This is a genomic window from Paenibacillus sophorae (genome assembly GCF_018966525.1).
Taxonomy (GTDB): Bacteria; Bacillota; Bacilli; order Paenibacillales; family Paenibacillaceae; genus Paenibacillus_AQ; species Paenibacillus_AQ sophorae.
This window is the reverse complement of sequence record NZ_CP076607.1, coordinates 3508022-3565692: the sequence shown is the minus strand read 5'-3', so window position 1 is coordinate 3565692 and position 57671 is coordinate 3508022. Positions and strand designations below refer to the sequence as shown.

The following is a 57671-nucleotide window of genomic DNA, read 5'->3' as shown; positions in this document are numbered from 1 at the left end:
CCAGCAGCGCGAGCGGCGTCATCGTTGTCTTGCCCGCTCCCGGTTCTGCGATAAGGACAGCGGAAGAGGAGGCCGCAAGTATATTTTTAAGTTCAGGCATGATCTGCATAATTGGAAGTGTACTCATTTGATCGCTCCGATATCAGTTAAGAATGAATAATGTTCATCTAAGCTGGCAATTGCTTCATCCGTGAATTACAATGAAATATTGAGTAAGAAAGACACGGTTCAGTTATTGTAATCATGGGCGAAACGCTGGAAAAATTCAAGAGCGGTGAATAACGCATAGGTCTGGCTCTTGGTCTCTGAAAAACTTCCCGCTTTCGCAAGTAATACTTTAACCGGTTCTCAAGGAGGGTTCTCCCTTGTTCACTGATATTGATCCGGCCGGCAGCGTTCGCGGCCGCTTCGCCCCCTCGCCATCCGGCAACATTCATATCGGCAACGCCCTGGCCGCTCTGATGGCTTGGCTGCAAATCCGCAGCCGGAACGGAAAGCTAGTGCTCCGCATGGAGGATATTGACACGGCCCGCTGCCGTCCGGAATACGCACGGCATATTGTAGAAGATCTTCGCTGGCTCGGTCTCGACTGGGACGAAGGGCCAGATGTCGGCGGTCCTTATGGACCCTATGTTCAAAGCGAGCGGCTGAAGCTGTACGAGGCGGCGTTGGACCGGTTGAAAGCCGGGGGAAGACTGTACCCCTGCTACTGCAGCCGCCACGATATTCTGGCGGCAGCCGCCGCTCCTCACGGTCTTGCTTCGGAAGGCCCGGTGTATCCCGGAACTTGCCGCCACCTGTCTCCCGAGGAAGCCGGGCGCCGTTCCTTAAGCAAGACACCATCCCTTCGCTTCGCCGTGCCATCCGGTGAGATTTCTTTTACCGACGGTGTGGCTGGAAACCGCCGGATCAATGCCGCTGCCGGAGGAGACTTCATCGTGCGGCGAGCCGACGGCATCTTCTCGTATCAGCTTGCCGTCGTCGTAGATGATGCCCTGATGGGCATTACGGATGTGCTTCGCGGAGCCGATCTGCTCGATTCCACGCCCCGCCAACTCATGCTCTACGAAGCGCTGGGCTGGAAGCCGCCGCGGTTTGCCCATGTCCCGCTCCTCATGGATCGTGACGGACGGCGGTTGGCCAAACGTCATGGAGGAATTACGCTTGCGGAGCTGCGCGAAGCCGGTGTGGCACCTCAGACCGTAACCGGCTGGCTCGCCTGGGCAGCCGGTCTGCTGCCCGAACCGCTCCAGGTCTCACCGGATGATCTGATCCAATCCTTCCGATTGGAACGGATCTCCCGGGATGACAATGTCGTCACTCCGGACATGCTAGGCAGACTGCATCCCTCACTGGGTCAGCAGGAGAAATAAAAAAAATGCCCTGCCGCTGCTAAAGCAAGCGTCAAGGCATCCGGGTTCATACTGATTCAATCTTTATCCAACCTCATCCGGATTTGTTCCCCGTATTGCGAGAATGCGGCGCTTCCATCGAGCCCGCGCTGCCGGAGAAGCTCCTCCAGCCGCAGTTTCTTTTCCGTCAGTCTGCGGCCAAGTGTGCGCTTCTCTGCTCCGTCATCAAGACATGCGGCAAGCAGATTCTCAAGGGTCGCACATTCCGCCCGCAGCTGCAGTTCTTCAGGAAGAAGTCCGGCATTCTTCATAATCTTGAACGACATTCGCAGCTCTTCGGGCACCCCTGACATATCTTCCAATTCCAGCGGTTTTCCATGGCCCGGCAAATTCCGGAATTCGCCTTTTCGCATCGCCTCTTCAATCCGCTGCTCAGCCAACCAAGACATTACGGCCATTTCCACCGCCTCCTTTATCATGGTCCGGCGCTAACGCGCCTGGCTTTATTTTAGCATAGATATGCGTTGTCCCGCTTCCACTCATATGCCGTCCTTAAGTCAGCAGCGACTCGGCGCCATCAATGACGATCTGCGCTCCGGTAATATGAGACGATTCATCCGAAGCAAGAAAGCAGACTAGCTTTGCGACATCTTCCGGTTTGCCCGGTCCGTCGGCCAGGGGCTGTTGTCCTTCCGGGAACTCCATCGGGATAATGATCGATTCCAGTTCTTCATTGGGCTCGGTGCTTTCATCAATATTGGTGGCAATAGCCCCCGGAGAAATAACGTTTACCCTGACTTTAAACTTCGCCAGCTCCAGAGCCGCCATTTTGGCAAAAGCCACCTGCCCGGCCTTCGTCGTGCTGTAGGGCGAAAATCCGAAGCTTGCGAACCGACGGTTGCCGTTGATAGAGCTAGTGATAATAATGCTCCCTTTTCCTTTTTTCTTCATGTGAGGAATGGTGTATTTTAACGAAAGGAACGTCCCCGTAAGGTTCACTGACAGCGTTCGCTGCCAGTCCTCAATGCTCAATTCTTCAATGGGTCCGATGGACCCGTTAATGCCGGCGTTGGCGAATACGATATCCAGCCCGCCGAAATGCTCGACCGTTCTTCGAACAGCCTCTTCCATCCGACCCGGATCGGAGGTATCCACATCAACGGCGAGGGCGCAGCCTTCGCGCATGCTGTTAAGCTTCCGCTCTACAATGGAGGTACGGTCGTTAACCAGATCGAACAATGCGATATTGGCGCCTTCACTAGCCATCTGTATGGCTGTAGCTCTGCCGATTCCCGAGCCCGCTCCGGTAATTATGGCTGTTCTTCCGGCAAAACGCTGTTTTGTTCCAGTATTAGGGCTCATATTTAGTCTCTCCTTCCGTTTTCACGTAATAAGTGACTTTGTCTCAAGATTACCCAAAGGGTCTCCCTTTCTAACCATTTCATGCAAAAAAAGATTTCTATCTCGAACCTGGATTCAGCGGATGTACCCCAATATTTTCTCCAAAAAAGAAGGTCTGCAATCCTATGCGCCCCAAGAACATTTTTCGTAGGTTACCCGGGTGAACATATGTCTTTGCACAAAAAAGCCGCCTCCGGTTATGAACCGAAAACGGCCTTGATTATGGCATCAAACACTGCAATCCATGCGGTTTTATCCCTTTTTATTTGTCCAATAACTGTACATCCACCGTTACTTCCAGTTGGCCTTGAATTCCGCGGTATACCCCTTTGACCGGCACAATATCTTTATAATCGCGTCCATGCCCCAGCTTTACGTAACGCCAGTTTACTTCCACATCGTTGGTCGGGTCAAAGCCCAGCCAGCCGGTACCCGGTATGTGCGTCTCCACCCATGCGTGGGAAGCCTGCTCGAAATCGGCGTTGCCGCCCTGAAGATCGCTCACGTAGTGATAACCGCTCACATATCTTGACGGAAGTCCGACGCTGCGGCAGACCGCGATCATCAGATGGGCATAGTCCTGACACACGCCCCGTTTGAGTTTCAGCGCTTTTTTGACCGTCGTGTTGACGCTTGTCGCCCCGGGATCATAAGTGAACTGTTCATAAATGGTAGTGGAGAGCTTCCGGGTCCATTCATATAAATCTTCAGCTTCGTCAAAAGGATGCTGGGAGGCGAATTCCATCAGCTCCGGCGTAACCTCCGTATAACGCGTAGGCAGAATATACTCGGTATACCGGTTCTGAAAATCCTCTTCCTTCATCAGTTCGATCTGCTCCTCCAATGGCAGCCTCGGCAAATCGGCGCCTTGGGCCTTGTCCACCGTTACGACGGTAGCACGGGTATGAATGACCATCTCCGTATGCGGTTTGTTAACTGAGTAAGCGTGAACCCGGTTTCCGAAAAAATCCTCGTAAGTAAGCAGGTTGGCCGGCGGGAAGATTTCCACCTCATGATGAAAACAGGATTGCCTGTAATTGGTCCGCGGAGTCAGCCGGATCTCATTGACACTGTCCGTCACGGGCTCCGTATAAGTATACCGGGTCGTATGATTGATTTGAATTTTCATATCCTAATCCCTTCTTGACGAAAAAAGGCGGCTTCCATCGTTCGTCCCAGCTTCAGGCAGGAAGACTTGAGCGACTCCAGCACCTGATCCACCAGTTCCCCGGCTATGTCTTCCTTCTCCATGTAATCAAGCTCGGCTCTAATCTTTCCTGCCTGGCGGATAACCCGTTCATAGCCTTCGCCCCCGTCGGAGAAATCAATTTCGATATTCGACAGATGGTGTTCGAGTTCATGAGAAGCAAAACGGACAGAACGCGGAAATGCAGCATTCGTAATCAGAAACTCCAGAATGCATTCCGGGGATACCGCATCCGCAAAATATCTACGGAACGCTTGATATCCGCTGACCGATTTCAATACGGCCTGAAGCTGGGTATAAATAGAGGTATCATCCTTATCCCGGCAGGACAAGGTTACCGATTGCAGAATTCGGACGGTGTTCTCCGCTCTTTCCAGGAATCGTCCGCTTTCAATAAACCGCCACTCATTGCCACGCAGCATGACTGACTGCTCAGCGCCCAGGAACATAGCCGTCCGTTCCTTGATCTGTTGATAGAACTGATGAGGGCTTTTCATTATGTCCGCAACGGACCGGTCGCCGAGCCATAAGTTGAAGCTGTTGGCGATATCCCACAGCTCGCTTGGCAGCTGCTGGCGCAGGGTTCGCAAATTATTGCGTGCCTGATGCACGCACGAGAACAGGGAATTCGCATTGCCGAGATCAAGTGTAATAAAAGATAACACGTCCGGCTCAGAAAAACTTTCAAATTGCTGCAAGTATTCATTTCTGGCGCCGATCGCATCGATCAGCCTCGACCATTTATGCCCTTCTTCCTGAAAGTCCTCTTCCTGCTGAATATGATAATGAACATCAATCAGTCTGGCATGATTCTCCGCTCTTTCCATATAACGGCCAATCCAAAACAAAGCTTCCGCATTTCGATTCAGCATCTACCGTCACTCCCTCGTCCTATATTGTTGCTCTTTTTGTCTTATTAAACCAATTCTCTAGGACATTACCCAGGTATCCTTAACACCGCCGCCTTGAGAGGAGTTTACTACCAGTGAGCCTTCCCTCATCGCCACGCGCGTCAGCCCTCCCGGAATGACATGCGGCTTGCGGTCCGCACCCATTAGCACAAAAGCTCTCAAATCAATATGCCGCGGACTCATCATACCTTCTGAAAGTATCGGCGCTCTTGACAGAGACATGATCGGCTGAGCTATGTAGCGATCCGGTTCGGCAACAATTTTGAGCCGGAAATTATCCTGCTCCTCCTTGCTTGCCTCGCTTCCGATCAGCATACCGTATCCTCCGGACAACGAGGTTTCCTTGACGACCATTTCAGCCAGATTATCAAGCACATACTTCCGGTCATCCGGTTTGGAAAGCAGATAAGTAGGAACATTATTTAAAATCGGTTCCTCATTCAGATAATAGCGGATCATATCAGGCACATATACATACATGGCCTTATCGTCGGCGACTCCGGTTCCCGGCGCATTGGCGATGGCCACATTGCCGGCTCTATAAGCATTCATAAGTCCCGGTACGCCAAGCAGTGAGTTGGGATCAAAGGCGAGCGGATCGATATAGTCGTCGTCAAGCCGGCGGTACAGCACGTCCACCCGCTTAAGTCCATTCATTTCCCGTAAAAATAATTTATGATCCTGAACGACCAAATCACGTCCCTCTACGAGGTGAACGCCCATTTGCTGGGCGAGGAAGGCGTGCTCATAGTATGCGGAGTTGTATTGGCCCGGGGTCAGAAGAGCAATAACCGGATCTGCCGTACGCGAAGGTGAAAGGCTGCGAAGAACCGATAAAAAGCGGTTGATGCTGTGTTCCACATCCCGAATGGAGCTGGAGAAAGAGAGCTCGGGGAACAGTTGGTTCATCAGCGATCTTCCTTTAAATAGGTAGGAAAAACCGGACGGCGTACGCAGGTTATCCTCCAGTACATAATAATTCCCGTCGTGATGCCGGATCAGATCGATTCCCGAAGTCGTAATGTAGGCTCCGCCAGGAACGCGAAGTCCTGCCATTTCCGGACGGAAATAACAATTGGAGATGACCATCTTGCGAGGCACGATGCCGTCCTTAATAATATATTGTTCGTGATAAATATCATGGACGAACAGATTAAGCGCCGTCACGCGCTGAATAATTCCTGCCTCAAGCTTCCCCCACTCATCCTTAGGGATAATCCGCGGAATCATATCGAAGGGGATTGTCCGTTCCATGGGTTGGTCTTGAGCCGGGTTGTACAGTGTAAAGGTAATGCCCTCCTCCATCATGCGACGCTGCATCAAATGTTGTTTGGCCTGCAGCTCTTCGGGACTCATTCTGGCAAACATGTGGTTAACATGCTTATAATGAGGGCGGACGCTGCGTTCGCTAGCGAACATTTCATCATAAAAATGGTGCAGCGGATACGGAGACAGACCGGGCAGTGGATCAAGTTTAGACATGAGCCCGACTCCTTTCAATAATTGAAATGTAGTAATAAATCATACTTTTTATTAAGACAGTATTTATAAAAATATTCAATCACATTTTCATAATACGTAAACTCGAATCCTCATGTCAATATATATAACAAGGCTTTTGGTGGACGATCATTTCCCCGGTCTGATGAAACCGCACTCTTTTTCCGGGATGGAGTTCGGTAAGAATGGATCAAAGATAAATGTAATGTGCGAAAGGTCGATTACTTCACTATTATGAATTTTTCATATAATGAAATATTATAGTTGCTGGCAATCAAGATTACGACCCTTTTACAAATTGTGCAGCTTTTAGGTTAAAAAGGATGTCGTGTCAGATCGTATGCAGGTATTGTTCAGTTGTACCATGTCAGGTTTCCGCACATTTAGTCTTTAGCGTGTGTCCCTTGCTGGGTATACGCAAAAGAGCGCCGGCATTTGCCGGCGCTGCTGTGTGTGTCTTATTGGGACGTAAGCTCAATCACCCGAAATCTCTTCATCCTTCTCATCGATAATCATACCGGCGAACAGAGCGTGAACGAATTGTTCGGAATCGAACGGCTGCAGATCCTCCATTTTCTCGCCAAGTCCGACCAGCTTTACTGGAATGTTCAACTCCTGGCGGATCGCCACAACGATGCCGCCTTTAGCCGTTCCGTCCAGTTTGGTGAGGACAAGCCCTGTCACGCCGCTCTTCTCGCCGAACAGCTTGGCCTGCGCAAGCGCGTTCTGTCCAGTCGTCGCGTCGAGCACCATCAGCACTTCATGCGGCGCGCCCGGAATCTCGCGCTGGATCACACGGAATATTTTGGCCAGCTCTTCCATCAGATTGCTCTTGTTCTGCAGCCGTCCCGCCGTGTCACAGATCAGCACATCGACGGCGCGCTGCTTGGCGGCCTGAACCGCATCATACATCACCGCAGCGGGATCGGAGCCCGGGTTCTGCTTGATCACATCCACGCCTGCCCGCTGTCCCCATACCTCAAGCTGTTCGATGGCACCCGCACGGAACGTATCACCAGCGGCTAACAGCACTTTTTTGCCCTCCTGCTTATAGCGGTGCGCCAGCTTGCCGATCGTCGTCGTCTTGCCGACGCCGTTGACGCCGACGAACAGAATAACCGTAATGCCGTCCGGATTCTCATTAAGGCGGTTGTCATCGTCACTGCGCAGCAGCTCCATCAGCTTGCGGGAGAGAATCGGCTGCAGTTCGGCGGCATCCTCAATACGCTCCTTCTTCACTTCGGCGCGGAGTTCCTCGACCAGCGTCATGACCGTGCTTACGCCAACGTCGGCGCCGATCAGAATTTCTTCCAGCTCCTCGTAGAACTCCTCATCGATTTTTTTGCGGCGGATAATCAGATCGGATACTTTCTCTACAAACCCTTTGCGGGTCTTCTCCAGACCTTCCCGGAACTGCTTCGTTACGCTTTCCGTTTTGCCGGCAATACTTTCTCTTAATTTCTTGAAAAAGCTCACTTCTTGTTCCTCCGTTCAGTTATTAATGGCAAGCTGCCAAATTAAGCGATCTCCGCTTCTTCATCTTCCAGACGCACGGAAACCAGCTTGGAAACCCCGCCCTCTTCCATCGTTACTCCATAGAGCACATCCGCTTCTTCCATCGTCCCTTTGCGGTGTGTCACCACGATGAACTGGGTCTGCTCCGAGAATTCGCGGAGGTACTGGGCAAACCTTACGACATTCGCCTCGTCCAGCGCCGCCTCCACCTCATCCAGCACGCAGAACGGAACCGGCTTTACCTGCAGGATAGCGAACAGCAGCGCCATCGCGGTCAGCGCGCGTTCTCCACCGGACAGCAGCTGCAGATTTTGCAGCTTCTTGCCCGGAGGCTGGGCGACGATATCGATGCCGGTATCCAGCAGATGGTCCGGGTCCAGCAGCAGCAGATCGGCTCGGCCTCCGCCGAACAGCTTGGTGAAGACCGTGCCAAATTCTCTCCGAATGGCATCGAACGTCTGCTTGAACCGCTTGGACATCTCATCCTCCATCTCGCGGATGACTTGATACAGCGTAGTCTTCGCTTCAACGAGATCATCCTTCTGCTCGCTGAGGAATGTATAGCGCTCATTCACCCGCTGGTATTCCTCTACGGCTCCCAGATTCACCTCGCCGAGCGCGGAAATGCTCCGTCTGAGCTTCTGTACTTCAGCCTGCGCTGCAGGGACATCCTCCGGGACGGGATAGCGCTGCTTGGCCAGCTCGTAGCTCAGCTCGTAATCATCGCTCAGCTTGCGCAGGATGTTGTCAAGCTCAACGTCGAGCCTGCCGACGGAAACCTCGGTCGCACGCAGCCGGTCATCCACCGCTTTTAGCGCCTGACGCTGCTCTTTCGTCTCGCCTTCCTCCAGCTCCAGCTTTCGGGTTAGGGACGTACGTTCCGCACGGGCGTAATCCAGCTTCTCCGCCGCTTCTTCTTTCTTCAGACGATATGTGTTCAGATCTTCCTGCTGCTTGACGGCTTCCGCGGCATTGGTCGCCAGGTCCTGCTCAACCGTCGCCAGCAGATTGCGGTTCTGCCGCATTTCCTTGTCTTGCGAACCGGCGTCTGCCTTCAGTCTACGCAGCTGTTCCTCCTGAGAAAATATCTCCTGATCCAGCTTGCCTTCCGCAACCTTCATGCCGGTCAGCTTGCCCTGAAGCTCTTCCCTCTCGGACTCGCTCGCCTTGCGCTGCGATTCCGCATGACGGATCGCTTCATGGGCGGCTTTCTCCTCCTCTTCCAGACGAGCGAGGTCGGCTGCCGCCTGCGCCCTTGTCTGCTCCAGCTGCTTCGCTTCGCCTTCGAACCCGCTGCGCTCCGCTCCAGCGCTTTCCACCTGCTCCTGCACATGCCGAAGCTCCTGCTCCAGCTGCCTCAAATCGCCGGCAAGACGCTGTTCCTCAAGCCGCTTCTCATCGCCGCCATGCCGAAGCTTCTCCAGCTTGTCGTTCGAATCTTCCTGCTCCTGGCGCAGCCGGGCGATGCTTGCCTTAAGCTTGTCGATCTGGTGCTCGGTTTCACCGATTTCGCTTTGGAGCTGGTCCAGCTGGCGTTTGCGTCCCAGCAGACTGGTATTCTTTCTGTGCTGACTGCCGCCGGTCATCGATCCGCCGGCGTTGACGACATCGCCCTCCAGCGTAACGACGCGGTAGCGGTACTGGCATCTGGCCGCAATCTTGTTGGCCTGCTCCAGACTTTCCGCAATGACGACATTCCCTAGAAGACTGCCGACAATACTGGCATATTTGCCTTCGAAGCCGACCAGTTCGGAGCCGATTCCAACGAATCCCTCCGCGCCCTCAATCATTCCCCGGTCGCTGCCGGTAATCTGCCGCGGCCGGATAACATCGAGCGGGAGGAAGGTCGCGCGTCCAAGCTGCCGCTGCTTCAGAAAAGATATCGCTTGGCGCGACACGGCTTCATTATCCATGACAATATGCTGCAAAGAAGCGCCTAGCGCCGTTTCAACAGCCGTCTCCAGCTTCTCGGGCACGGATATCAGCTCGGCCACAGCACCGTGAACGCCGCTAAGCTGCCCTTTGCGCGCGCCTTTGAGCACTTCCTTGACGCCAAGCATGAAGCCGTCGAAGTCGTCCTGCATTTCCTTCATCGTCTCATGGCGGGATACCTGGGCTTCTCTTTTCTGCTCCCATTTGCGGAGTCCCGAATGGGCTTCGTCCAGCAACTTCTGCCGGGATACCGATTGTTCGCTCTCGGAGATGTAGTCCTTGCGCAGTTTCCCTAGCTCCTTGCCAAGCGTCTCGATTTGGCCCTTTAGCTTCGCCTGCTCCCGCTGAAGCTCCTGATGCCGCGAGATCCACTTCCCGCTCTCTTCCGCGCTGCGGTTCATCCGCCGCTCCAGGCTTTCCTTCTGCTGATCGGCATAGCGTATCTCGTTGCGCGCCTGCGCCATTTTATTCATCAGCTCAAGCAGCGCACTCTTTAAGCTTTCCTCTTTACTTTGGCTAAGCCCATCCGTAACGCCTGTCAATCTGGCTTCTTCGTCGGCGATTTGCTGCCGCAGCTCCGCAAGACGGAGCCGGGTCTGCTCCAGGCTGCTTTCCAGCACTATCAGCTCCCGCTGGCGATCTTCCGAACGCTCTCCGACAGAGCCTATGGTCTGCACCAACTGCTCCCGGTTGTTCTCTAGATGGCGCCGGCGTTCCTTCAGCAGTTCGCCGTATCCTTCGCTTTTCTCGTATGCTTCACTGTACCGCAGCAGCTGTTCCTGCAGCTGTTCGATCTGCTCCTCCATTTGGCGAAGTGCGGCTCTTCCGCTCTCCAGCTTGGCGTCATGGGCTGTGACAACCGTCGACAATTGAAGCTGCTCGTCCCGCAAAATCTCAAGCTTGGCATTGCCGTCCTTCCATGCCGCGTGAATGCCCTCAATCTGGTGCACATAGACGGATATTTCCAAATTTTTCAGCTGTTCTTTCAGTTCCTTGTAGCGGACGGCCTTCTCGGATTGTTCCTTCAGCGGACCGATCTGGTCCTCCATTTCACTGATCAGATCATGGATGCGCAGCAGATTCTGCTCTGTCTCATCCAGCTTGCGGCCCGCGTCCTTTTTGCGCGATTTATATTTGACTATGCCTGACGCCTCTTCAAATATGCCTCGCCGATCCTCTGACCGGGTACTGAGAATTTCCTCAATCCGGCCTTGACCGATGATGGAATAAGCCTCACGGCCGATACCGGTATCCATGAACAGCTCTGTAATATCTTTTAGTCTGCATGACTGCTTGTTGATCATATATTCGCTGTCTCCGCTGCGGTGAACCCGCCGCGTTACCGTCACTTCGCTGAAGTCCAGAGGCAGAGCGTGATCTTCATTGTCCAGCGTCAGCGACACTTCGCCATAATTCACCGCCTTGCGGGCATCGCTTCCGGCAAAAATAATATCTTCCATCTTGCCGCCGCGCAGCGACTTGGCGCTTTGTTCACCGAGCACCCAGCGGATGCCGTCGGAAATGTTGCTCTTGCCGCTTCCGTTAGGACCCACGACAGCCGTAATGCCGCGCACAAACTCCATCTCCGTTTTGTCGGCAAATGATTTAAAGCCCGCTAATTCAATCCGTTTCAAAAACATACGTCGCCAGTCACCTCCGACCCATTATACCATAGCGTTCCATAACCTAACATAGCACGCTCCAATGAAGAGCAGGATGCAGTAAATATCGTTGGTTGTGAAATATAAAATTGACAGTGATTACAAAAAGTGGTGTAGTAAAGTTGTTCTTGATTTCTATTTTTTTCTATTTATTATAGTTATTTTTCTATATTTTAAATCTTCATTAATAAGGATGATGGAAATGACGCGGGGACCTGAACAGCAAGAACACATTATTCGTTATCGGCAGGGCCGAATCACCAGAGAACCGGATCTAATTGTGACGGAGCATCCGGTCACACTTAAGATTAACGGTGAAGAATTCGTGACCCTGGTATGCACCCCTGAATACATTGAGGACATGGCTATCGGCTACTTGGCTTCTGAAGGCATCATTCGGGGAATTCAAGATATTAAGGAGCTGTGGACGCAGGAAGAGGAAGGCTTCGTACACGTCTCCACGGACCGCTGGAATAATCTTCACCGCCAGTTGTACGCCAAACGTTATGTCAGTTCCTGCTGCGGCGCCGGCCGCCATGGCTTTGTTTATGTTAACGATGCAAGGACGGCCAAAGTAATGGACGGTGTTCATGTCTCGATATCCTTTGGCGATTGTTTCCGCCTTATGGAGAGCGTGCAGGCCGGCGCGGAGCTGTTTCACCGGACAGGCGGCGTCCACTCCGCTGCGATTTGCGATACCGGCGGGGTGCTGCTTGCCCGCAGCGATATCGGCCGGCATAATGCGCTCGACAAGATTTACGGCCACTGCTTGAGGCACGAGATGAACCTGAATAACAAAATAATCGTGTTCAGCGGCCGGATTTCATCGGAAATCTTATTAAAGGTTGCCAAAATCGGCTGTGAGATCATTCTGTCCAAATCAGCTCCCACAGCCCTGGCTCTTGAGCTGGCTGAACAACTCGGCATCACGACAGTCGGTTTCATCCGTCATGATTCATGCAATGTTTATACACGCCCTGAGCGTATCAGCGACTGTGCGATCTTAAAGAACAATTGAACAAACCTGAGATTTCAAGCAGAAAGCTCATAGTTCAGTATTTTTACTATTGTTACATTATTTACATGTCTATCTATTACAAAAAAAGGATGCATCTGTTCAGCTTAAGGAGGGATGTTCAACGGATCATTTACTGGAACGATTATATACGCAGGAATCGCTGGGTTCCGAAGAAATTGTCGATCTTCTAGGAAATTTGGACCAGACTTCAAGGAAGCGGCTGCATACTTTTGCACATCAGAAGCGGGTGGCCCGTTACGGCACAGGAGTGTATCTCCGCGGACTGATTGAATTCTCCAATATATGCAAACAAAACTGCATGTACTGTGGAATACGCTCCGCCAATAAGGCAGTCAGCCGCTACCGGCTGAAGCCTGAAGAAATCATGGACTGCTGCCGTGAAGGATATAATTTGGGCTATCGCACCTTCGTTCTGCAGAGCGGAGAAGACGATTGGTATACAACGGATAAGCTGGCGGGCCTTGTTGCTGATATCAAGCGGCACTATCCGGATTCTGCGGTGACGCTGTCGATCGGCGAACGTGACGATGAGACCTATACCCGGTTATTTGAAGCGGGTGCGGACCGTTATTTGCTGCGGCATGAGACGGCTTCCAGCAGTCTGTATGAGGCGCTGCACCCGACCATGACTTTTGAGAATCGGCGGGACCGCTTGCGTGCCTTGAAAGCTATTGGCTATCAGGTCGGAGCCGGCTTTATGGTTGGATTGCCCGGACAGACGAACGAAGATTTGGCCAAGGATTTATTGTACCTCAAGGAGCTTAATCCGGATATGGTTGGCATCGGCCCTTTTTTGCCGCACCAAGCTACGCCTTTAAAGGACGAGCCGGCTGGTACTGTGGAGGCTACATTAGATATGATTGCACTTGCGCGTTTGTTTGTGCCTGACGCCTTGATTCCGGCTACCACAGCTTTGGGAACCGCTCATCCGTACGGGCGGGAGCTCGCACTAAAAGCGGGTGCAAATGTAGTCATGCCTAATCTCTCTCCCCTGTCCGTACGTCCAAAATATACATTATATGACAATAAAATTTGTACAGGAGATGAATCGGCACAGTGCAGGTTCTGTCTGGATCAGCGGATTGAGGGTGCCGGCTTTCATGTCGATATGGGCCGCGGAGATAGTCTGAACTGGCTGTCGCGCCCTCCGGGGGAGCAGGCTGTTCGGTAAACAATGGTCATTTGTGACCTGTCGTTGTCGTGAAATTTCACAGGAAGGCAATCGGGCGAAGTTCGGCCTTCTTTTTTTTCCATTAATGAACCCAGAAAGAAGTGGATGTTTGTGAACCGAGTAAATGAACGCCGTCCGGCGGATTTTATTCAGGACGAGGAAATCAAGGAATCACTGAAATACGGGGAGGCGGCAGTAAACGACAGCACAATAGTAACCGCAATCCTGGATAAAGCAAGAGAGTGCAAAGGCCTGACCTCTCAGGAAGCGGCCGTGCTGCTGCACGTGGATGATGAAGATACACTGGAAAGGCTGTACCAGGTATCCAGGGAAATCAAGGAACGGATATACGGCAACCGGATCGTGCTGTTCGCCCCCCTCTATGTCAGCAATTACTGTGTCAATAACTGTGTCTACTGCGGATACAAGCACTCCAATTCCGAGTTTGTGCGCAGCCGTCTCACTCAAGACGAAATTGCCCAGGAGGTCAAGGTTCTTCAGTCACTTGGCCATAAACGGCTTGTCCTTGAAGCGGGTGAAGACTCGCACCATTGTTCCATCGACTACATTCTGGAATGTATCCGGACCATATACGAGACCAAGCTGGACAATGGCAGCATCCGGCGGATTAACATCAATATTGCCGCCACGACGGAGGAAGAATACCGCCAACTGGCCGAGGCCGGGATCGGAACCTATATTTTATTCCAGGAGACTTATCACAGACCCAGCTATCACAATTACCATCCTCAAGGACCCAAAGGGGACTATGACTGGCATACGACCGCCATGGACCGTGCAATGAAAGCCGGAATCGACGACGTTGGCATCGGTGTCCTGTACGGACTCTATGATTATAAATATGAGACCATCGCCATGCTGCAGCACGCCGAACATCTGGAGCAGGCATTCGGCTGCGGACCGCATACCATCTCTGTCCCCCGCCTGCGCGAAGCGGAGAACGTGAATCTGGACAATTACCCCCATCTTGTGGGCGACCGCGATTTCGCGAAGATTGTCGCCGTGCTGAGAATGGCCGTGCCTTATACGGGAATGATCCTGTCTACACGTGAAGACCCGGAATTCCGCGACCAAATCATTAAGCTGGGAATTTCGCAGATCAGCGCAGGCTCCGCGACAGGCGTCGGCGCATATAGCGTCAATAAAGACAAAGACGACAAACCGCAGTTCACGGTCGGCGATCACCGCTCCCCTATGGAAATTATCAAGAACCTGTGCCAAGGCGGCTATGTTCCCAGCTACTGCACCGCATGCTACCGCGAAGGAAGAACAGGGGACCGCTTCATGCAGCTGGCCAAGTCGGGGCAAATTCATAATGTATGCCAGCCGAATTCCTTGATGACCTTTCAGGAGTACCTGCTGGATTACGCCGACGAAGAAATGCGCGCCATTGGCGAACAGACTATTCGCGAGAATCTGGAGCGCATCCCCAAGGAGTCGGTCAAGAAAGCAACGAGTGAGCAATTGCAGCGCATTCATGCGGGCGAAAGAGATCTGCGGTTCTAACAGGCATCATAAAAAGCACCCGGAACCTTTAAACATGGAACCGGGTGCTTTCGTTTAATAGACAGATCTTTAACTTCATTCCTCCGCCCAAGCCAGCATCGCGGACGGAAACATTTCAATCGCCCTCGGGAATACGCCATGGACATAGGCAATAAACACGCCATAATTGACAATCGGCACTCCCGCAGCCCCCGCTTCCTCCAATCGATGCAGCATCGCTTTGCGATTCAGGACGCACGCTCCGCAGTGAATAATAAGGGAATACTGTTCCAATCCCTCCGGGAATTCGCTGCCTGCGGCATGCACGATTTGAAGCTGTCTACCCGTCTTTTCCCGCAGCCAGCGGGGAATCTTGACGGTGGCGATATCATCGGACTGCCGATGATGCGTGCAGGCTTCCGCAATCAGCACACGGTCGCCGTCACGCAGGCGGCTGATCGCCCGCACCCCACGAACAAGCCGGGGAAGATCGCCTTTATAGCGGGCGAACAGTATGGAGAAGGAAGTTAATGGCACATCCTTGGGGGTGTCGGCCTGGGCTTTTAGAAACGCCTGTGAATCTGTAATCACCACTTTCGGCTTGCGCCCCAGTGCCGCCAGCGTATGCGCGAGTTCCTGTTCCTTGGTCACCACAGCTACCGCATCACATTCCATAATGTCGCGAATGGTCTGCTGCTGGGGTAAGATCAGCCTGCCTTTGGGTGCGGCCTTATCGATTGGGACGACAAGAACGGCCAGGTCACCTGGACTTAACAAGTCGCCTACGATCCGGAACTTGTCTTCTCCCCTCGGTAAGGCGGCTGCAATGGCCGTCTTCAATTCGCCGATACCAGATCCAGCGGCGGCGCTTAATGGAAGCGGCTTGAGGCCAAGCGTGGTTTCTACATGTGCCGCCGCCAACCCGGTCTGACCTTGATCTCCATCCGAGGTAAGCAAATCGATTTTGTTTAAAATAACAATGACCGGAATCTCTCTGGCAGCAATCGTCCGCAGCAGTTCCTGCTCAAATTCGTCAGCGCCATGGGCGGCATCAACCACAAGCAGTGCCAAATCGGTTTTGTTAAATATACGCATCGTTTTATGGATACGCTGCTGCCCCAAATCGCCAACGTCATCCAGTCCAGCTGTATCAATAAGCACCACCGGGCCCACCGGCAGCAGCTCCATCGGCTGATAGACTGGGTCGGTCGTCGTACCGCTCACCGGGGAAACAATCGAGGTCTCCTGACCGCCAAGCGCGTTAATGACACTCGATTTACCGGCATTACGCCTTCCGAAGACAGCAATGTGCAATCGTTCTCCGCGCGGTGTATCGTTCAAGCTCATAGGGTGCTCTCCTTCGCTTTCCTATCCTCTTCAGACTCCTCTGCCGCTTCCGGGAATACCCGGCTTGGTCACTTCCAGCGGATGAAGAATCGCTTCTATTTGCTCCTCTTCCATCAGGCCGCGTTCCTGTAACAGTTGTTCAAGCGGCTCTCCCGTAGCAGTGACGGCCATAGCCAGCTCAGCGGCGGTGTCATATCCAAGATAAGATACCGCAGCAGCAGCCATCACTCCCGAGCGGCTTAGATTCTGATGACAACGGTCGGCATCCAGCTTTAAACCCTGGACACAACGCTCCTTGAACAGCGGAACGGCACGGCTTAACAGTTCCAAGGATTCGAGCAGCGCCTCGGCAATCAAGGGCGTAAACGCGTTAAGCTCAAGCTGTCCGCTTGCCGCCGCCAGCGTCACCGCTGTATCGTTAGCGATCACCCGCATCGAGACGGACCCGGCCATTTCGGCGATGACCGGATTGACCTTACCGGGCATTATGGAAGAGCCAACTTGTACAGCGGGCAGCTTATATTCGCCAATGCCGCCGGATGGTCCGGAATTCAGCAGCCGGAAATCGCCAGATATCTTCAGCAGATTCACCGCGGCCGCTTTGAGCAGACCTGAAGTCTCTACAAATACATCCATATTCTGCGTGGCATCCATCGGAAAATCACTGCGGCATAACCCGAGCCCGGTCATTTCCCGCAGCTCCTCCGCAATGGCATAGGCATACGTAAGCGGCGCGTTCATCCCTGTGCCGACAGCCGTGCCGCCGATATTGATTTCCCGCAACCTTTCCTCCGCTTTATACAGCCGCCACCGGTCACGGGCCACCGCTTTGGCGTAGGCGCCGAAGCTCTGTCCGGCCATGATTGGCAGCGCGTCCATTAGCTGCGTCCGGCCCAGCCTTAACACATCCGCGTACTGCCGTTCCTTCTCCTGCAGCGCTTCTTGAAGTGAAGACAGCTCTTCACTCAGCAAACGCAGCAGCGGGATGACAGCGATGCGCAGAGCGGTCGGATAGACGTCATTCGTGGACTGATACAGATTTACATGGTCAATTGGATGGACTAGCCGGTAGTCCCCCTTGATTCCGCCAAGCCACTCGATTGCCCGGTTGGCAATCATCTCATTCACATTCATGTTGGTGCTGGTTCCGGCTCCGCCCTGATAGGCATCCACGATAAAATGATCATCCAGCAGACCTGCCAAAATATCATCGCAGGACAACTGAATCGCCTTAGCGGCAGACTCCGGAATATCTCCATGCTGCCCGTTTACTTTTGCCGCAGCTTTCTTGACTAGCACCATTGCCCGCATGAGCCGCCGATGAGCCGGACGGCCGCTGACGGCAAAATTGTCACGCGCCCGCACGGTATGAATACCATAGTAGGCATCCTCAGGCACTGAGGCACTGCCAAGCGAGTCCTGTTCCGTGCGAAATTTGAATTCATCGCTCATTCTAAGCATTCACCCGCCAATCTGAGACATCTGACGCAGCATAACGTGCTGAGAAGGCTTGTGGCTCGGCTGAACGATCATCTCATGCCGCTGCGGTTTGGCTTCGAGCGATTGCCGGATTACTTGTCTAAGCCTCTCGTCATTTCCGATAAACGGCTTGAGATCCCACTCGTCGTTCCAATAGAGACAGGGCTTAACATATCCGTTCGCCGTTATACGCAGCCGGTTGCAGGCCATGCAGAAATGTTCGCTGACCGGATTAATCAGGCCGAATTCTCCGGCAGCTCCGGAAATCCGGTAATACTTGGCCGGCCCCGCATCGTCTGCCGCTCCACAAAAAGATAGATTCGACAGACTGTCAGCAGGCTCAACAAGGCGCGCGTTCCATTCCCTCTTCGCACATTGGGCCAGTATTCCCTCCAGCGGCATATATTTCGCATTCCATCCCTCTTGCTGCATGCCAACAGGCATATATTCGATAAAGCGGATTTGCAGCGGATAGTTCAGCGTCAACCGCAAAAATGACTCGATTTCGTCGTCGTTCACGCCTTGCATGAGTACAACATTGAGCTTCAGCGTTTCGAATCCGGCTTCAAAGCAGGCTTCAATGGCGTCCAATACCCGGCCTAGATCACCGCCGCGCGTGATCTGGGCGTACCGCTCCGGCAGGAGGGAATCCAGACTGATATTCACATCGGTTAGCCCCGCCCGGCGAAGTTCGCGAGCCTTGGATGCCAGCAGCAGGCCGTTGGTGGTCAGCCCAATGCGTCTGATTCCTGATACGGCGCCAAGCCTGGCCACAAGCTCTTCCAGACGGGGCCGCAGCAGCGGTTCTCCGCCGGTAATCCTAACCTTAGTGACACCCATCTCTGCGAGTACATTTACGATGGCAACCATATCGTCAAAAGTAAGCAGGTCCGTCTGCGAAGTATATTCCGCTCTGTTCCCCGGTCTGCAATACTGACAGCCAAGATTGCAGCGGTCGGTAATGGAGAGCCGCACATAATTATGTACACGGCCAAAGGAGTCAACCAAAGGATCGGACAAAGGATTCACCTTGCTTTCTGCATTTTGTGACTGAACACTCGGATGGAATTTTAACATGCTCAATAGCCGGATAAATCGCCAAACGGCTGCAGCAGCTGTGCGCTGGCAATTCTTTTCCGGGAAGCCGACTGTTCGATTTGACTCGGGACAATGAGCTGCAGCGCATTCGTCGGGCATACCCGTACACATTCCGGTCCATTGCCGCTTTCTTCACAGAGATCGCATTTCTGCGCAACGATTCTTTCCTTCGGGCTCAATACACCCGCAGCATTTGACCGCAGGCCGGACTGCCGCTGCTTCTGACCATCCCGATACGCAGTAACCATTTGAATAGCCCCATAGGGACAGACCAGCATGCAGGTTTTACAGCCAATACATGTATCCTGGTTAATAATAATGCTATGGTCCTTGTTCGTAATCGAGCCGTTAGGGCATACATTGGCGCAAGGAGCATCCTCACAATGTCTGCACTGGACGGGGGCAGTAACGGCTTCCGTCTCGACTACACTCAGACGCGGGTAAAATGCAATCTCGCTTTCTTCCTGCTCAAATAGACGGTTTCCCGAATGCGCAACGACACAGGCTGCCTCACAAGTATGACATCCTATGCATTTATCAGGATCAGCAACAACAAAATTATTCATTTCATTTCCCCCTTAACACTTCTGGAAAAGAATTTGGTATGCAGCAAATGATGTGAAGCATGGCCTAAAGGCTCACCTAAAAAGTCTTTGTATAATTTAATAATTGCCGGGTTCTCATGTGATTTGCGGACCTTCTGATTAGAATCATGACGGTATATCGAGCTCTTCCTGGCCTGATAAGCGCTCTTTCGCTGCGTCTCCAGCAGAAGCTTCGGTTGGCCGCCGCCGCTGACGCATCCTTCAGGACAAGCCATGACTTCTATAAAATGATAAGGGCAGGTGCCTTTGGCCACTTGTTCCAAAATGGTAGAGACATATTTAAGCCCTGCGACCATGGCAACCTTCAGCTCCAAATCCCCAATCTGAACCGTTGCCGTACGAATTCCTTCATCCCCTCTGATAAAATCGAGCTGAAGATTCGGAATGGGCTCGTGCGTCACAAGCTCATACCCCGTCCGGATCGCCGCTTCCATGACTCCCCCGGTGGCGCCAAAGATCGTTCCTGCTCCGGAATATTTGCCAAGCGGCGAGTCAAACGTTTCGTCGGGAAGGTTGATGAAATCAATGCCCTTGTCCTTAATTAACTGGGCCAGTTCCCTCGTTGTAATGACCATATCTACTTCGCGGAGCCCGTCGACATTCATTTCTTCCCTGCCGGCCTCAAATTTCTTGCACGTACAGGGCATTACCGCCACGCTGAGGATATCGGCCGGGGCAATTCCATCCAATTCGGCGCTGTAGGTCTTGACCAAGGATCCTACCATTTGCATTGGCGACTTGCAGCTCGACAGATGATCCAGCACATGCGGCGCTGCCGTCTCCGCATGCTTGACCCAGGCCGGGCAGCAGGAGGTGAACATCGGCAGCCGTTCGCCGGACATGACCCTGCTAATTAATTCGCTGCCCTCTTCCATAATCGTGACGTCGGCTCCGAAATTTGTATCATAAACTCTATCAAAATTCAGCAATCTTAACGCCGCCGCCATCTTACCCGGAGTTAATGTGCCAAAGGGCAAGCCGAATTCCTCCGCCAGCGACACGCGGATGACCGGAGCGCATTGCACGACTTTATACCGTTTCGGGTCGGCCAGCGCTTCCTTTAGCTCTATTGCATGTCCGGTCGAATAGGCGGCAAATAGCGGTTCACGCACACTGGAAAGCTGACCTCTTTGCCGCAGCTTCTCTGCACGGGAAGTCAGGGAAGGATCGTTTTCCGCCGCATAAGCGGCGCATGTCTGTACACATTGCCCGCAAACGACGCAGCGGTGCGCATCAATGCTTTGGGGTGTGCTCGCTTCCCCGATAATGGCATCCACCGGGCATACCTCCGCGCACCGCCTGCACCCGGTGCATAGTTCTTCGTCAATATGAATGATCGGATCGATGTTTGGCGTCACAGATGAACCCTTCTTTTCTATGATTAGCTTTATCATAATCTCAGCCCTGCAGCTTTCCGTGATCTGGATGCCCCGAAGCTCGGACTAACCAGTGTCAGCGCCTGCTCCGGACAGACCGAGGCACAAGCGGGAACCGGCCCGCCTCCGCCTTCAGTCAGGCTCCCGCTATTATTCACTGCGCCTGCTCCCGCAATCTCCCCAGAAGCCGTATTCCCGTCAGACGCGATATCATGGCATAAATCACATTTATAAGCGATGACTCTGGTTTTCCGTTCCAATCTGCCGTTCAGCTGTTCTCTTAAGTGCGGCTGCTTATGCTCCTGGCCGCTGCTGTACGCCTTATACAGACTGATCGCTCCAAAAGGGCAAGCCATGGCACAAGCTTTGCAGCCTATGCAGCGATCCTCATCGATAGTAATAGCGCCTTCCTCCTGCACGATTGCTTGTACCGGACAGACGCCGGCGCAAGGCGCGTTCTCGCAATGCCGGCACTGTACAGGCATCGTGAAGCTGTCCGTGCGGATGACATACAGCCTTGGAATGACCGGCATGGTTACCGTTCCTACAGCAGCAGCCACCCCGTTATCACGGTTATGCACGGCGAAGCAGGCCAGTTCGCACGCTTTACAGCCTATGCATTTGCCGGCTTCGGCAATGACGAACGAATTGGGCCGTTCCTTCCTCATGCCTGACCCGCCCCCACATGCATTTGCTTTCTAAGCGACTCATATTGCTGCCGTACCTTCTCTTCGGCCCGAAGCTGATCCGGAATCCGCTCCAATCGAATCGCGCAATATTTGTATTCCGGCGTCTTGGAGATGGGGTCCAAAGCATCGCCTGTCAGTTCGTTGCAAGCGCCAATCCAGAAATGATAGGTCATATAGGTGGCGCCTGCTTTGACCCGGTCGCTGATTTGCGCCCTGGCTACGATCCTTCCCCGCCGGGAGATAATTCTAACCAACTGCCCGTCTGTAATGCCGAGGCTGGAAGCATCCACTGGACTGACCTGGATATTACCGGGCTCATCGGACAACTGGCTAAGGGCGCGGCAGTTCCCGGTCATGGTCCGGACGGAATAATGTCCGACTTCACGGACGGTGGACAGCGTTAACGGATATTCCTGATCCGGCTGCTCCAGCGGAGCTCTCCATTCACAGGCAAACAGCCGCCCTTTGCCGTTAGGCGTCGAAAAGCGGTTACCCTCATATAAATATGGAGTACCCGGATGATCTTCGGATGGGCAGGGCCACTGTACACCGCCCTGCTCTTCCATCCTTTTATAGCTTGCTCCCGCAAATTTCGGACAGAGGGCTCTCATCTCGTCCCAAATCTCTTCCGTATTCTTGTAGGACATCGGGTAGCCCATCGCCGTGGACAGTTCACTGATAATTTGCCAATCCGGCTTTACATCCCCTGGAGGATCTACGGCCTTTCTAATCCGCTGAAATCCGCGGTCGGCTGACGAATACACACCTTCATGTTCGCCCCAGGAGGTAGCGGGCAGGATGACATCCGCATGCAGCGCCGTCTTGTTCATGAAGATATCCTGCACAATGACAAACTCCATCTTCTCCAGCGTTTCCCTCACTTCGGCTGCATTCGGATCACTCTGTACCGGGTCTTCGCCAAAAATGTAATAGGCTTTCACCTTATTTTCCTTCAATACAAGATGGGGAATTTCCGTCAAGTGATACCCGGTTTTATCCGGCAGCATTACGCCCCAGGCCTTCTCGAACTTTTTGCGTATTTTGGGATCGGTAACGGATTGATAGCCCGGATACACATTAGGCAATGCCCCCATGTCGCATGAGCCCTGTACATTGTTCTGGCCGCGGACCGGTCCAATACCGACACTGGGTCTGCCGAAATTTCCGGTCAGCAGTGCGAGCGAGGCAAGCCCTTTGACTACGTCCACCGCCTGAGCGAATTGGCATACTCCCATGCCATACAGAATCATCGCTTTATTTGATTTGGCGTACTGCCGCATCACCTTGCGAATGTCATTTGCTTTTACACCGGTGATGGTCTCGGCATATTCAGGCGTATACTTTTTCACACTTTCCTTATATTCAGCAAATCCTTCCACATAGTTGGCTACATAATCCTTGTCATATAATTCTTCCTCTATGAGTACATTTCCAAATGCATTTACAAGCGCCATGTTCGTTCCGCCTTTAAGAGGGAGCCAAGTATCTGCAATTCTAGCCAATTCTGTCTTTCGTGGATCGGATACGATAATGGTAGCGCCCTTCTCCTTCGCTTTGACGATTCTTCTGGCTACAATCGGGTGCGTGACTGGGGCATTATAGCCAAAAATGAATAACAAATCCGTATCCTCTATCTCCGGAATAGAATTCGACATGGCCCCATCGCCCAGCGAATAGGTCAGCCCTGCCACGGACGGACCATGGCACACTCTGGCGCAGTGGTCAATATTATTGGTACCGATCACCGCACGCATAAATTTTTGCATCACATAGTTAGCCTCATTGCCCGGTCCTCTGGCCGAACCTGTACCCATGATCGCATCAGGACCATATTGTTCCTTAATGGCCGTAAGCTTCTCTGCTGTAAATTGGATGGCCTCCTCCCAAGAAACCTCTCGCAGAACCCCTTCTTTACGAATCATAGGCTTGCGAAGGCGAGCGGTCAGAATCTGCGGATCATTCAGAAAATCCCAGCCATAATGGCCCTTCAGGCACAAATTCCCTTCGTTCGTTCTTCCATCCGCAGGCTCAGCCCCCACGACCTTTCCGTCTTCAACCAGTAAATTCATGTGACAACCGCTGCCGCAATACGGGCATATTGTCAGTACTTTGTTCTTCATTGGATAACCGCCTTTTCATGTGATTTTTTGCACAAATAGCACAACAAAAAATAAGCCAATACAAAGTATAAATAGAAAAATACACCGTGTACTGGCTTATTAAAAAGCGAAGAAGCTGACGCCCTTTCTCTTCAATCAAACCGATTTATTCAGTTGAATCATAATTGCCCGGCCGCTTGGACAAAGTTCGTAAATCCTCCAAGTATATGTAAACGGGCTGCCAAGCGTGTCTATCATTTCGGCCATAAATTCTTTTTCCAAATAGGGCTTTAATACTTTCCAATATTCCGCAACGAGATCGACAGCACCTTCTTTTACTAAAATCTCAGATAGACTCGAGAGAATTCCCCTAATCTCAATGGTGATTAATTGGTCGCTCGCAAGCTTAACCTTCACATTCTCCGGGCCTCTGCCCCGATAGTGCTTAACAATCTTGACTACAAGTCTTCTAATCTTCTCCTGGTATTCGAATTCAGTCTCAGGCATCCAAACACCTCAATACTAACCATCTGTTTATGGAATTTTATTTAATTTATTACATGTTCATGTTAGACTTTTCCAAAATTCTTGTCAACATACAAATTAACACTTATCCATACGTTTCCAACTGTTATTCTTCAATTCCTGGACATTATCGTTAGAATTCGAAAAAAGAGCAGCAAAGGTCTGATTTCCGTTTGTACGCCGGAATCAGACCTTTGCTGCTCTGCTGCTTTTACACGTAATACTTCGCATTCTCCATTCTCTCAGGCGCCGTCCTCTTTCAGGCGCAGCAGCGCGGCTGCCGCAGCATGCTGTTCCGCTTCCTTTTTCGAGCGCCCGCTTCCCTGGCCCAGCGTACGGCTGGCCATACTTACTTCGGAAACAAATTCGCGTTCGTGAGCCGGTCCCCGTTCCTCGATAATCCGATACTCCAAGGTGCCCATGCCATGATGCTGAATCAATTCCTGCAGTTCGGTCTTGAAGTCGGTCATCTGCATTTGCAGCTTCCCATCCGTCTCTACCAGCGGGAACACATGGTTATCCAAAAACTTCCGTACCGTCACGAGTCCTTGATCGAGATAAAGCGCTCCCACGAAGGATTCAAACACATCGGCCAGCAGCGCCGGCCGGGTTCGTCCTCCCGTCAGCTCTTCGCCTTTGCCAAGCAGCACATAGCGGCCAAATCCAAGGTTCTCGGCGAACTTGACCAGCGATGGCTCGCAGACGATAGCGGCCCGCAGCTTGGTCAACTCACCTTCCGGGCGATCCGGAAGCAGATTATATAAATATTCGGAAACCGTCAGCTCCAGGACAGCGTCGCCCAAGAATTCAAGACGTTCATTGTCCTGGTGCTGATTGAAACGGTGTTCATTGACATAGGACGCATGGGTAAAAGCCTGCTTCAGCAGCAAAGAATCGTGGAATTGAATATGAAGTTGACTTTGTAATTGCTTCAGGTCCCCATTCATCGCACGGTCTCCTTACTGATTGTATTTTTTCAAAATAACGGTCGCGTTATGTCCTCCGAATCCGAATGAATTGGACATAACAATGTTCAGCTCCGCTTCACGAGGTTTATTCGGAACATAGTCCAGATCGCATTCGGGGTCTTGGTTGTCCAAATTGATTGTTGGAGCAATCATGTTATTCTGCAGGGAAAGTCCGCAAATGATCGCCTCCACACCGCCAGCTGCACCAAGCAGGTGCCCTGTCATGGATTTCGTAGAGCTGACCGCCACCTTGTACGCATGGTCTCCCAGCGCCATCTTGATAGCCGTTGTCTCCGACTTGTCCCCTACAGGAGTCGAGGTGCCATGTGCGTTAATATAGTCAATATCCTCGGGCTTGATGCCTGCATCGCGAATCGCCATCTTCATGCAGCGCGCCGCGCCGTCCGGATCGGGTTCGGTCATATGGTGGGCATCGCCGCTCAAGCCGTAGCCGATAACCTCGGCATAAATCCGGGCGCCCCGCTGAAGCGCATGCTCCAGAGATTCCAGCACCAGGATGCCGGCGCCTTCGCCCATGACGAAGCCATCTCTGTCCGAATCGAACGGACGGCTTGCCTTTTCCGGCTCGTCATTGCGCGTGGACATCGCTCTCATCGCACAGAAGCCTGCCATGCCCGTCGGACGGATGGTCGCTTCCGCGCCGCCGCAGATCATGGCGTCCGCATCTCCGCGCTGAATCATGCGTAACGAATCACCAATAGCGTGGCTCCCCGTCGCGCAGGCGGTAACCTGCGTTGTATTAGGCCCCTTTGCTCCAAGGCTGATGGATAGCTGCCCCGAACCCATATTCGCGATCATCATCGGAATAAAGAACGGGCTGACGCGTTTTGGACCTTTTTCAAGCAGCAGGTTATGCTGATCTTCCCAGGTGCCGAGTCCGCCAATGCCTGAACCGACGGATACGCCAATTCTCTCGGCTTCAATATTCTCGCCAATCACCAAGCCGCTGTCCCCCAGCGCCTGCTGTCCTGCCGCGAGCGCAAGTTGTACAAAACGGTCCATCTTGCGGGCCTCCTTGCGGCCGAACAACTCTTCCGGATCAAAATCTTTAATCGAAGCCGCGATCCGTGTCGGATATTCGCTCACATCGAAGGATTCGATCGTAGAAACCCCGGACTTACCGCTCATCAAGCTGTTCCAGAATGTCTCTAGATCTTTGCCAAGCGCTGTCATCACACCCATACCGGTAACAACCACTCTATGACTCAAAAGCATTCACCCCATCTGATTACTGTATGGCTACAGTCGTAATTTCTCTCTAGCTTACTACTATATAAACTGCAAACGCCGCAAAAAAAAGCGGCGGTTTGTTATTTTCCTTGGAAATACGCTTACCAAAGCGCAGCTTTCGCAAAGTGCAAACACTGTAAAATGAGGAGAAGTCCCGCCTTAAGCAGGTACGGGACTTTTTAAACCATGGACTCTAGGTATGAGATTGTATGTAGTTTACAACTTCACCCACGGTCGTAATCTTCTCTGCATCTTCATCAGAGATCTCCATATCGAATTCATCTTCCAATTCCATAACCAATTCTACAACGTCGAGAGAATCAGCTCCCAAATCATCTTTGAAAGACGCTTCCAGTGTGACTTCGGCTTCGTCGGCTCCTAAGCGGTCGACGACAATGCGCTTTACACGCTCCAATACATCGGACATCCGGTTCACCTCCTCTTTTGGTATTATACGAGATATGAGTTCAAAATGCCATAGAGCTAAAAAAACGCTTTAACCCGCTAATTTTGACGCTCATTCTCACTCTTCGGGATCAACCCGGAGCCACTGAAAATATTACATATACATGCCGCCGTCAACATGAAGCGTCTGGCCCGTCATGTAAGCCGCTCCCTCGGATGCAAGGAAGAGCGCAGCCGAAGCAATTTCCTCCGGCAGACCGAGACGTGCGAGCGGAATGCCCTTTGCCAGATCGGCGCGGACTTCATCAGACAGCTGTCGGGTCATATCGGTGTCGATAAAGCCGGGGGCAATACAGTTGACCGTAATGCCGCGGGAAGCAAGCTCGCGCGCAGCTGATTTGGTCAGTCCGATAATGCCGGCCTTCGCCGCCGAATAGTTAGCCTGACCTGGATTGCCTGTCACGCCGACCACGGAGGAAATATTGATGATCCGGCCATAACGCTGCTTCATCATCGGGCGGGTGACAGCCTTAAGACAGTTGAACACGCCTTTGAGATTCGTCTCTATGACCTGATCGAACTCTTCCTCTTTCATCCGCATAATCAGGTTGTCCCTTGTAATGCCCGCGTTATTCACGAGTATATCGATCCGACCCCAGGCGCCGAGGGTTTCTTTAACCAGGGCTTCCGCCTGTTCAGCACTGCCGACATTGCCCCGGAGCGCGATTCCTTCGGAACCGAGCTCCGCGATGCGTTCCACGGTCTCCCGGGCTGCATCTTCGCTGCCTGAATAGTTCACGGCGACCTTGACGCCATGCTCCGCCAGCGCCAGCGCGATGCTGCGGCCGATGCCGCGAGAAGCGCCGGTAACGAGGGCCGTCTGGCCCCGTAATGCTGAGAACATCCTATTAGTCCCCTTTCATATTCCGTAAAGCTCGTCTTACTGTTCAATCAGAAAGCAGTCAAGCTAAGAGCTTCAATGCTTTCCAGGCTGTTGATGTTGATTACCTTGACGTTCTTGTCGATCTTGCGGATGAGTCCAGCGAGCACGCTGCCGGAACCGATCTCCACAAACGTGTCAACACCTTCTTTAATCAGCTGTTCCACGGTATCCTGCCACAGTACCGGCGAGTACACCTGCCGGACTAGCAGCTCGCGGATTTCCTCCGGATTCGTGACGGGAAGCGCGGTAACGTTGACGACAACGGGAACGGACGGGGCCTTGAATTCCGTCTTCGCCAGCTCGTCCGACAGTCTTTCAGCCGCTTCCTTCATCATGGAGGAATGGAAAGGACCGCTGACTTCGAGCGGAATTGCCCGCTTGCCGCCTGCTTCCTTCACCCGCTGAACGACCGCGTTCACGCCCGCCTGTGAGCCGGATACGACAATCTGTCCCGGACAGTTGACGTTCGCCAGCTCAACCGGGCCTTCCTGCTCCGATACGCTGCGGCACAGGTCCGCCAGCGCCTCGCGCCCGGCGCCCAGCACGGCGGCCATCGCGCCTTGTCCGCCCGGCACGGCCTCTTCCATAAACTGGCCGCGCAGACGCACCAGCTTGACGGCGTCCCCGTAGGCCAGGACACCGGCAGCCACCAGCGCGCTGTATTCTCCCAGGCTGTGGCCGGCCACATAATCCGGCGCAAGGCCTTTGCCCTTCAGCGCTTCCAGATAGGCTACGCTTGCGGTCAACAGCGCGGGCTGCGTATTGGCTGTCTGCTTAAGCTCGCTGTCAGGCCCTTCAAAGACAAGCGTGCTGAGCGGAAAGCCGAGAACTTCATCGCCTGTTTCAAATATCTCTCGAGCCTCAGGCACAGCTTCATATACATCCTTCGCCATGCCAACCGCCTGCGCCCCCTGACCGGGAAATACGAATGCGATTTTACTCATTATGCTATTTGCTCCCTTCAGCTTACCAAATCAATATGGAAGCGCCCCAAGTCAGGCCTCCGCCGAAGCCGACCATCAGAACGGTGTCGCCTTCCTTCATCCGTCCCTCTTCCGCCGCTTCCACCAAGGCGAGCGGTATAGATGCCGCCGATGTGTTCGCGTATTTGTCTACATTGATTACGCACTTCTCCGGGGGAAGATCCAGACGCTGCATCGCCGACTGGATGATGCGAATATTCGCCTGATGCGGTACAAAGAGATCGATGTCTTCCTTCGTAAGACCCGCTTTGCCAAGCACCTTCTCCGTTGCCGTACCCATAACCCGGACCGCGAACTTGAACACTTCCCGTCCGTTCATGTAGATAAAATGCTTCTTGCCCTCTACCGTCTCTGCCGAAGCAGGCAGCCGCGAGCCGCCGCCTTCCAGCTTCAGAAGCGGTCCGCCGGCTCCCTCTGCGCCAAGATCAAAGGACTTGAATCCCCGACCTTCAGGCACTTCGCCGAGAATGACCGCTCCCGCTCCGTCACCGAACAGAACGCAAGTGTTGCGATCCGTATAATCCGTAATCCGGGACAGCGCGTCCGCACCGATAATCAGAGCATTGTTGTACATGCCGTTCTGAATGAAACCGACCGCCGTCGCCAGACTGTATACGAAGCCGGAGCAGGCCGCTGACAGGTCGAATGCCGCCGCGCCCTTCGCTCCGAGCTTATCCTGCAGAATGCAAGCCGTAGAAGGGAATGTTGTGTCTGGCGTAATCGTTGCCACAATGATCAGATCCAGATCCTCGGGCTTCATGCCCGCCGAAGCCAGCGCACGGAGCGAAGCTTCGTAAGCCAGATCGGAGGTCGCTTGATCCGGAGCTGCGATATGCCGCTCCCGGATTCCCGTCCGGCTGACAATCCATTCATCGTTTGTTTCCACTATTTTTTCCAAATCGCTGTTGGTCAAAATTCTTTCAGGTACATATTTTCCCGTACCGATAATGCCGACCGGCCGTAAGTTATTCATAATGTCACTCACTTCCCGCTGATTTCCTTGGATATACTTGAGACAAGACCGGACGATAGCGCCTGCCGCGCCTGCCGGACCGCATTTCTGATGGCATTTCCGTCAGAAGAACCGTGCCCCTTCACTACGAGACCGCTTAAGCCCAGCAGCGGTGCGCCGCCGTGCTCCTTGTAATCCATCTTGCCTTTAAGACTTCTCAGTTCAGGCATAAGCATCGCCGCTCCAAGCTTTGTCTTGAGAGAACGGCTGAACTGCTCTTTGAGCAGCGCGAATATCGCCCCCGCCGTCCCTTCCAGCGACTTCAGCAAAATATTGCCGGCAAATCCGTCGCAGACGAGCACATCGCAGCTTCCCGTCAGCACGTCACGCGCTTCCACGTTGCCGACAAAGTTGATTCCGGGAAGCTGCTCCAGCAGCGGGTATGCTTCCTTTGTCAGCTTGTTGCCCTTTCCGGGCTCCGCTCCGACGTTCAGCAGACCAACGCGCGGCTTCGAAATGCCATGCACCTTGCTGCGGTAAATACTTCCCATCAGCGCGTACTGCGCCAAATGCTGCGGTTCGGCGTCCATATTCGCGCCAAGGTCCAGAGCCAGCACGCCTACATCGTCGAGGGTTGGGATCATCGGAGCCAGCGCAGGACGCTCGATGCCCGGCATTCTTCCGACAATGAGCAGCCCTGTTGTCATAAGAGCGCCCGTATTGCCAGCGGATATCATGGCCTCGGCTTCGCCTTCTTTAACCATCTTTCCTGCAACAACCATGGATGAATCCTTTTTCCGTCTTACGGCTTTGACGGGTTCCTCATCGGGTCCGATTACTTCGCTTGCATGACGGACCGTTACATTGATCGGCTTATCTTTAAGCAGCGGCGCCAGCCTTGCTTCGTCACCGACTAGAATAATTTGCGTATCTTTCCATTCCGCTGCCGCGGACAAGGCGCCCTCCACATTGCTCTCGGGCGCATGATCCCCGCCCATGGCGTCAATGGCGATCTGCACTACGGCTCACTCCTTCGCTGTATTCTTCGCTTACGGACCGATACACGACGAAATGGCCCTGAAAGACCATCTCTTCGCCAACATATGTAAATACGTCGACCTCGGCCTTACCCCTGCGGCCCGCCAGCGAGCGGACATAAGCCTTGGAAATGCATTTTTCACCCAGACGGACCATGCGTACAAAGCGGATATCTGCAGAGGCGGTAAGCGCGATTTCAGCGTTGATTACGGCAACCGCCAGCGAATTGGCCTGTGCGAATACATAATGGCCACGGGCAATTCCGTTCCTGGAGAAGACATGCTCCTCACGGATTTCAAAGATCGAAATGCCGCTCTTGTCCAGCTGTAGATCAACGATATCTCCAATCACTTCGTCTACAGGAAGAGATCGCACCTGATCGTAGGAATGCTCCGCCATCTGCTTCATGCGCTCCCGCAGCTCCGGAATACCAAGCTCCATTCGGTCCAGCCGGATCGTCTGTATGCTGACCTTCAGCTGCCGGGTAAGCTCACGGTCCGTGACAAAAGGATTGTCCTCAATAATCTGCAACAGCTGCTGCTGGCGTTCTTTTTTCGGCACGCGCTCGATGGCGGTTCACCTCCCGTCCTTGTTTATGAAAGCAATGCCTTCGATTGGCCGCAAGTTATGTCGGAAGTTATGTCCATTATAAATTTAGAACCTGGTACTAATATGTAGTATAAAGCATGAGGCCGCAAAAATAAAGCTTTGACTTCAAAACCTGCCCCGGGCGCCTCCACAAAGCGGATTTCCTGCACCCCAATTATTTCCTGTCCGCAAAAAAAATAGCACCTCACCGATAGATGAAGTACTACTTTGTTTGTAAGACTACTATTGCTTGATAATCTCTCTTGCTTTGTACGTTCCGCAAACTTTGCATACGTGGTGAGCAAGCTTCAATTCTCCGCATTGTTCACATTTCACCATGCCCGGGACAACCAGCTTAAAGTGCGTGCGGCGCTTGTCACGGCGTGTTTTGGACGTTCTACGTTGAGGTACTGCCATGTGTTCCACCTCCTTATTCAAGTCAACCCGATTAATCGGGCCGTTTCGGTCTCATCTCTCATTTGAAAAAATCTTTCAACCCGGCAAGACGCGGGTCGATTACGGTGTTGTCGCAACTGCAGACGCCTTCGTTCAGATTATGACCGCATGTGGGACAGAGTCCCTTGCAGTCCGGGGTGCAAAGCACGGAAAGCGGGAAATGAAGAAGATAGCTTTCCTGGACATAAGGCACCAAATCCACGGCTTCATCGGTCACGTAGATGAGGTCCTCGTTCTCCTCTTCTTCCGGCTCAGCCGGTTCCTTGCCCCACTTGAACGTTTCGGCGAAAGGAATATCCATATGCGTCTTGACAGGAGTCAAGCAACGCGCACATAGCATGTCCGCATCTCCGCTCAGCTTACCCTCCACGGTTACGAGATCCGCAGCCGCGGGCAGCGCATCGAGATCGGCTAATAACGGTGATACAGTCAAAATATCCTTGCGGCCTTTGACGGCTTCGCTTACATCCACATTCTCGCGGAAGTGCATAGGTCCGTCGGCATTTGCAATTTTGCGAAAGTGAAACTTCATAAATATCACTCCAAACAAACAAAATTTATTATACCTACCGTACATGACCTTTGTCAACTATTTCCCCTTTATATTGTTGGGTAAAAGGGCTCTGATTTATGTTATAACTATTAGTAACCCATTTGGGACGTTTTGACGGAGTTTGCTTACGCTTACGCACGCCCTATAACTATAAACAGAACAGGAGTGAACCCTGTGTGCCGACAGTAGGGATTATTGCCGAATACAACCCTTTACATAACGGGCATGTCCACCATTATAGAGAAGCCAAAAGATTGTCCGGCGCTAGCCACTCCATCGTCGTGATGAGCGGTCCTTTCACCCAGCGCGGGGAACCTGCCATGTTAAGCAAGCGGGCACGGACCGAAATGGCCCTGCGTATGGGCGCCGATCTGGTAATTGAGCTCCCGGTCGCTTATGCCGTCCAGCCCGCGGAGTGGTTCGCCTTCGGCGCGGTGGCGCTGCTGGAAGCGACTGGCGTCGTCAGCAGCCTGTGCTTCGGCTCCGAGTCCGGCAGCCTGGCGCAGCTGCTGCCGCTGGCGCGCTTTCTCGCCGAGGAAAGCGACCCGCTCCAGAGCGAGCTCCGCCGGCGTCTTGCGCTCGGCGAGAGCTTTCCCGCCGCTTACAGCGCGGCGGCGGCGCAGGTATGGCAGGAAGGCGGAGAGAATGGCAGAGGGCCCCTGCCCGCTGCTGCCCGCACCCATGTTCCTGCCGAACGCAATGCCGGTCCGGATGACCATTCGGGAACCGGCTCCGCACCGAAAATGAACGAAGACAGCCTTGCAGAGCTGCTGCGCGGACCGAACAACAGCCTTGGCCTCCACTACCTTATCGCTCTGAGGCGGCTCGGCAGCAGTATCGTTCCCTTGACCGTTCCGCGCCTCGGGGCCGGCTTTCATGAGCCGCTTCGCAGCGGTACAGCCATTGCCAGTGCGACAGCGCTTCGCGGACTGCTGCGTATGGGCGGTTCCCCTGCAGACTATATACCGGAGTACAGCCTTGGCATTCTTCGGCGCGAGCAGCAGGAAGGCCGCGGACCGCTGGACTGGGAGAGCTTCCGCTCTCCGCTGCTGCACCTTCTCTCCACCCGCTCGGCCGCCGAGCTTGGCGGACTGCTGGATGTGAGCGAAGGACTGGAGCACCGTCTGCTGCGGATTCTGCCGGAGCTTGAGCAGTTCACAGTTAGCGGTCTGCTGTCAGCCTTGAAGAGCAAACGCTACACCCGTACACGGCTTCAGCGGATGCTTCTGCACATTCTGCTGAATCACGGCAAGGAAGAATTCTCTTCCGGCGCGCTGTCGCAGGGGCCGGGATATATCCGGGTGCTCGGCTTTCGGGAAAGCGGCCGGACCCTGCTCAAAAAAATGAAGCAAAGCGCCACCCTGCCCGTTATCACACGGCCGGCGCTTTACTCCCATCCGCATTTGGAGCGGGATCTTCAGGCGTCCGCCGCCTATGCTGCGGCCTTTGCCTCTCCGCTCCGCAGCGAGCTGTACAGCGACTATTTGAAGCCGCCGGTCATGGTTTGACCGGCAGCTTCTCCATATACTGAATGGCGTCGCTTACTGTCGTTACCGGCACCAGCTTCATCTTGGCGCCGATTTTATCCGCTTTTGCCTTGGCGACTGCATAATTCTTGACCGGGACGAAAAAGATTTCCGCGCCCTTTCGGTCGGCGGCGACGATTTTGAACTGAACGCCCCCGATTGGACCAACTTCTCCACTCGGATCAATCGTGCCGGTTCCGGCAACTCTGTACCCTTTGGTCAAATCGCCCTTCGTCAGCCGGTTATATATTTCCATGGTGAACATCAAGCCCGCCGAGGGCCCGCCGACATCCGTATCGGTAAAGTTGACTTCCCTTCCCGCCTCCGACGCTTCCACTTTCTGCACGGCGCCGATGACAACGCCAAGGCCCGGCCTTACCGCCGTTTTGCCGCTGTCCTTAATCTCTACAAGGGTTACGTCCTCCGCAAGCTTCTTTCCATCACGCTCCAGCGATACCGCCACCTGATCCCCTACTTTTCTGGAAGACAGCAGTAGGCTCAGCGCTTCCGGATCGGTCACCTGATGCCCTGCAACGCTGAGAATCTTGTCCCCAGGCTTAAACTGTCTATGACCAGTTTCCCCGGGAACCGAGAAAACGAACAAATATTCAGTCGTGTTGCGGAAAGGAATCTTTGCCGCTTTGTAAGCGGCCTCCACGGCGTTCGACTGCGAACTGCTCATATAATAAACCTGCGTAGCCGTGTATTCCTCCTCAGTCTGATCACCGAGCCTTTCGGCTTTGCGGTCTATTTCCGCGTTGGGATTCAGCGCCGAATAGAGCAGCAGCGCCACATTGGCATAGCTGGCGGATACGGTCGTCATCATGAAGGTTCCCTTTTCAGCTGTATCCTCGTTCTCCACCTTGATCATGGGCGCTACCTCGGAGGCGTCTCCGGGCTGGTACACTACATAAGGAGTCCCCATGAACACAACGGCGTAAACCAGCACGATGAGCGTAAAAAGATAAGCCGCGGCGCGCATTCCTGTTCTGTGTCTGAACTGCCTCACTGGGGTTCCCCTCTTTCCGATAGTCTCCAGACTTTCTCTTAATTATGTAGTTGTGTAGAGCAATCTTGCGGTTCCGTTCCCGGGTTTAAGCATGGCGGTTGACTGGTTCGCATAAATTGTTAAAAACTCGTCTGCTCCCAAGCTATGAAGAGGTGAAATAAAAAATGAACATAAACATTGCCCGAATAGCCAAGAAATCGGCTCCTTTTCTTTCCGGGGGCCTGGCTATGCTTCTCGCAGCAGCCATCATTTCTTCGCCTGAAAAATCTTTTAACGCCTCATTTCAAGGCTTGAAGCTATGGTGGACGCTGGTCTTTCCGGCCCTGATGCCTTTTCTGATGCTATCGGAAATGCTGAGCGCCTCCGGTTTCGTTCATGCCATCGGTGTTCTTTTGGAACCTCTTACGAAGCTTGTTTTCCGGCTTCCGGGCAGCGCGGGATGGACGCTGGCCCTGGGAATGACGTCCGGCTTTCCCGGAGGTGCCCAGGGAGCGGCCCAGCTGCACCGGCAGGGCGAAATCTCCGGCAGGGAGGCCGGACGCCTGGCATCGCTCGCCCATTTCGCCAGTCCGGTTACGCTCCTGATTGTAGTCGGAGCCTCCATGCTCCACAGCCCCGCGGCCGGTTACAGCCTGCTGGCCGTACACTGGCTTGCGGGGCTTGCCGCCGGAATAACGGTATCCGCCGGGGCTTCACGCCCCACGGAAACCGCTTCTTCGGCGAAAGCTTCCGCCGCACGCCGGACTTCCCTGATCCGCCGGGCGATATCCGAAGCTGCGGACGCTCGCGCAAGGGATGGCCGCAGCTTCGGCAGACTGCTGGGCGAATCGGTAAGCGCCTCTGTGCAGTGTCTGATGCTGGTTGGAGGCTACATTATTATATTCGCTGTCGTTATCAGCATCATATCAGGGCTGCGGCCGCAGCTGCCAACAGCCCTTACCGCTGCACTGCTGGAACTTCATCTCGGGGCACAAGCTCTGACGTCAGTGACGATGCTGCACGTTTCGGGAATATCATTGGGGCCGCTGGAGCTTGCGCTGTTGTCTGGAGCGCTAGGATGGAGCGGCATCTGCGCACAGCTGCAGGCCTTGGCGGTACTAAAGCCTGCCGGGGTACGCTATCTTCCCTTTGCCGCGAGCCGGCTGCTGCATGGAGGCTATGCGTTCATTCTCACACTGCTGCTTTACAAACCGCTTACGGCGTTTCAGGAATCGGCACTGCCCGTTCTGACCGGCAGAGAGATTACTTTATCCGGTACATTTAGTATCGAAACGATCTGGGGTTCTTTGCCAGGTCTGGTTGCCATGCATTTGCTTATGCTGCTTACCCTGCTGCTGCTGTCCGCCGCCGTCCGGCTTGTCTCGGCTATTCGCGGCCGTTCCCGTTGAACTTGAGCCGCATCGCCCGCTCGACTTCCGGGGTCACAAATTCGGTCAAGTCACCGCCGAAGTGGCCGATTTCCTTCACCACGCTGGAACTAAGATACGAGTATTTCGGATTCGTCATCATAAATATCGTTTCTGCGTCCGAATTCAGCTTGTTGTTAATCGTGGCGATTTGCAACTCGTATTCGAAATCGGAAACGGTGCGGATGCCGCGCACGATGACATGAGCCTCTTTTTGCCTGATATAGTTGGCAAGCAAATCCCGGAAGATGTCAACTTCCACATTGGGAAGATGCGCGGTAACCTGACGAAGCAGATCGGCGCGCTCCTCCACCGTAAACAGCGGATTCTTGCTTAAATTATTTAGAACTGCCACAATCAGGCGGTCAAACTGCTTCGCCGCCCGCTCAATAATATCAATATGCCCTAGCGTCACCGGATCGAAGCTGCCGGGGTAAATTGCGACTCTTTCCTCTCTTATTTGCAGACTCACTCTAGCGCCCCCTCACCCATGTCGGTTTCTGAGCCGGATCCATAACAGTAAATGGATACCGCTGTTTCTCCGTACAATGCATAACGCAGCCGGCTGTAGCCAGAAATATGCTCGGGATATTCATAGCCCGATTCATGCTCCAGTACAATGACCGCATTTTGTCTCAGCAGTCCTTTGCCCGCCATTATGGCCATTAGCTCGTCCCCGAATTTATGCCGGTATGGGGGGTCCAAAAAGACCAGGTCGAACGACCGTCCCCGTTTCTCCAGCGCTGCCAGCGCCTTGTTCGCATCGTTGCGGTAAACCTCGGCCTTATTTTCAAGTCTTGCCGCTTTCAGGTTCTCCCGCACCGTGTCGATTGCCTTCGGCTCCATATCGATAAATACGGCGCTGTCCATCCCTCTGCTCAGGGCTTCGATCCCGAGTCCGCCACTACCGGCGAACAAATCCAGGGCCGCGCCTCCATCGAAATAAGGGCCAATCATGCTGAAAATCGCTTCCTTGACCTTGTCGGTCGTAGGACGTGTTCCGGTTCCCGGAACGCTTTTTAAGGGTCTTCCCTTGGCTGTGCCCGACACCACTCTCACCGCTTGATTCACCTGCTCTGTTTCTCTATTTATTACGCCAAAAACGACATAATTTCACGCCTATCGTACCACATTCCTGCCGTTAAATAAAAACTTTGTCACACCCCGCCGCACACAGCCGTGGACAAATTATTGTGACGCATATGTATATATCCTGCACTCGTGGGCCATCCTTTAACTATCGACATCACAAAATGTCGTAGACAACCGCGGAGCAAGCTTACGCTTCCCCATAAGCTCTTCGTCCGGTTTCTCCTCTCCCATGAAAGGGGCTCTCGAAAGAGGGCCCCGATTTTTTTGTGCAAATCCTTTATCCAAGCAAGAAATTCCACTTAATTTACCTAAGCTATGTTCGATGAGTTCTAACAGTTTCGGCAGAAATGGAGGAGGTAGAACTGTGAAAAAGTGACCAATGAGGACAAATGTTGCGCAGTGTATTTTTGAAAAGGTGAGTGTTTATCTCTCTTTAAAAGATTGCTGTTCCTCTAATCCAGAATGGAGAAATATTCTCTATGCTGCTTATCATAAAAATAAAAGACAAGCCAAGCGATTCCCGCTTATAGTTCTGGAATGTCCGCTTTTTGATCCTGTAAATACATAATGCGCTCGTGCATAAGCTGCGGTTTAGAAATCAGAAACATAAACGGCAAAGCAAAGGCAATTACAAAAGCGGCAAAATATTTTAGGAAACTCAATACCCTCACTCCCGGTACTTTTCTAAAGACGGATGAAGCATAATTGAATTGGAACAATATGTATGTGATTAAAATCTCCGAATAGGGTCCTTTCAATCGAATACGGTCCTTTCAACAAGAAAAAGCACTGCTTCCATAAGCAATGCTCTTCAGCTACCTGGAATATAAGCAGGATTGCGGAATCACTTCCTTCGGCTGGCCGTAACTCGACCACAACAGTTGTATGGCGGCCTCGGGATCACCATTATTGAAGTATTCCAATTTGACATAGTAGTATCTCCCGGCTTCCAGCGGCACCGCTGCTGAATTCTCTGTCGTACTGTGTACCGTCCAATCGTCGATTACCAATTTGCCGTCAATATAAAGACGCACTCCGTCCGAAGCATTGGTATACAACGTGTACATCTCCGTATATGCCGGCTTAATAAAGCCGGTCCATCTGACGGACATTGCATAATCGCCAACCGTCGTACCCTTTTTCCAATTAAAATCCACTTTTGGGATAACCTTGGTCACCTTAAGTGTATTGAACTCTTTTCCAATATAGTAGTTGCCCAGCAGCCCGTCTCCAACGGTCGTGTCCGGAGGAAACGCTTCGGGAGGGGATGGCTCTTCCCCCCGGTTCAGAGCGTACGGATCTTCAAAAACACTCTTAATCACCGCGTCCGAATTTTTCCCCGTCAGATCTTTTCCCCAGGTAAGGAACCACGAATATTCAGGCTGTCTTGTTCTTATATACGTCATATTCGGCAGTTGGCCGTTCTCCGTTATGGCGATGAGCTTTCCCTGTCCGATTTCAAGCAGTTCCAGGTAATAGTCCTGATTGTAATCATTATTGTATATATCCATGCCGATCACATCCGCTCTGTCGTGGCCGACATAGTACCGCCCGGCATCATCCGACCATTGATTGTTGGCATTGGCGCTCCAAACCCATAACAGGTTATTGAGGCCGTGATAACGGACAAAGCGGTCATACATGATCTCCCAGAGTGCCGGGAAATTGGTCTTTCTTCCCCACCAGAACCAGTCTCCGTTCATTTCGTGATAAGGCCGCCAGAGAAGCGGTATATCGGCATCCCGCAGCTGCTTGAGATAGACCGCTACGCTGTCCATATCAGCAAGCAGGGCTGTATAGAGTGCCGTTCCGGGCGTTACGATTTGGTCGAACTCGGCCTGGGTCGTCTTACGCTGAACTTGTTCCCAAAGCGGCGCAGTTCCAGGATAAGCGGCATGATACGATGCTGTAAGGATGCCGCCGGACGCATGCCAGGCTTTGCAGGCAGCAATTACATTTTGCCGCTGGTTGTCCAGTTGTTCTGTTGTCTGTCCGGTAATCCCCCCAAATTCCACTCCTTTCAGAGCGGGATACACTCCTGTCAGGACTTTTACATGTTCGGTGTATGTGTACGGAGCCTCCAAATACTCATGCTGTCCGGTAAAAATCCCTTTCCCCTGCATAGCGAACAGACGTTCCAGCAGCAACCTGGCTTGTATGGAGATATCCGGATTTGCCGGCTCCTTGATCAGATTCCTATATTCGCTCTGCCACGCCACATCGGTGACAAGTCTTGAAGCAGAGCGCACCAGCTTTTGAAGCTTCCTATCATTCAACTCTATCACCATCCTTTTATGATAGTTTACGTAGAGGATATTCGGTCTGAAGCGGCTTTTTTACATAAAATTTGAAATATCTCTAACATAAAAAAAGAACCTATCCCTCACCCCTTAACGGTAGTTGGATAGGTCCTAGCAATAAATAACACCTTATCAGATCGATCTCTATGTAATGCGATCTCAAACTTGCTGCGATTTCAGACTCTTCAATTCCTGTCTCTTAGCTGCCAAGGCACTAAAAGTCTCAAAGGTTCGACGCGCCAATTCGGGGAGTTCTTCCAGATGCAGCGGCAAGCCCTCCGCCAGATCGTGAAGCTGGTTCTGCAAGCTGATGGCCGCACTGTTCAATTCTTTAATTTCTTCTTTCAGCTTAACGATTTGCTCCATTCGTTTCTCCTCCTAATTTGAGCCGCCCTCGCCTACTACAGCCCATTCATAATGTATATATGATAATTATAATGATTTAATAATTATTTTAATGTAATAAATGTTACATTGTTCTGCTAAAATATCTAATTTTATTTCCGGTCATATCATACTTTTCCCCAGATTTTATACGGCATGAATCAAAATAAGAATATGGATATTTTTAGTCAAAAGTATGTATTTTCTTACATCTAAATTCCTTGCGGAATACTAGAATATGCATAATGCAGTGACAACAAAAATTTTCAGGTGCCGGAGTGTTCTTTATTTGTTATCGGGGAAAGAGAGTAATCGGGCCCTTAAATGAGGCTGAAGCTATGGAAGAATGGTTTCTCCTCTCGGGAACCGTAAGAGACCTATATATCATCGAAACAGACGAATCCGGCAAAGTGAAAAGACAGATCGGGCCAAGCAAAAGGAAAAAGAAATATCCCCGTTGAATGCAGGTTAGACTTGTCTTATTATTGATGACAAACTTTATTCGGGGGTGCTGAAGATGTGCGGACGCTACACGATAACGGTTACAATGGAAGAGCTTATGCTAGAATACTACACCCAGGACGTGACGATCGTTAATTACGCTCCAAAATATAATGCCGCGCCCATGCAGTATATCCCTGCCGTAATCAGGAGCGGTGCCGGTAACCGAATTGGACAACTGCGCTGGGGCCTTGTTCCTTCCTGGGCGAAGGATGACAAGTCCGGCAGCAAAATGATCAATATCCGCGCGGAGACGCTGACGGACAAACCATCGTTTAGACGGCTTCTGTCCTCGCGGCGCTGCGTTATTCCGGCAGACGGATTTTATGAATGGCGCAATCAGGGATCAAGCAAGCAGCCGATGCGAATTATGATGCGTGACGGCGGTATTTTTTCGCTGGCCGGAATTTATGATATATGGGTGGATGCGGATGAAAAAAAGCTCGCCACTTGCGCCATCATTACTACGGAGCCCAATGATCTGACAGCGGAAATCCATAACCGGATGCCTGTAATTCTTCGTCCGGAAGATGTCGATCAATGGCTGGATCGGAGTAATCATGATGTTGACCGTCTTGCCAAACTGCTGAAGCCGTTCGATGCCGAGAAAATGAAAGCATATCCCGTCTCCACGAAGGTCGGCAATGTGCGTAATGATTCAAAAGATTTAATAAATGAAGTTTAGGCTGAAGTGGCCAATCCGCCGATCCAGTAAATCGTCTGATCCAAAATTATCACCATCCCCTCCCTCGTATAATATGAAACCCCAATTTAACCTCGAGCGTCAATTCTGCTAAACTGGAAGCAGCACCAACATTAGCGCCAAGGAGGTTATGAATATGAAAAAACCCATCTACACCAGATGGTGGTTCTGGGTACTTCTCGTCATCATTGCCTTGGGGATCATACAAGTGGTTAACACTGGGAAGCAGACAACTCAGACGGCCTTGCCCTCAGCTTCGCCTACGTCTGCCGGTTCGCAGGAACCTTCGCCGGAAGCCTCGGTCACTCCTTCGACGACTTTGGTACCCGGCGTTTCCGCCGAAAATTCCGCAGCGCCGAGCGAATCACCATCGTCCGCATTGCCTGCAACGACTACACCGGCGGCGACCGTTCAGCCATCCGCGGTACCAAGCCAAGCAGTTTCTGCGGACCAAGTACCTCTCCCGAAACAGGAAGTGCTGGCTTATACGCGGCAGTTGAAGAGCTCTCCATTTATTAGGGACGTTGGGATTGGGACAGATAATATAGAGATTCACTTCTTTAACAGCTTCGCGGAGTACAAAAAGGCCAATCCAAGCAAAAAGCTTACCTCATCGGATTATACGGACGAGTTCAGCTCCGTTGACGCCGTTAATGGTATTTTAATGGAAGAATCGACCCGGCTGTTCCGCCAATTTCCGGGCACAGCTTCTATCGACATCACACTGCCGTATAAAGGGAAGACCTATTCAGTCTCGCTGACCAAAGGTTCGGTCGAGAAATTTTATAATGCAGATCTGGATAGTATTAAGACCGACCAGCAGTGGAGAGACCAGATCAGCGGTCCTTTTTTCACCAAAGACTACCGCGATCAATTCGCGAAACGGTTCGTGAAGGTTACGTAGTTCAATAGGCATGCAACAAAATTTCAAGGGGGCCATCCGGTGTACGATTGGATCAACAAACGCAGCCTCGTAGAATACATTGCACAGGAAGAACAAATGGAATTTGAACATAAGGATTTTCGCTTTGAGAAGATTGTTACGGAGAACACGCCGGATGGCATCACGTCACTAGCCCAATTCTTCATGGTAGGCAGCATCTGGTTGGCAGATAATTACCGGATCGGCATACCGGTCCAGGACGAGGATGTACTGAAGCTCGTTATGAGCGAGGTTGCTCCCCATTTTATAGATGTCAAGCAATGTGTCGCCCTGGGAAGCGTCAAGGAGATTTACATGCAGAACGTCAAACCCGGATCGAGGATGCTGTTCGCTATGGCCAAGAATGGTGTTCTGCCGGTGATGGGGGATCTGTATCGGCACCACGACTTAAGCGAGCGATATATTGGAAGAAAAAGAAACGTGCTTCATTACACAGTAAACGGCAGCGCCCTGCAGCCTTATCCGATTCCTGATGCCTCAGCTTTGCGGACAGTGCTGCAAAAGGCTTATTTCGATCGGAATGAACCATATGTGTTGCTGCCGACGGGCTGGACTTTTGACGATTCGCTGCGCGATTCGGCGGCATTGCGTTTTTTTGCCGGATTTGTTCCGTGTCTATCCTTGGTCATTGATGCGGACAGCAATGAGGTCATCACGCTTCATCTGTCCCGGGAAGAATCCAGGCATCAGATTAGGCTGAATTCAGCCAGGCCAAACCCGCCCCGGAGAAATAAGGATCACTTATATCTGGATATCGGCCGGGGTCTCGTATATGTCATCAATTTAACAGGGCAGTCTCCAATACTGAATTGGGACGAACTTAAGGAGAGCACGATATACAGGCTACCGAAGGATCAGAAATATGCAGAGTTCGATCATGAGTACGGAGAACGCCTTCCTGAGGGAAGAGGTTTATTTTTTGGCGAAGAGTGGGTACACGCGATGATTGATACCGTCAATCGGGAGCTTAAGGATGCTTCAAAAGTCATCAAAGATGATTAAGAGTTCGTGTAATTCCCGGTCTGAAAATACAAAAAAAACTCCGCCAAGCGGCGGAGCCAAACATCTATACAAAGGGGTTCATGTGTATACATTAACCCATGCTGCCAATCTGAAACATGCTAGTCGAAGACTGGCCGTTATCCGAATTGTTCACTAGGAGCCGATACCCATTTCATCAGCTGCTCTTTCACCTTCACGACTTCTCCAATGATGATCATCGCCGGATTGCCGATCAGGAACGCGGATGCCAGCTGTTCGATATTGTCCAGTGTTCCGATGACCGTACGTTGCCGGCTCGTCGTTCCGTTCTCGATCAGCGCCACCGGCGTTGATCTTTCCTTTCCATGGCGCAGCAGCTCCCCACAGATTTGTCCGAGACGGCCGACGCCCATGTATACGGCTATCGTATCCACGCCGCGGGCAAGATGCTCCCAGTCCACAGGCGTCTCATGATCCCCGCAGCGGCTGCCGGTCACAACGGCAAAGGAAGCTGCGACGCCGCGGTGTGTAAGCGGAATGCCTGCGGCTGCTGCAGCACCGACTGCGGAAGTGACACCCGGCACTACTTCCCAGGTGATCCCGGCTTCGGCAGCGGCCAGCGCCTCCTCCCCGCCCCTGCCAAAAACGAACGGATCGCCTCCCTTCAACCTAACGACCTTATGGCCTTGACGGGCATGGTGGATCATTACATGCTCGATTTGCTCCTGGGACATGGAATGCTGACCCGGCGCTTTTCCGCAGTAAATGAGACGCGCATCGGGCCTCGCATAGTCCAGCAAGTCCTCAGACACGAGCCTGTCATACAGCACGACATCAGCTTCCCGGATGCGGCGCACCGCCTTTACTGTGATCAATTCCGGGTCTCCCGGACCCGCTCCGACTATGGATATGCTTCCGGTCTTCATATGCTTTTTCTCCCTCCAAGCCCAATCGGTATGGCCTTACGGCTTAGACCGTTAGATAAACGGCTCCTGTGACCGGATCTACCTCAACTTCAAAGGTGGGCACGCATCCCGTGTCCGGGTCCTCAACCTTGCCGGTATGAAGATCGATGCGCCAGTCATGCAGCGGACAGTGGACCTTGCTGCCACAGACCATCCCTTCCGACAGGGTGCCGCCTTTATGCGGGCATTTGTTCTCCACAGCCAGCACCTCTCCATCCGACAGGCGGAACAAGGCGATTTCCATGCCATTTACTTTTAGGGTCCGCGAGCCCTTGCGGTCGATGTCCGCTACGTTGCCGATATGCATTTTGGTCATCGTCATATCCGTTAGCCCTCCTGTTATGCCGTCTCAATTGGAGAGATCGGCTCGAAATTTTTGCGGAGCTCCCTTTCCGCCACGATTTGCTTCCACGGGTCAGTGGTCACGCTGAGCGCCGTACGGATTCTTTGCCCCAGCGCCAGCCTGTCTTCTCGGTTATCAAGCGCCGCCTTGATACTGTCCAATCCTACCCGTTCCACCCAATTGGAGGTTCTCTCGTTCCAGCTGGCATTTTCGCGGTAGTATTGAAGGAACGCGCTCGCCCATTCGACAACCTCGTCCTCCGTCTTCACGACGCACAGCAGATCCGTTGCCCGGACATGCACGCCGCCGTTGCCGCCGACATGAAGCTCCCAGCCGCCGTCGATCGCGACAACGCCGAAATCCTTGATCGTTGCTTCCGCACAGTTGCGGGGACAGCCGGACACGGCAAGCTTAACCTTGGCCGGTGTGTTCAGCCGCTCGAACTCTTTCTCCAGCCGAATGCCCATGCCTATGGAATCCTGGGTGCCGAACCGGCAGAAGGTGGACCCGACGCAGGTCTTGACCGTACGCAGCGTTTTGCCGTACGCATGGCCTGAAGGCATGTCGAGCTCTTCCCAAATTTTTGGAAGATCTTCTTTTTTGACACCAAGAAGGTCAAGTCTTTGTCCCCCTGTAAACTTCACCATTGGAACGTCGAACTTCTCGGCGACCTCGGCAATCTTTTTCAGCTCGCCCGGGGAAGTTACGCCGCCATATATCCGGGGAACGACGGAAAAGGTACCGTCCTTCTGAATATTGGCGTGATAGCGTTCGTTCGTGATCCGTGATTCCTTCTCGTCCACATATTCCTCCGGCCACAGCATGCCGAGATAGTAGTTCAGGGAAGGGCGGCATTTCGAGCAGCCTTCCTCATTGGTCCATTCGAGCACATTCATAACTTCCTTGACCGTCTTGAGCTTCATCCGTTTGATCTCGGCTACGATTTCGTCGCGCCCAAGCGTCGTACAGCCGCAGATGCCTTCCTTGACCTTGACCGCCGCATCGCCCGCATACAGCTCCAGCAGACCTTCCACCAGCGGCTTGCAGCCTCCGCATGACGCCGACGCTTTGGTACAGGCCTTAATTTGCCCTACGCTTGTGCAGCCGCCAGTAGTAATGGCTTCCGCAATCGCCCCCTTGGATACGCCGTTGCAGCCGCAGATAATTTCATCATCCGCCATTGCTTCCAGCCGGGCGGACGGAGAAGATTTCAGCGCGTCGTCCGGCAGTCCGAGCAGCAGAGATCTTTCTTTGCCCTGGATCGATTCGCTGCTCTTGATCAGGGAGAACAGCTGCGCGCCATCCGCCGTGTCACCGAACAGCACCGCGCCGATCAGCTTGTCCTCACTTATAACAAGCTTCTTATAGACTCCGCTGATCTCATCCTGATAGCGAAGCGCACGCGACCCTGCAGGTTCGTCATACTGTCCTGCGGAGAAGACATCGACGCCTGACACTTTCAGCTTCGTGGAGGTTACCGAGCCCTCGTAGCCCTGCCCCTGGACGCCCGCCAGCCGTTTGGCGAGAACAGCCCCCTGCTCATACAGCGGGGCGACGAGACCGTAAGCAATCCCCCGATGCTCCGCGCATTCCCCGATGGCGTAGACGCCCGGAATATTAGTTTCCATATAATCGTTAACGACGATGCCGCGATTGACGGCAATGCCGCTTTTTTTAGCAAGCGCGGTATTCGGCCGGATTCCGACCGCCATCACGATCAGATCGGCTTCAGCTGAACTGCCGTCGGCGAACAACAGGCTTTTCACACGCTTTTTGCCAAGAATGGCCTCCGACTGCTTGCTTAGCAGGAATTTCATGCCTTGAGCTTCCAGCTCTCTTTGCAGCATAACCGCTGCTTCCATGTCGAGCTGTCTTTCCATGATATAGTGATGGATATGCACGACGGATACTTCCATTCCCAGATGCAGCAGTCCGCGGGCCGCTTCGAGTCCAAGCAGTCCTCCGCCGATGACAAGGGCTTTTTTATAGGTTTTGGAGGTTTCCATCATAATCTGGCAGTCCTTGATATCGCGAAAAGCAATAACTCCTTCTTTATCTGCACCCGGAAGAGGAAGCATGAACGGATCGGAGCCGGTAGCCAGAATTAGTTCATCATATGCCGCCTCAACCCCAAGATCGGAACGCACCTTTTTGTTCACAGTATCGATGCTTTCGATCTGGTGGCCCGTATACAAGGTAATATTATGGCTGCGATACCACTCATAATCGTTAATTACGATTTCGGATAGATCTGTTCCCCCAGCGAGAACGGAGGAAAGCATAATCCGGTTATAGTTCGGATGCGGCTCGGCGCCGAAAATCGTGATTTCATACGCATCGGGAGCCAGTTTCAGCAGATGTTCAATTGCACGCACACCTGCCATGCCATTGCCGACGAGTACCAGTTTTTTACGGAATAATGTCAATTAATCTCTCTCCTCTCGATGGGAACACAGGGAAACACAAAAAGCCCGCTTCATGCCGGCACGAGAGAAACCATCTCTCAAACCAAACATGCAAGCAGGCACCATTGCCGCTTTTTCTCGGATACGTCTTTGTATCCTGAAAGATTGAATTTGTTAAACTGACTATACAACACGATTTAGTAAACGTCAATAAATTTGACATATTAAATTTTATTTATTTAAATTATCGACATCAGACCTCATTTTGTGTTATATAAAATAACATGAGATATTTTGAAGCTCATTATTAGAACTGCGCAGTTAGTACATTTTATCGCTAAAAAAGGAGCGTCCGACTATGCATTCCCTGTTGGTTGTATATAGCAGGCTGAACGGAAACTCTCCGGACAAGACCGCTGCCGGGTCCAAGCCGGAACTCCTTCTCAGATCCTGCGGCTATATTGTTGAAGTGGCCGCTTCCCGGGAAGAAGCCGTCTCTCTGATTGCCGATGTTGACGCTTCCATACTTTGTCTGCCGATTACGGAGTTCAAACAATGGGCGGATCTTTTGATGTCGTGCAAGACCGCTCCTATCATATGGTGGTGTACAGAGGAGACCTCCACCCTCTCTGTATCCGCTTGCGAGGACAACGTCATGGCGGATGGCGTTCTGTCTCCGTCCATGCAGCCTCACGAAATCCACTGGGGCCTTCATTTCGGGGCCAAACAGTGCTTTGAACGGAAGCAGTGGATGAAAGAGAAAGAGCAGCTCCTCTCCCGTCTCGAAGAAAGAAAATGGATAGAGATGGCTAAGGGCATCCTCTCCAAAGCCAAAAATATTCCCGAATCCGAAGCATATGATCTTCTGCGCAAGCAGGCGATGAACGAACGCAAACGGATGGTCGATGTCGCGACCTCGATCGTTAAGGTCTACCGAATGCTTCAGGATCAAATATAAGGGGGCACCGCTCATGATTAACATACTTAAAGAAGTCGCCAGAGGCAAAAGGGGCGCTCGCGATCTAAACTATGAAGAAGCTGCCGCTGCCGCAGAGGCGATTCTTAGCCAGACCGCCACACCAGCCCAGATTGGCGCGTTCCTGATCGCCGAACGGATCAAGCTCGAAAGTGTGGAGGAGTTGGAGGCATTTGTGTCCGTCTGCCGCAGCTACGCCGTGCGTGAACCCCTGCACGAGGGTATAGACTGCGCCGGTCCTTATGACGGTCGCCTCCGCTCTTTTGCCGCGACCTTTCCAACCGCCTTTCTGCTTGCCGCCGCAGGACTGCCGGTAACACTGCACGGATCCGCTTCGCTTCCTCCGAAATGGGGAATCACGCTGCAGGATATTATCATGGAAGCGGATATTCCCGCTCCCTCACTTACCCGTACAAGCTCTATTCATGCCGCCAGCCGCAGCGGAGTGTTGTATGTAAGCTCGGAGGAATGGTGTCCGCCGCTAGGGCGTATCCGGGGAATCCGCGAGGAGATCGGTATGCGGACCATTTTGAACACCGTGGAGAAACTGGTTGACTACTCCTGTTCCCCCTTCATCGTGTTCGGAATTTATCATAACACGGTATTTGACCGTCTCTCGAGACTTCTGATCAAGCTTGGCTATCGCAAAGCCCTGATCGTTCAGGGGCCCGAAGGGTCGGAAGATCTGTATATCGACCGCCCTACCCGGGTGTACACGGTAGAGAACGGCGATTCGGGACTTGATATTATAGATCCCGAGGCACTGGGGCTGGACACTCCCGTTCCGGATCTCGACTGGAATGCCCGTCTTCAGTTGGTGACTGCGGAAGCCGTGCTCCGGGGCGGCGGCCATCTCGCTTTCTACAATCAAGTTCTGCTCAACGGCGCCGTCCGATTGCACTTGGCCGGGCGCGTCGGCTCCATCGAGGAGGGCGTCTACACCTGCAAGGATCTTCTGGACGGCGGCAAGGCGTGGGAGGCATACAGCGTCTGGAAGAACGCGCTGCTTAGCGAACCTCCTGTAACCCATCCGGTATAACAAAAAGAAACGGCTGCATCGTTTTTTTGTAAAGCCAATGCTTTCATTTGAATCGACGGCTGAAGCCAGACAATTATTAACTGCCATCAGGCAGCAGCAAAGCGCCTCTCCCGAATAACGGCGAGAGGCGCTTTTTTCATAAACTCTTCTGTTGGTCGATTCAGGGCTATTCTTACATTAATACATAAAAGTACGGGTAATAATGACAAGCAGAATAAACAATACCAGAATCGTTCCTGTAGATGTTCCCCAGCCACCGTATCCTCCAGCAACTTCACCCATTTGGAATTCCTCCTTCTAAGTAGCCTAAGATATATCTTATTCCGCTGTCCTTTGATTCGATTGGGTGTTTATACCCGAACTTATACCGCGGTCTCAAATGTAATCCGGTTCTTGCCGCTCCGCTTGGATATATAGTGTGCATCGTCCGCTAAACGCAATATTTCGCTAGTATCCTGGTTCTCAGGACTCCAGACTGCGGCGCCTATGCTACAGCCGACATGGACGATTTCCCCGTCGATTACGAAAGGTTGGTTGATCTTGTCAATGATACGTTTGGCTACGACTTCAGCTTCCTGCATGGGCTTCGCAGCCGACGTATGCAGGATGACCACGAACTCATCCCCTCCTATTCGCGTGATCATCTCATTTTCCCGGGTCGATTCCAGCAGACGGAAGGATACCTCTTGCAGCAGCTTGTCGCCTGTTTTATGTCCCAGTGTCTCGTTCACCTTCTTGAATCCGTCCAAACCCAGGTACAAGAAGCTTAATGTCGAGCGGTTCCGTTTGGCTTTGTTTACCGCATGAGCCAAATAGTCGTCAAGAGCTGTTCGATTAGGCAGTCCCGTGAGCGGATCATGCCTCGTCATGTCAGACATATAGAACGGCTCCGGCTCCACTCGGGTTAGTTTATTGACAAGATTGCGCAGCGATCGAGAGAGTATAGACAGATCCTTAATCCGGTTAAACTCGGGAATCTCCGCCTCGCCACCCGAACTAAGCAGATCGGCGCTCTCGGTGATACGCTGAAGCGGACGGATAATCCATCCGGCGAGTAACCATCCTGCAATACCGAACAGAACGGCAACAGCCATCCCCATCAGAACAATATTATTTTGCAGCTTGCGTACGGAGGCCAAAGCGATATCCGCCGGCTGACGGATAATCACGGACCAACCGAGACCAGGATAGTCCATTTCGCCGTCTCCATAAGCGTAACCTGTTAAATAAGATTGACTTCCCTTGTGTTCTTCATTGAGCCAGGAGTTTTTGCCCTGACGCGCCAGCCGCAGCGCTGGGTCCGACATTTGCTTGCCAACCTGACCGCTTGGTCCAAGCAGAATAATGTCATTATTGCTGATGACATAGACCTCGGCACCCTCCACCCGTTCTTCAAGAGGGGTCAAAATAGAGGATTCGACCTGACGGGCCCACTCCCAGCTAAGATGCGCCGCCAGTACGCCTAAGGACCGACCGCTTTTGTCCTTAACGGGTACGCCAATATCCACGAATTGAAGCCGTTCTCCGCTTGGATTGGGCAGGATTTCTGCTAAAAACGCGCCATCATGGACATCGCCGATGTAGGGAGACTTGATCCCATTTTGAAAGACGGGCTGCTCCTCCAGGCTGCTGCCTTCCTGAATTTCGCCGGTTGCCGACAGAATGTTGCCTTTTGTATCCGCATAACCTATCCAGGTAAATACAGGCAAACTTTCTTTCAGTTGATTCAGAAGTTCGGCAATCTCCTCCTCATCCACAGGCTCCTGGAAAGCATCAAGCTTGCTCAGCACCTCTACTTCCCCGGCCCGCGTCCACATGAAGTGGTCCAGACTATACGACATCTGATAGGCCGCTTCCGCCAGCGATTTTCCATTGGTGACTTCTGCGGTCTTGGAGGATTCGTTGCCAATCAAATAACTGAGCAGCACGGTCAACAAAATAATAACGGCTGCAAACGCACCTGCGAATATGGTCCGCAAATTTATAGACACCCCGTTTTCTCCTCCCTTTTCCCTATGTACTGTTTCCAGAAGACTATAATGTAAAATGACAATAGCATTTAGTCATATTTTTCGTTTTAGTTCTTATATCGGAAAACGGAAGGATTTTATGAAGCTGCAGCACCTATAAATCGGCAAGCGAAATCGCCTTCTACAGCGCTTTCTTTATGAAACTGTATTTTTGCCTTTGCTTTGTTGCTCTTTTTATTATTTTTGCAAAATAATGTTTAAGGCAGATTGTCCTATCCGCATCATTTCGTTATAATAGCTAATAAACGGGCGGAGGGAAATTATGGGCGCTGCCAGTAGAAAAGAACCATTCCGTTATGTTATGAATCAACCGATTGATTGCTGGCTGGAACTGCCGGCGGGCAGCACGGGTCCGGGTGCCGGAAAGCAGACCGAGGGTGTACTGATCGACCTCAGCCGTTCGGGCTGCAAGGTTCGCAGTTCATTAAACCTCCGGTTCACGTCTAAAGACACCAGGCTAATCATTCATTTTAAGTTGAACGAGAATATGCTTCGGTTCACAGGAAGCGTCCGCTGGGGCTGGATGTACGGTCTTGGCGAATACCAATACGGAGTCAGACTCGACTTAACCGCGGAAGAGGAAGAAATTCTGACGAGCGAGCTTGATCTCTGGACAATGTCTTCGGGCGAGGAAGACAGCTAGGACAAGACGGGACACCCCGTCTTTTTTTGTATCCATTAGGATGGGTTCTTAGGAAGATTGGCCGCGCCGCTCATGCCGTCAGCCAAATCCCGCTCTCTTTGTCCCCTCTTCTTTTTCCGTTATAATGGCTTTAATATACTTGAACAATTGGGAGGAAGGTTGAAATTATGGATTCCGTCGTTTCCACCCGCTGGCTGCTGGCCCGGATGTATGAACCCGAGCTGGTCATTGCGGATTGCCGCTTTCTGCTGTCCGATCCCGAAGCGGGACGCAGCGCCTACCTGAAAGATCATATTCCTGGAGCCGTTTATTTGCATTTGGAGGAGCAATTATCCGCCCCTGTCGGCCCACATGGGGGCCGCCATCCCTTGCCGGAACCTGCTGCGCTCGCATCTGTGCTGGGCCAAGCGGGCATTAACCGTGACAGCATCGTCGTCGCTTACGATGACCAGGGCGGCGCATTCGCTTCCAGACTGTGGTGGATGCTGCGCTACTTGGGTCACGACAAAGTTTTTGTTATGGATGAAGGCTACTCGGCGTGGAAGGCGGCGGATTTTCCGGTAAGCGATAGCCAGCCTTTCCGAGTTCCAACCACGTACGAGCCAGAGGTCCATCCGGAAATGCTGGCAAGTGTAGAGGAAGTCCGAAAATATTCGCAGGATGGTGGCCCTTCCGTTCCGCTGTTGATCGACTCGCGTGAGCCGCGCCGCTATGCCGGTCTCGAAGAATCGATCGACGCCAAGGCTGGGCATATCCCGGGCGCGGTCAACCGGTTCTGGAAGGATGTCCTTGACGAGCAGGGCCGATGGAAAGACGCCGCCGCGCTGAAAGAGAAGTTTGCCGACATCGATCCCAGCCGCGAAGTCATCGTCTACTGCGGCTCCGGCGTTACCGCCTGCCCGAATGTGCTTGCTCTTCAGAGAGCTGGATACGATAAGGTGCGGCTGTATGCCGGGAGTTGGAGCGACTGGATCAGCTATGAGGAGAATCCGGTAGCGACTGGAGAGGAATAAATATGAAAAGCCCGCGTTTGAAGCGGGCTTAAGGGCTGTGGCACTGGTGCTGCGGCCCTTTTTTTGCAGAGGGTCTGTGAATTAAGAGCACGGAGAATAGCTTGTTTGGGATTTATGTGCAAGACCAAAGTAAGCAAGGATCGCCAATAAACTGGTCGACAAGATAATAACACCCATTGGGACTGCAGTATATTCACCGGCAATGCCAACCAATGGAGAGGTGCATGCTCCCAGCAGAAAAGGCAGTAATCCAAGAAGCGCAGATGCACTCCCTGCCATATGACTTTGTGACTCCATCGCTAGAGAGAAGGAAGCTGTTGAAGTTGTACCGATAGATGCGACAAAAAAGAAAAGCGGAATAACTAATGCTAGTAATGGGCCGTTCAAAAGAATCACAAGTAAGGCCGCAAGGCTGGACGCCCCGGATAACAGCAATCCAAAACACAAGAATCGCCGCTCCGAGATCACATGGGTAAAGCGTCCAACGATTTGAGAACCGATAATTAAGCTTATTCCATTCGATCCGAATAAAATTGCAAACAGCTGTGGAGAGGCACCGTAAATATTCTGGTAGATAAAAGGAGTCCCTGATACATAAGCGAATACCCCTCCGATCATAATCCCTTGTGCCAGCGCGTATCCGGTAAACTCACGATCTTTTAGCAAGGTTCGAATACCTCTAATCAGTTCACCAAAGTTGCCTGAAATTCGATTCTGAGCAGGCAAGGTCTCTTTAAGGTTCAAGGTTGCAAGGATAACTAACGCCAATCCAACAGTACCCAAGACTACAAAAACACCCACCCATGTAGTAAAGGATATTACGCCGCTTCCTGCCACTGGTGCAATTAAGGGAAACATATTATTCACTAACATGAGCAGTGAAAAAAACTTGGTGAGTTCCGGTCCGCTATAAACATCGCGGATGATAGCCCGAGAAATAACAATTCCTGCAGAGGCGGCAAAGCCTTGAACAAAGCGTGCTGCTATGAAATATATGATATTTGGTGAGACCGCGCAGACAAATGAAGCGATCAAGTAGAGAATAAGTGAGATTATTATGGGCTTGCGTCTTCCATGAACGTCACTCAAAGGGCCCATAATGATTTGACCCAGACCTAAGCCTATTAGGCAAGCAGTTAGACTAAGCTGCACCAGAGAAGCACGGGCGCCAAAATCAGCAGCGATTTCAGGAAATGAAGGCAAATACATATCGATTGTAAGAGGACCCAGTGCCGAAAAAGCGCCTAACAGCAAAACAAGTCTAAGCCGTTTATCATTTTGTGTTAAAGACATCGTTTGATTTTCTCCTGACTTATGCAAATATATTTACAGCTAATTAACTTGATTCATTATAAACCGGGATACCCATAGGCTGATACCCTTTTCTCGGTATTTGGGGTTAAGTTTATTGAAATTGGCCCTGAGCAAGAGATTTTGCTTAGGGCCAATTCTGTGTTCTTTATATCAAGTCAATTATTAATTAACTTCGCGCAATCGATGTACTTGCCTTGACTCAATAAGATCCTCTATATTACGCCGGAATTGCTTATAATGGTCAGTTTCAATATGGAAGTTGATAGACTCTTCATCTTTCCAGATTTCATAAAACACAAAAACTGCATTATTTTCTATAGATTGATGAAGGACATACTTTATGCATCCTTCTTCCGATCTGGAAGGTGTTACCACTTTCACTAACTCTTGATGCAGAAGCTGCTCTTTTCCCGGTTTTGCTTGAAGAATGGCTGTAATAGAAATAGCGCTCATTTACTTTCAACTCCCCTTTTAACAGCTTATACGAGAAACTTCGTTATAGGATTACAATGATTTTCTTAAAATAGTCTCCACATCGTTTTTATTTAAAGGGACATAACTTCCTAGGGTTTCGGCCACCATTGCTCTTTCAATCATTAAATCAATTTCTGTACTATCGATTCCATAATCGGAAAGTTTCTCAGGCGCCCCTAGCGAACTCCAAAACTCACGCAATTTTTGAATCGTCTCTGTCGCCACATCAGAGTCATTTTTGTCTTTGGCATCAATTCCAAAAACGCGAATCCCTAATTGAGCCACTTTTTCCGGTCTCTTGGAAGCGACAAATTCCATCCAATTAGGGAACAAGATTGCTAATCCGCCGCCATGAGGAATGTCATGAACAGCTGAGACCGCATGCTCGATCAGATGGGTCGCCCAATCTGTCTGCACACCCATCGATAGAATGCCATTTAAAGCTAATGATGCGTTGAGCATAATGACTTCGCGGTAATCGTAATTATTGAGATCATTAATCAACTTGGGCGCAACTTCCATAGTTGTCTGCAGGATGGATTCACCGAACCGTTCTTGCAGCGGAGCATTGGAGGAAGCATGAAAGTATTGCTCGAAAACATGGGACATAATGTCTACCATGCCGTAGACCGTCTGGTTCTTGGGTACGGAAAAAGTGTTTTCCGGATCCAGAACACTGAACTTAGGGAAGGTAAGATCGGAGACAAAAAATCGTTTATCCTTTTCTTCCCAATTCGTAATGACCGAACCGCTGTTGACTTCTGATCCTGTCGCAGAGATAGTCAAAATAGTACCGATAGGAACGGCTTTTGTCGCTGTTGCCTTATTCGTTACAATATCCCATACGTCGCCTTTGTAGTAGACGCCTACAGAGATAGCTTTTGCACAATCAATTACGCTTCCGCCACCAATAGCAAGAATAAAATCCAAATTATTTTCTTTGATAAGGTCAATTCCCTTATTCACCGTTGTTAATCGCGGATTGGGTTCCACTCCGCTCAGTTCCACCACATGAACATCTGTAATTTCAGACAGGGCTTTAATCACTTGATCGTACAGCCCATTCTTTTTAATACTTCCACCCCCATATAGAAGCAAAACCCGCCGTCCATAGGATGGAATTTCATTTTTAATTTCTTCGACTTGCCCGCGTCCAAAAAGGATTTTGGTAGGATTATTAAATTCAAAGGGATTCATATGGTACTCCTCCTTTTTCTATTGCTTCGGCCGTGTGATTACAAAATGCTTTGGATAATCCCGCCTTCAACTCTTTGAGCCGCACCGTTGATGGCTGATGCTTTATCGGATGCAAGGAATACAATGGTATCTGCTACTTCCTCGACTGTGGCATAACGCTGAATCAGAGAAGTCGGCTGGTCATACTTAAAGTAATCTTTGATAAAAGTATCCAGATCTTTTCCATTCTCTTTAGCCAGATCTGTAATGAAAGTGCCGAATCCTTCCGTCCACGTCGGTCCTGGGAGAACCGAGTTGATCGTTACATTTGTTCCTTTGGCCACTTCCGCCAAACCTCTTGAAAGCGTAATGAGCGAAGTTTTAGATATACCATACGGAATAAGTTCGGGATAGGGTTTAATTCCGGCTTCACTTGCAACGTTAATGATTCGTCCCGCATTGCGTTCAATCATCTTGGGCAGGAATGCTCTGGATAAACGAACAGCGCTCATCAGATTAATTTGGTAGTATTCCAGCCATTCCTCATCCGTCACATCAACAAAAGGCTTTACGGTAAAAACACCCGTATTATTAATCAAGACATCCAAATCTCCGATTTCGTTCACTTTATTGATGAGTTTCTCGCATTCCGCATTATCGGCAACGTCTGCGGCAATTCCATAAACCGTTCCGAGTGCGGAGAGTTCTTTAACCGTTGCTTTAACATTTTCTTCAGAGCGACCGTTAATAATAACTTTGGCGCCTTCTTTCAAAAAGCTTACGGCTGTTCCTTTACCAATCCCCGCCGTCGATCCTGTAATAAGAACTAATTTATTTTTCAAGTTCAATTCCATAAACATTCTCCTTCGTGTCATTATGTACCCGTCAAGTCCATAAGCAATCAACGTCAAGCCGTTGAATGGAAACCCGGAATTACCGAGTCGCTTCACGACCCTAAGTAAATTGATGTTGAACCGAAACTGAAGTACACCTTAATTTTGATGAGCATTTGCCATTATAGATCTATCAGACACGAATGAAAAGTAGATACTTTTTTGTAATATAGGCACTTAAAAGTAATATAGTTACTAATAAGTACCTATTATTTGAACATAAAAACACACGATCAGCCAATTGGGGTCGCTGGGGCATACCGATCGATAAGCCTTCACCTTCTTGTTCATCGACTCCAGCAGCCCCGCCAGTTGACAACTACATTAATCCAGTCAGCATTCACTTCATCTCTCATCCGCTTGTACTGCTTCACGTTGTCGCTTCTCTTTTTGGGCTTTTCGTTCAACAGCTTCGCTGATGAATGATCGTGCTCCTTGAATTTGGCAACCACTTCTCTATAACTAGTTGATTCGTTCCGAAACCTTATTATTCGATGTTACAAGATCCTGCTTGCATAAGGGATTTTGTAAATAACCTGTGATGCGGCAAAGGTGAGAACTACGGAAACGGGTGCGACAATAATAAGCTTAAGTAGCGGAGCCAGGTCTACATGATGCATAACCAGCGTACAGCTCACGACGACAACAGGGTGAATGATATAAGCCGTGAAGGCCAGCTTCGCCAACCTTTCCATAATCCTGGAAGCCTTGTTCATCCGGCGTCGAAACAAAAAAAGCAGCCCCAGGCAGATGCCGAAGCAGATAAACGGTTCCCACATCGCATAGAGGAAAGCCTGAAGATGAAACCCGCCGCTGTACGTGAGATTACCGTTCAACGCTCCCGTCAAAATGAGCAGCAGGGGGAAAACCGGAATCAGTATGAGGGCAGTACGCAGCCATATTTTGCTGAGCAAAGACGGAATTTGTTCAAGCCAGTTATGGCGATAGGCCAAGATGCCGGCAATGAAGAGCAGTATGTATAATGGAAAATAACCCAGCTGCAGT

55 protein-coding genes (2 of these 55 running past the window's edge) are annotated in these 57671 nt (G+C 51.8%); 13 read left to right on the top strand and 42 right to left on the bottom strand.

Annotation, left to right across the window (positions count from 1 at the left end; all coding sequences use genetic code 11):
• Positions 1-127 carry the start of an ATP-dependent helicase HrpB gene (gene hrpB, locus KP014_RS16835; RefSeq protein ID WP_090833955.1) on the bottom strand. 2393 nt of this gene lie to the left of the window's left edge, so the window shows 127 of its 2520 coding nt (coding positions 1-127); it begins with the start codon at positions 125-127; its stop codon lies beyond the left edge, outside the window.
• A 238-nt stretch (positions 128-365) separates the two neighbouring features.
• Between hrpB and gluQRS the strand changes: the two genes are divergently transcribed.
• Positions 366-1373: a tRNA glutamyl-Q(34) synthetase GluQRS gene (gene gluQRS / locus KP014_RS16830; RefSeq protein WP_246590520.1), complete on the top strand. Its 1008-nt coding sequence runs from the start codon at positions 366-368 to the stop codon at positions 1371-1373.
• Between the two features lie 56 nt (positions 1374-1429).
• Here the strand turns inward: gluQRS and KP014_RS16825 are convergent, their stop codons facing one another.
• The 7 genes from KP014_RS16825 to smc form a co-directional block, all read right to left on the bottom strand.
• On the bottom strand, positions 1430-1810 hold the full coding sequence (locus tag KP014_RS16825; RefSeq protein ID WP_036598206.1) for a DnaJ family domain-containing protein: 381 nt from the start codon (positions 1808-1810) through the stop codon (positions 1430-1432).
• A 94-nt stretch (positions 1811-1904) separates the two neighbouring features.
• The gene (locus KP014_RS16820) at positions 1905-2714 is read right to left on the bottom strand and encodes an SDR family oxidoreductase (RefSeq protein ID WP_036598204.1); all 810 of its coding nucleotides are present in this window, start codon (positions 2712-2714) and stop codon (positions 1905-1907) included.
• Between the two features lie 301 nt (positions 2715-3015).
• On the bottom strand, positions 3016-3882 hold the full coding sequence (locus KP014_RS16815) for a transglutaminase family protein (RefSeq protein ID WP_036598203.1): 867 nt from the start codon (positions 3880-3882) through the stop codon (positions 3016-3018).
• Positions 3879-4832, bottom strand: coding sequence for an alpha-E domain-containing protein (locus KP014_RS16810; protein ID WP_036598201.1), 954 nt, complete (start codon positions 4830-4832; stop codon positions 3879-3881). Before KP014_RS16810 ends, KP014_RS16815 begins: the two co-directional genes overlap by 4 nt.
• A gap of 57 nt (positions 4833-4889) precedes the next feature.
• Positions 4890-6353 carry a circularly permuted type 2 ATP-grasp protein gene (locus tag KP014_RS16805; protein WP_036598199.1) on the bottom strand — a complete coding sequence of 488 codons (1464 nt, stop codon included), beginning with the start codon at positions 6351-6353 and terminating at the stop codon, positions 4890-4892.
• Between the two features lie 492 nt (positions 6354-6845).
• A complete protein-coding gene (ftsY, locus tag KP014_RS16800) occupies positions 6846-7847 on the bottom strand; it encodes a signal recognition particle-docking protein FtsY (protein WP_036598198.1) in 1002 nt (333 codons plus the stop codon).
• Between the two features lie 41 nt (positions 7848-7888).
• Complete coding sequence (gene smc, locus KP014_RS16795) at positions 7889-11458, bottom strand: chromosome segregation protein SMC (protein ID WP_090833954.1); 3570 nt, start codon at positions 11456-11458, stop codon at positions 7889-7891.
• Positions 11459-11681: 223 nt separating this feature from the next.
• Here smc and fdhD point away from each other — a divergent pair, with 223 nt between their 5' ends.
• From fdhD to hydG, 3 genes are all read left to right on the top strand, one after another.
• Positions 11682-12497: a formate dehydrogenase accessory sulfurtransferase FdhD gene (fdhD, locus tag KP014_RS16790; protein WP_036592136.1), complete on the top strand. Its 816-nt coding sequence runs from the start codon at positions 11682-11684 to the stop codon at positions 12495-12497.
• A 133-nt stretch (positions 12498-12630) separates the two neighbouring features.
• Positions 12631-13689: a [FeFe] hydrogenase H-cluster radical SAM maturase HydE gene (gene hydE / locus KP014_RS16785; RefSeq protein WP_090833981.1), complete on the top strand. Its 1059-nt coding sequence runs from the start codon at positions 12631-12633 to the stop codon at positions 13687-13689.
• Positions 13690-13794: 105 nt separating this feature from the next.
• On the top strand, positions 13795-15216 hold the full coding sequence (gene hydG, locus KP014_RS16780) for a [FeFe] hydrogenase H-cluster radical SAM maturase HydG (RefSeq protein WP_036595901.1): 1422 nt from the start codon (positions 13795-13797) through the stop codon (positions 15214-15216).
• A gap of 75 nt (positions 15217-15291) precedes the next feature.
• Here the strand turns inward: hydG and hydF are convergent, their stop codons facing one another.
• The 18 genes from hydF to KP014_RS16690 all read right to left on the bottom strand — a co-directional run bounded on the left by hydF (position 15292) and on the right by KP014_RS16690 (position 32529).
• Complete coding sequence (gene hydF / locus KP014_RS16775) at positions 15292-16542, bottom strand: [FeFe] hydrogenase H-cluster maturation GTPase HydF (RefSeq protein ID WP_090833953.1); 1251 nt, start codon at positions 16540-16542, stop codon at positions 15292-15294.
• 30 nt (positions 16543-16572) lie between these two features.
• Entirely contained in the window at positions 16573-17994 is a 1422-nt protein-coding gene (locus KP014_RS16770) for an aspartate ammonia-lyase (protein WP_051500211.1), read from the bottom strand.
• A gap of 9 nt (positions 17995-18003) precedes the next feature.
• The gene (moaA, locus tag KP014_RS16765; RefSeq protein WP_090833979.1) at positions 18004-19098 is read right to left on the bottom strand and encodes a GTP 3',8-cyclase MoaA; all 1095 of its coding nucleotides are present in this window, start codon (positions 19096-19098) and stop codon (positions 18004-18006) included.
• Positions 19099-19100: 2 nt separating this feature from the next.
• A complete protein-coding gene (locus KP014_RS16760) occupies positions 19101-19685 on the bottom strand; it encodes a 4Fe-4S dicluster domain-containing protein (protein WP_036597011.1) in 585 nt (194 codons plus the stop codon).
• Complete coding sequence (locus KP014_RS16755; RefSeq protein ID WP_246590519.1) at positions 19682-21082, bottom strand: [FeFe] hydrogenase, group A; 1401 nt, start codon at positions 21080-21082, stop codon at positions 19682-19684. The genes KP014_RS16760 and KP014_RS16755 overlap by 4 nt, the downstream gene beginning before the upstream one ends.
• A 32-nt stretch (positions 21083-21114) precedes the next feature.
• A complete protein-coding gene (locus KP014_RS16750; protein WP_036597009.1) occupies positions 21115-21768 on the bottom strand; it encodes a 4Fe-4S dicluster domain-containing protein in 654 nt (217 codons plus the stop codon).
• Complete coding sequence (fdhF, locus tag KP014_RS16745) at positions 21765-23909, bottom strand: formate dehydrogenase subunit alpha (RefSeq protein ID WP_090833951.1); 2145 nt, start codon at positions 23907-23909, stop codon at positions 21765-21767. The genes KP014_RS16750 and fdhF overlap by 4 nt, the downstream gene beginning before the upstream one ends.
• A 135-nt stretch (positions 23910-24044) precedes the next feature.
• Positions 24045-24395 (bottom strand): Na-translocating system protein MpsC family protein, encoded by a 351-nt coding sequence (locus tag KP014_RS16740; protein ID WP_036592423.1) that lies wholly within the window; start codon positions 24393-24395, stop codon positions 24045-24047.
• 260 nt (positions 24396-24655) lie between these two features.
• A complete protein-coding gene (gene rnc / locus KP014_RS16735; protein ID WP_036592422.1) occupies positions 24656-25360 on the bottom strand; it encodes a ribonuclease III in 705 nt (234 codons plus the stop codon).
• A gap of 12 nt (positions 25361-25372) precedes the next feature.
• Positions 25373-26611, bottom strand: a complete 1239-nt coding sequence (fabF, locus tag KP014_RS16730) for a beta-ketoacyl-ACP synthase II (RefSeq protein ID WP_090833950.1) — start codon at positions 26609-26611, stop codon at positions 25373-25375.
• Positions 26612-26825: 214 nt separating this feature from the next.
• Complete coding sequence (gene acpP / locus KP014_RS16725) at positions 26826-27059, bottom strand: acyl carrier protein (RefSeq protein WP_025334828.1); 234 nt, start codon at positions 27057-27059, stop codon at positions 26826-26828.
• 132 nt (positions 27060-27191) lie between these two features.
• Positions 27192-27941 (bottom strand): 3-oxoacyl-ACP reductase FabG, encoded by a 750-nt coding sequence (gene fabG, locus KP014_RS16720; RefSeq protein ID WP_025694920.1) that lies wholly within the window; start codon positions 27939-27941, stop codon positions 27192-27194.
• Between the two features lie 47 nt (positions 27942-27988).
• A complete protein-coding gene (fabD, locus tag KP014_RS16715; RefSeq protein WP_090833949.1) occupies positions 27989-28924 on the bottom strand; it encodes an ACP S-malonyltransferase in 936 nt (311 codons plus the stop codon).
• A 22-nt stretch (positions 28925-28946) separates the two neighbouring features.
• Positions 28947-29936 (bottom strand): beta-ketoacyl-ACP synthase III, encoded by a 990-nt coding sequence (locus KP014_RS16710; protein WP_139210569.1) that lies wholly within the window; start codon positions 29934-29936, stop codon positions 28947-28949.
• 8 nt (positions 29937-29944) lie between these two features.
• A complete protein-coding gene (gene plsX, locus KP014_RS16705; RefSeq protein ID WP_036599487.1) occupies positions 29945-30934 on the bottom strand; it encodes a phosphate acyltransferase PlsX in 990 nt (329 codons plus the stop codon).
• Positions 30918-31514, bottom strand: a complete 597-nt coding sequence (gene fapR / locus KP014_RS16700; protein WP_036599486.1) for a transcription factor FapR — start codon at positions 31512-31514, stop codon at positions 30918-30920. Before fapR ends, plsX begins: the two co-directional genes overlap by 17 nt.
• 270 nt (positions 31515-31784) lie before the next feature.
• Positions 31785-31958 (bottom strand): 50S ribosomal protein L32, encoded by a 174-nt coding sequence (rpmF, locus tag KP014_RS16695; protein ID WP_019911234.1) that lies wholly within the window; start codon positions 31956-31958, stop codon positions 31785-31787.
• 58 nt (positions 31959-32016) lie between these two features.
• Complete coding sequence (locus tag KP014_RS16690; RefSeq protein WP_036599484.1) at positions 32017-32529, bottom strand: YceD family protein; 513 nt, start codon at positions 32527-32529, stop codon at positions 32017-32019.
• A 197-nt stretch (positions 32530-32726) separates the two neighbouring features.
• Here KP014_RS16690 and KP014_RS16685 point away from each other — a divergent pair, with 197 nt between their 5' ends.
• Entirely contained in the window at positions 32727-34058 is a 1332-nt protein-coding gene (locus KP014_RS16685; protein WP_090833947.1) for a tRNA(Met) cytidine acetate ligase, read from the top strand.
• Here the strand turns inward: KP014_RS16685 and KP014_RS16680 are convergent.
• Positions 34048-35085: a SepM family pheromone-processing serine protease gene (locus KP014_RS16680; RefSeq protein WP_090833946.1), complete on the bottom strand. Its 1038-nt coding sequence runs from the start codon at positions 35083-35085 to the stop codon at positions 34048-34050. The genes KP014_RS16685 and KP014_RS16680 overlap by 11 nt on opposite strands.
• Before the next feature lie 164 nt (positions 35086-35249).
• Between KP014_RS16680 and KP014_RS16675 the strand changes: the two genes are divergently transcribed.
• Positions 35250-36473, top strand: coding sequence for a nucleoside recognition domain-containing protein (locus tag KP014_RS16675; RefSeq protein WP_051500234.1), 1224 nt, complete (start codon positions 35250-35252; stop codon positions 36471-36473).
• Here the strand turns inward: KP014_RS16675 and coaD are convergent.
• The 4 genes from coaD to KP014_RS16655 form a co-directional block, all read right to left on the bottom strand.
• On the bottom strand, positions 36451-36963 hold the full coding sequence (gene coaD, locus KP014_RS16670) for a pantetheine-phosphate adenylyltransferase (RefSeq protein WP_036597228.1): 513 nt from the start codon (positions 36961-36963) through the stop codon (positions 36451-36453). The two genes, KP014_RS16675 and coaD, sit on opposite strands and share 23 nt — an antisense overlap.
• Positions 36960-37562: a 16S rRNA (guanine(966)-N(2))-methyltransferase RsmD gene (gene rsmD, locus KP014_RS16665; RefSeq protein WP_281426409.1), complete on the bottom strand. Its 603-nt coding sequence runs from the start codon at positions 37560-37562 to the stop codon at positions 36960-36962. The genes coaD and rsmD overlap by 4 nt, the downstream gene beginning before the upstream one ends.
• Positions 37563-38398: 836 nt before the next feature.
• Positions 38399-39859, bottom strand: coding sequence for a glycosyl hydrolase (locus KP014_RS16660; RefSeq protein WP_051500233.1), 1461 nt, complete (start codon positions 39857-39859; stop codon positions 38399-38401).
• Between the two features lie 183 nt (positions 39860-40042).
• Positions 40043-40249, bottom strand: coding sequence for a CCE_0567 family metalloprotein (locus tag KP014_RS16655; protein WP_036597226.1), 207 nt, complete (start codon positions 40247-40249; stop codon positions 40043-40045).
• Positions 40250-40784: 535 nt separating this feature from the next.
• Here KP014_RS16655 and KP014_RS16650 point away from each other — a divergent pair.
• The 3 genes from KP014_RS16650 (at position 40785) to KP014_RS16640 (ending at position 43416) form a co-directional block, all read left to right on the top strand.
• Positions 40785-41453, top strand: a complete 669-nt coding sequence (locus KP014_RS16650; protein WP_036597225.1) for an SOS response-associated peptidase — start codon at positions 40785-40787, stop codon at positions 41451-41453.
• A gap of 154 nt (positions 41454-41607) precedes the next feature.
• Positions 41608-42375 carry a hypothetical protein gene (locus KP014_RS16645; RefSeq protein WP_036597224.1) on the top strand — a complete coding sequence of 256 codons (768 nt, stop codon included), beginning with the start codon at positions 41608-41610 and terminating at the stop codon, positions 42373-42375.
• A gap of 39 nt (positions 42376-42414) precedes the next feature.
• Positions 42415-43416 (top strand): hypothetical protein, encoded by a 1002-nt coding sequence (locus KP014_RS16640; RefSeq protein WP_036597223.1) that lies wholly within the window; start codon positions 42415-42417, stop codon positions 43414-43416.
• Positions 43417-43553: 137 nt separating this feature from the next.
• Here KP014_RS16640 and cobA read toward each other — a convergent pair whose 3' ends face one another.
• From cobA to nirB, 3 genes are read right to left on the bottom strand one after another with little or no spacing between them, the layout of a single operon-like run.
• On the bottom strand, positions 43554-44321 hold the full coding sequence (gene cobA / locus KP014_RS16635; protein WP_090833945.1) for a uroporphyrinogen-III C-methyltransferase: 768 nt from the start codon (positions 44319-44321) through the stop codon (positions 43554-43556).
• Between the two features lie 43 nt (positions 44322-44364).
• Positions 44365-44676 (bottom strand): nitrite reductase small subunit NirD, encoded by a 312-nt coding sequence (gene nirD / locus KP014_RS16630; protein WP_036603472.1) that lies wholly within the window; start codon positions 44674-44676, stop codon positions 44365-44367.
• A 23-nt stretch (positions 44677-44699) separates the two neighbouring features.
• Positions 44700-47129 carry a nitrite reductase large subunit NirB gene (gene nirB / locus KP014_RS16625; RefSeq protein ID WP_090833944.1) on the bottom strand — a complete coding sequence of 810 codons (2430 nt, stop codon included), beginning with the start codon at positions 47127-47129 and terminating at the stop codon, positions 44700-44702.
• A gap of 337 nt (positions 47130-47466) precedes the next feature.
• Between nirB and KP014_RS16620 the strand changes: the two genes are divergently transcribed.
• Both KP014_RS16620 and KP014_RS16615 read left to right on the top strand, forming a co-directional pair.
• A complete protein-coding gene (locus KP014_RS16620; RefSeq protein ID WP_036599176.1) occupies positions 47467-48066 on the top strand; it encodes an ANTAR domain-containing response regulator in 600 nt (199 codons plus the stop codon).
• A 13-nt stretch (positions 48067-48079) separates the two neighbouring features.
• Entirely contained in the window at positions 48080-49123 is a 1044-nt protein-coding gene (locus KP014_RS16615) for an anthranilate phosphoribosyltransferase (protein ID WP_036599174.1), read from the top strand.
• A gap of 177 nt (positions 49124-49300) precedes the next feature.
• On the opposite strand, the gene KP014_RS16610 is transcribed toward KP014_RS16615, so the two are convergent.
• Together KP014_RS16610 and KP014_RS16605 are read right to left on the bottom strand one after the other, a co-directional pair.
• Positions 49301-49405, bottom strand: a complete 105-nt coding sequence (locus tag KP014_RS16610; RefSeq protein WP_216700378.1) for a YjcZ family sporulation protein — start codon at positions 49403-49405, stop codon at positions 49301-49303.
• A gap of 80 nt (positions 49406-49485) precedes the next feature.
• Positions 49486-51114, bottom strand: coding sequence for a sensor domain-containing diguanylate cyclase (locus KP014_RS16605; protein WP_036599172.1), 1629 nt, complete (start codon positions 51112-51114; stop codon positions 49486-49488).
• Positions 51115-51454: 340 nt separating this feature from the next.
• Here KP014_RS16605 and KP014_RS16600 point away from each other — a divergent pair, with 340 nt between their 5' ends.
• On the top strand, positions 51455-51796 hold the full coding sequence (locus KP014_RS16600) for a PilZ domain-containing protein (protein ID WP_246590518.1): 342 nt from the start codon (positions 51455-51457) through the stop codon (positions 51794-51796).
• Positions 51797-51963: 167 nt separating this feature from the next.
• Positions 51964-52809, top strand: coding sequence for a sulfurtransferase (locus KP014_RS16595; RefSeq protein WP_036599166.1), 846 nt, complete (start codon positions 51964-51966; stop codon positions 52807-52809).
• An 81-nt stretch (positions 52810-52890) separates the two neighbouring features.
• Here the strand turns inward: KP014_RS16595 and KP014_RS16590 are convergent, their stop codons facing one another.
• From KP014_RS16590 to KP014_RS16565, 6 genes are all read right to left on the bottom strand, one after another.
• On the bottom strand, positions 52891-54102 hold the full coding sequence (locus tag KP014_RS16590; RefSeq protein ID WP_036599164.1) for a multidrug effflux MFS transporter: 1212 nt from the start codon (positions 54100-54102) through the stop codon (positions 52891-52893).
• A gap of 183 nt (positions 54103-54285) precedes the next feature.
• The gene (locus tag KP014_RS16585; protein ID WP_036599161.1) at positions 54286-54576 is read right to left on the bottom strand and encodes a putative quinol monooxygenase; all 291 of its coding nucleotides are present in this window, start codon (positions 54574-54576) and stop codon (positions 54286-54288) included.
• A 51-nt stretch (positions 54577-54627) separates the two neighbouring features.
• Positions 54628-55794 carry an iron-containing alcohol dehydrogenase gene (locus KP014_RS16580; RefSeq protein WP_036599159.1) on the bottom strand — a complete coding sequence of 389 codons (1167 nt, stop codon included), beginning with the start codon at positions 55792-55794 and terminating at the stop codon, positions 54628-54630.
• Positions 55795-55832: 38 nt separating this feature from the next.
• The gene (locus KP014_RS16575; RefSeq protein ID WP_036599156.1) at positions 55833-56627 is read right to left on the bottom strand and encodes an SDR family NAD(P)-dependent oxidoreductase; all 795 of its coding nucleotides are present in this window, start codon (positions 56625-56627) and stop codon (positions 55833-55835) included.
• A 326-nt stretch (positions 56628-56953) separates the two neighbouring features.
• Complete coding sequence (locus KP014_RS16570) at positions 56954-57118, bottom strand: hypothetical protein (protein WP_216700377.1); 165 nt, start codon at positions 57116-57118, stop codon at positions 56954-56956.
• A 45-nt stretch (positions 57119-57163) separates the two neighbouring features.
• Positions 57164-57671, bottom strand: partial view of an acyltransferase family protein gene (locus KP014_RS16565; protein WP_036599153.1) — the 3' portion only. Its footprint extends 602 nt past the window's final position; 508 of the gene's 1110 nt are visible here — the last part of the coding sequence; the start codon falls outside the window, past its right edge — the gene reads right to left on this strand; the stop codon is at positions 57164-57166.

Bases quoted from the DNA above. Each gene is read 5' to 3' on its own strand.
- KP014_RS16825 (WP_036598206.1), bottom strand. From the start codon at position 1,810: ATGGCCGTAATGTCTTGGTTGGCTGAGCAGCGGATTGAAGAGGCGATG.
- KP014_RS16820 (WP_036598204.1), bottom strand. From the start codon at position 2,714: ATGAGCCCTAATACTGGAACAAAACAGCGTTTTGCCGGAAGAACAGCC.
- KP014_RS16815 (WP_036598203.1), bottom strand. From the start codon at position 3,882: ATGAAAATTCAAATCAATCATACGACCCGGTATACTTATACGGAGCCC.
- KP014_RS16810 (WP_036598201.1), bottom strand. From the start codon at position 4,832: ATGCTGAATCGAAATGCGGAAGCTTTGTTTTGGATTGGCCGTTATATG.
- KP014_RS16805 (WP_036598199.1), bottom strand. From the start codon at position 6,353: ATGTCTAAACTTGATCCACTGCCCGGTCTGTCTCCGTATCCGCTGCAC.
- smc (WP_090833954.1), bottom strand. From the start codon at position 11,458: ATGTTTTTGAAACGGATTGAATTAGCGGGCTTTAAATCATTTGCCGAC.
- fdhD (WP_036592136.1), top strand. From the start codon at position 11,682: ATGACGCGGGGACCTGAACAGCAAGAACACATTATTCGTTATCGGCAG.
- hydG (WP_036595901.1), top strand. From the start codon at position 13,795: ATGTTTGTGAACCGAGTAAATGAACGCCGTCCGGCGGATTTTATTCAG.
- hydF (WP_090833953.1), bottom strand. From the start codon at position 16,542: ATGAGCTTGAACGATACACCGCGCGGAGAACGATTGCACATTGCTGTC.
- KP014_RS16770 (WP_051500211.1), bottom strand. From the start codon at position 17,994: ATGAGCGATGAATTCAAATTTCGCACGGAACAGGACTCGCTTGGCAGT.
- moaA (WP_090833979.1), bottom strand. From the start codon at position 19,098: ATGTTAAAATTCCATCCGAGTGTTCAGTCACAAAATGCAGAAAGCAAG.
- KP014_RS16760 (WP_036597011.1), bottom strand. From the start codon at position 19,685: ATGAATAATTTTGTTGTTGCTGATCCTGATAAATGCATAGGATGTCAT.
- KP014_RS16750 (WP_036597009.1), bottom strand. From the start codon at position 21,768: ATGAGGAAGGAACGGCCCAATTCGTTCGTCATTGCCGAAGCCGGCAAA.
- fdhF (WP_090833951.1), bottom strand. From the start codon at position 23,909: ATGAAGAACAAAGTACTGACAATATGCCCGTATTGCGGCAGCGGTTGT.
- KP014_RS16740 (WP_036592423.1), bottom strand. From the start codon at position 24,395: ATGCCTGAGACTGAATTCGAATACCAGGAGAAGATTAGAAGACTTGTA.
- rnc (WP_036592422.1), bottom strand. From the start codon at position 25,360: ATGAATGGGGACCTGAAGCAATTACAAAGTCAACTTCATATTCAATTC.
- acpP (WP_025334828.1), bottom strand. From the start codon at position 27,059: ATGTCCGATGTATTGGAGCGTGTAAAGCGCATTGTCGTCGACCGCTTA.
- fabG (WP_025694920.1), bottom strand. From the start codon at position 27,941: ATGTTCTCAGCATTACGGGGCCAGACGGCCCTCGTTACCGGCGCTTCT.
- fabD (WP_090833949.1), bottom strand. From the start codon at position 28,924: ATGAGTAAAATCGCATTCGTATTTCCCGGTCAGGGGGCGCAGGCGGTT.
- KP014_RS16710 (WP_139210569.1), bottom strand. From the start codon at position 29,936: ATGAATAACTTACGGCCGGTCGGCATTATCGGTACGGGAAAATATGTA.
- rpmF (WP_019911234.1), bottom strand. From the start codon at position 31,958: ATGGCAGTACCTCAACGTAGAACGTCCAAAACACGCCGTGACAAGCGC.
- KP014_RS16690 (WP_036599484.1), bottom strand. From the start codon at position 32,529: ATGAAGTTTCACTTTCGCAAAATTGCAAATGCCGACGGACCTATGCAC.
- KP014_RS16675 (WP_051500234.1), top strand. From the start codon at position 35,250: ATGAACATAAACATTGCCCGAATAGCCAAGAAATCGGCTCCTTTTCTT.
- KP014_RS16655 (WP_036597226.1), bottom strand. From the start codon at position 40,249: ATGGAGCAAATCGTTAAGCTGAAAGAAGAAATTAAAGAATTGAACAGT.
- KP014_RS16650 (WP_036597225.1), top strand. From the start codon at position 40,785: ATGTGCGGACGCTACACGATAACGGTTACAATGGAAGAGCTTATGCTA.
- KP014_RS16645 (WP_036597224.1), top strand. From the start codon at position 41,608: ATGAAAAAACCCATCTACACCAGATGGTGGTTCTGGGTACTTCTCGTC.
- cobA (WP_090833945.1), bottom strand. From the start codon at position 44,321: ATGAAGACCGGAAGCATATCCATAGTCGGAGCGGGTCCGGGAGACCCG.
- nirD (WP_036603472.1), bottom strand. From the start codon at position 44,676: ATGACCAAAATGCATATCGGCAACGTAGCGGACATCGACCGCAAGGGC.
- KP014_RS16620 (WP_036599176.1), top strand. From the start codon at position 47,467: ATGCATTCCCTGTTGGTTGTATATAGCAGGCTGAACGGAAACTCTCCG.
- KP014_RS16615 (WP_036599174.1), top strand. From the start codon at position 48,080: ATGATTAACATACTTAAAGAAGTCGCCAGAGGCAAAAGGGGCGCTCGC.
- KP014_RS16610 (WP_216700378.1), bottom strand. From the start codon at position 49,405: ATGGGTGAAGTTGCTGGAGGATACGGTGGCTGGGGAACATCTACAGGA.
- KP014_RS16600 (WP_246590518.1), top strand. From the start codon at position 51,455: ATGAATCAACCGATTGATTGCTGGCTGGAACTGCCGGCGGGCAGCACG.
- KP014_RS16595 (WP_036599166.1), top strand. From the start codon at position 51,964: ATGGATTCCGTCGTTTCCACCCGCTGGCTGCTGGCCCGGATGTATGAA.
- KP014_RS16590 (WP_036599164.1), bottom strand. From the start codon at position 54,102: ATGTCTTTAACACAAAATGATAAACGGCTTAGACTTGTTTTGCTGTTA.
- KP014_RS16585 (WP_036599161.1), bottom strand. From the start codon at position 54,576: ATGAGCGCTATTTCTATTACAGCCATTCTTCAAGCAAAACCGGGAAAA.
- KP014_RS16580 (WP_036599159.1), bottom strand. From the start codon at position 55,794: ATGAATCCCTTTGAATTTAATAATCCTACCAAAATCCTTTTTGGACGC.
- KP014_RS16575 (WP_036599156.1), bottom strand. From the start codon at position 56,627: ATGGAATTGAACTTGAAAAATAAATTAGTTCTTATTACAGGATCGACG.